The organism is Alteromonas sp. 4NH20-0104, from assembly GCF_057547795.1.
Genome location: NZ_BAAJLP010000017.1, coordinates 57,672 through 115,342 on the forward strand (window position 1 = coordinate 57,672; position 57,671 = coordinate 115,342).

Here is a 57,671-nt window from a genome sequence, read left to right on the forward strand (position 1 = left end):
CTTTGGTATCTGGCAGGAGTTTTTGAACAACTTCATGCGAAGTGTTACTGCGAAAGCGCAGACGTTTACCACCCAGCTCTGCTTTGATCTGTTCGGGTACGCCCTGAGCGACTATTCGCCCTTTGGATAACACGATAATTCTGTCGGAGAGCGCATCAGCTTCTTCCAGATAATGGGTCGTTAGTAATACCGACGCGCCTCGCGCTGCTAATGCCCGGATGCAGCGCCAGAATTCGCGCCGGGCTGTGGCATCCAGGCCGACAGTCGGTTCATCCAATATCACCAGGCGTGGATTACCTATAATAGCCATAGCGAATAGCAGCCGTTGCTTCTGACCACCAGATAAGGTTTGCACTTTTCGCTGTTGCAGATCTGTCAGTAAGGCTTTTTCAAGAGCGTCCTCTAGCGACAGACTGTTTGGATAATAGCTGGCAAACAACCGCAACTGCTCTATAACCTTTACGTTATCGGGTAACGCAGCCGACTGCAGCATGACGCCCATTTGTTGTTTGGCAGCCCAATGCCCGGCGGGATGGCCGAAGACAATAACCTCCCCGGAATCAGCTTTCAGCTGACCCAGCAGCGAACCGATAGTGGTGGTTTTTCCCGCGCCATTTTCACCGAGCAATGCCACCACTTCATTAGGTTGAATAGTCAGCGAGACATCGTCGACGGCGCACACTTTACCAAAGCGTTTTGACAGATGATTAATGCTGACGAGCGGTTTATGATCTGCTTGCATACTGTTTCTCCGTGATTATGGATTCAGTATGCCCGGTGCTGGTGTGAGAGATAATTAGCAAGTGTCATCAATATAATGTGACATTTGTCATATTGTCTTTTGGTAGCTGTAGTATAGAAATTGTCTATGCCAACTGAATTGGCGGCGATTGGCTCCTCAACGACTCGCAAAATACAAACAAATATCCTCTGCGGATTCTTCCTCGCCGGCTACACAAAGTTGGTTGTCGGCAATAAATGCAGGTTCGCGGTGTAAAGACTCTTTATTACTTCGAAAACCGGTGTGTTAGGTGTGGAGTCAAAAATCTCGATTTATGAGTCTTAATCGCTCACCTTGTCTGCGGCCAGGCTTTATTGGGATTTGGTGGGAATAGAAACCTCAACCGTCTGATTATTAAATGTATTTATCTTTCCTGTTTAAAATGAAGGTGGTATAAATGCAGTACTGAGATTTAGTGCTGTATACAGGGATTGTTGTGAAAATTAGTCTTATAACCATTACTTTGCTGGCCATCTGAGCCTATTTTCTTTTAAGTCAGTCTGAGTCACCTGACCTGGCGTCAACTAAAAATACACCAATCGAAACAGTGCAAACTTCAACCGTCGTTGAGCCGGGATCAGCTACGCCACGCGCAGAAGGTGATTCCGCTCCTCAGCCTGCTGCTGAATCCCAGCCAGACGTTAAATTAGATACGTTATCCGACCTTGAGTTGTTCCTTGGCGGTGAATATGCAGGGGGCATCTTATATGAAGGTGAGCTTTATGACTATCTGATGGGGTTGTGGGATCAGACATCGCTGGAAATCACCGAGAATAACTACCAGGTGGTTTTTACCGCAGTGGAAAGTAGCGGGAATACTGGCTACTTGATTCATGTTAGTCCCGAGTACACCGAAGCGGACCAGCAAAATTTTGAATACTATGCGAAGCATACAGAGGTTGAGAGTTTAGTATCCTCAACAGAATTTGGCCTGCGCTCAGTGGATAAAGAGAAGGTATTAAGCCGCCTCGCGAGTGAATACGAGCCTGGCGATATTAGCATTGTAAACATGGGGTGCATGGAGAAAAGGTGTTCGGTTTATATAGATGCTAAATCAGACAAAGCATTTAGTGATTTTGCTGACTACGCAAGTGAACACATGGATGCAGCTATCACAAGTATGCAGGGTAAAAAGCTAGATGAAGGCTTACTCTGGCTAATATTTTAGCGCTGGCTAAAATTGCCAGTATCCCAGGCGTTTGCGCATTTTAAACTGGCGGATAAGATTGCGCGGCTTGGGTTTGAGCGCTGGTGGGTGATTAATTTGCTCTGCTACTGCATCGAGAATACGTTGAGAGGCTCTGCCGTCCCGTGAGGGATGCACCTTCTGCATATACTGCTCTATTTCCTGTTGCAGGGAGTTATTCTCAGATAACGCGGATTGCAGAGCACTTTCCAGCTGCTCCGGCGCGGTAACGTCCATCAGCGGTGACTCGGGTTGTGAATTCCTGAACGTCACTACCGGCTTGTTTAACAATAAAAACTCAGTGATCACCGACGAGGTATCAGAAAGCATGACATCCGCTTGTAACAGCAAAGGAATCACACTCTGTTCTTCTGTAACCGTGAGCTTATCGTGCTGGCGTTCCGGTATCGAGCCTGAACATCCGGGTCCATCTTAGGGTGGAATTTGATGATCCACTGCCAGTCGTGCTTTCGACTTAACTCATCAATGGTATCGATTAACGCTTCTGTGCTGGTAAAACTGGGTGAGAACGTTGGTGCATAAAGGATCATGGGTTTAGCGTTTGGTTCTGCCGGTGGAGCAGAGAAAAGTGGGTCCAGTTTTGGCCAGCCGGTTTCTTTTACCTTAAAGTGCTGATGTTGTTGTTGCAGCTCATAGAAGCGTTCGGTGAAAAACGGCCCCTGTGTGCAGTACAGATCAAAACAGTCCCGGATCCGAAAGTGGCCTTTCTTCTTCCACTCAAAACCATGGAATACCGCAACCTTTAAACCGGGTACAAACGCCGGTACGATATTGCCGGGCACAAACACCGCATCAGGCTTATAGTCAACCACCTCAGCAATGCTCTTAAGGCGGTTTTCGCCTTTTTTGAACAAGCTGATATTCACTTCGCTACCTTCAATAAACCAGGCACACTGGTCACCACGATGATGCGCTTCCTGTTGTAACGGGCGAAGGATTTCGAACGAGTAATTCTGCGAAATATAAAAGAAGTAGCGCACGGATAACGATCTTTTTAGGTTAGCTAACTGTTAGCCAGAATGTAGTCTTTTATGCGTTCGCTACACTGTCCGTCGGTGGCGCCCACCATATCCTGGGTGATTTGCAAACGCTGAGGTTCCAGCTTTTCCGGGTTATTTAACGCGCTTTCAATGGCTGCAGGTACCTGCTTAGGCAAAGTGGCGCGCGTGCAAAGATCGTGGAACATCTGCAGGTCGGGGTCAAGGCGTTTCTCTAAGCGAAACTTCAAAATGCCCCGATAGCTCCAGCGGGTCTGGTAGAAGTCACACCAGACTACCGGCTTATTCAGCGCAGCATATTCAAAAATGGCTGAGGAGGCATCTGATAACATTACGTCGGATATTTGCATAAACGGCAGCAGATTGTAGTCCTCCACACCGGCAATATGCACATTTTCATGGGTAGCCCATTCTTTAAACAGCGCACGTTGCCCTTCATAGCGCTCTTTGGTCAGGCTAAAATAATGCGGTTTGATAAGCACATTGTAATCGGCCAGCAGTTGCGGCAACGATTCATCGAATTTTTCGATACTCGATGGATAGAAAGTGGGAGCGTAAAGCACTGTGGGTTTATCTGGCGACAGGCCTAATTCACGTAAGCAAATAGAAGCTGGGGTGCCATCGAATAAAGGATCGAGTTTAGCGTAGCCGGTGTCTACAAAACCGGATTCCGGAAACTTTTCCTGCAAACGCTGCAGCCGTTGCTGACCTTCCACAAAGCGCACATCAAACGGGAACTCGGACGCAGTATAGTAAATAGCTTTGGGGCCAATACCGTGTAGAACCAACGCCAGGCGTGCCTGAATTTTAGCTTTCTCACTTTTACAGAACTGGGGGGGATTACCAAAGAAGATCCAGTCGGCTTTATTTTGCTGATAAAAAAGATGAGCGTTTTTCGGTGAGTCTATAAAGTGATAGGCGATGCCCGCTTTGTCGAGTTCGCTTTTCTTGAGATCGTCAAAACCTGCTTCGGGATACAGTACAAAGATACATTCGACCCCAGCGTCGCTTAATTTTTTAGCAACCGGCAGGTATTGAGGCAAGTAGTACAGATGTTGTGTATCGAAATAGACGCGAATCACGAATGACTCCCCGAAGCATGATTTATTTATAATTATTGCGACAAATGCCTGAAAATTTGAGCTGTTTGTCATTATTCTTTCATCATAACGACAATTCGTTGTAATGGCTACTTTGGTTATAAATCGCTGCTTTTAACCTGTTTTGGGACAGTAGATGATGAGTCAGACTGTTAAGGCGATCCCGGATAAGCCCTTCGGGCTTTCCGGGAAGACAGAAAGTAAAAATCCGTCATCCCGGAAGTTTCGCAGAAACTATCCGGGATCTCTCTGATGTTCCTCTGTGCCGGGAAAGTAGAAGATGAGACAGACTGTTATGGAGGTCCCGGATACGCCCTTTGGGCTTTCCGGGAAGATAGAAAAAAATACGTCTTCCCGGAAGTTTCGTAGAAACTATCCGGGATCTCCGAGGTATTCCTCTGTGCTGGGAAAGTAGATGATGAGTCAGACTGTTATGGAGGTCCCGGATAAGCCCTTCGGGCTTTCCGGGAAGACAGAAAGTAAAAATACGTCATCCCGGAAGTTTCGTAGAAACTATCCGGGATCTCCGAGGTATTCCTCTGTGCCGGGAAAGTAGAAGATGAGTCAGACTGTTATGGAGGTCCCGGATAAGCCCTTCGGGCTTTCCGGTGGTGACGGTAGAAGAGTCGGCAGACTGTTATGGAGGTCCCGGATAAGTCCTTTGGACTTTCCGGTGGTAACGGTAGAAGAGTAGTCAGACTGTTATGGAGGTCCCGGATAAGTCCTTTGGACTTTCCGGGACAATTAAACAGGCTCAGGCCTGTTTAATTGCATAACACTGATATTTCATTTCCAGGTATTCTTCGATGCCGGCGTGGGCGCCTTCTCGGCCGATACCACTGGCTTTAACACCACCAAACGGTGCGTTAGCCGCTGAGATGGCGCCGGTATTTATGCCAACCATGCCCGACTCAATCGCATCCACTACACGCTGAGCCCGGTGCAAATCGTCACTAAAGAAATAGGCGGCCAAACCAAACGGGGTGTTGTTGGCGTATTCGATAACCTCTTCTTCGGTGTCGAACGGGATAATGGGTACCAGTGGGCCGAAGGTTTCTTCAGTTGTACACTGCGCCGAGGCCGGCACATTAGTCAGTACGGTGGGTGCATACCAATTGTCACCGTAGGGTAACCGCTTGCCACCGGTTAGCAGCGTCGCTCCCTCACTCAGGGCATTCTCCACATGTTCAGTGACCTTATCGGCCCCCGGGGCGTCTATAAGAGGGCCAATTTCAACGCCATCGTCGAGGCCGTTACCCACTTTGAGTGCTTCTACTTTTTTGACCAGTTTGGTCTGAAACTCTTCCAGCACGCTGCGCTGTACATAAACCCGGTTGGGTGAGATACAGGTTTGGCCGGCGTTGCGGAATTTACCTTTCATCAGACCCTCTACAGCAAGGTCAATGTCGGCATCGTCAAATACAATGAACGGTGCATTGCCGCCCAGCTCCAGTGACAGTTTTTTCACGTCAGGTGCGCACTTGCTCATAAGCTGCGAACCAATCTCGGTAGAACCGGTAAACGTTAACTTACGAACCGTACTGTTTTCGCAAAGTGCGTCACCAATGATACTGGCTTTACCGGTTATCACCTGAATTACCCCTTTGGGAATACCAGCCTGAATAGCCAGTTCACCCAATGCCAATGCGGTTAATGGTGTTTGACTGGCCGGTTTGACAATAATCGTACAGCCGGCCGCTAAAGCTGGCGCAACTTTACGGGTAATCATGGCAGCGGGAAAATTCCAGGGAGTAATGGCTGCACACACGCCCACCGGATCGCGGGAAACCCGGATTTGCGTATCCGGCGTTGCGGCTGGCAGGATTTCGCCATTAATGCGCATGGCTTCTTCGGCAAACCATTTCACATAACTTGCGGCATAGGCTATCTCGCCTTTTGCTTCGGCTAAAGGCTTGCCTTGTTCAGTAGTCATAATAGTGGCCAGGGCATCGGTATTTTCTACCATTAGGTCATACCATTTGCGTACCAGTTCGCCCCGTTCGGTAGGCGTTTTCTTGCGCCACAATTTATAGGCTTCGTTTGCCGCTTCGACAGCCTGGTTAACTGCATCGGCGTCCAGCTGTGGAATGGTTGCTATCACTTCTCCCGTCGCCGGGTTGTCCACTTCCAGACTGTCTGATGTCGTCACCCACTCTCCATTGATTAGGCAGGCTTGTTTAAAGATGTCGATATCATTCAGTGTCATAAACGGTGTCCATTAGGGTTAAAAATAAGTGATTTCCAGTACTTTGTACTGCTATAAGGGGGCTGTCAGATCAACTATGGCTGTTCACCGGGGAACTGTTCAAAGGCGGTGATACTGTCCAGCGACTGCTCCCAGAGGCAGGCACTGGATGTGAAAATATGCGCATCGGGCTGCCTCGTCGGGGCAGAGTTAAGGCTACCAGCCGGTATCAGTGCCATGTTGTCGTCGGATTGGGTATTCGGAACCGCTGAGCCGCAGGTCGCGCAGAAACTTCGGACGTGTCGTGTTGTTGGGAGCTGATAATGGCAAACCTTATCCTCACCGCTTAGCCAGGTCACGGCGTCTTTGTGGATAAACAAGTTAGCGGCAAAGGCTGAGCCGGTATTTTTTTGGCAATGGGTGCAGTGACAAATAAAAAAGTGAGTAAAATTATCGGTAACAGAAAAGGTCACTGCTGTGCATAAACAACTGCCTTGTATCGCCATGTGTTTAGCCTGAGAAAGATAATAAAGTTTATTAAAGCATAATTTTAAGAAAGCGGGGAACTACAGCGATGGGTAGGGGAGGCCGACTCTGACCTGGAGAGCAGAGTCGGCGTAGCCTAAAGATTTAAGCTAAAACGGTTTTAAGCGCACTGACGCAGGCATCGGTTTCTTCAGGGGTGCCCACGCTGATGCGTGACCATGAATCATAACCAGGCCAGGTTCTGCCCACGACTTTTACACCCTGCTCGCGCATTTTGGCAGCAAACTGATCGTGCGGCATGCCAGTATCTACGTAGATAAAGTTGCCCTGTGGATTTTTGGCATACGGGCGACCTAACGCTTCTGCTGTTGAAGTCAGTTTGGCGCGTTCGGTAGCGACGCGCTTACGCATGGTGTTAAGGTTTTCGTGGTCGTCCATACTTGCCATACCGGCAACCAGACCAAGGTAGTTAACCCCACCCATACGCAGTTTACGGCCAATAAGCTGAGCTTGCTCGGCAGGCATAATAGCATAGCCAAGACGCTGACCAGCCATGGCATGAATTTTAGAGAAGGTGCGGCAAATTACCACGTTGTAGCCTTCTGCAGCCAGGCTCGACTGAACATTCCCCGGATAACCCGCTGACATTTCGATATAGGCTTCATCGATAAAGACCTGAGTTTTTTGCGAAACGCGTTTGGCAAAAGCGGTTAGTTTAGCCGGGTCCAGCTCGCGACCGGTTGGGTTATTCGGGTTACAGATATAAACCGCAGTGGTATCTTCTGTTACGGCGGCTTCGATGGCATCCAGATCGAAGTCCATGTTGGCATCCAGGGGAACGTAAGTCACGTCAGCACCCATAAACTCTGCACCGCGCGGTACGCCTTCATATGTGGCCATAGAGGTAACCAGCTTGCCACCATTTTGAGTGATCCAGTCGGCATAGCCAAACAGAATAGGTGAAGAGCCGTTGGTTACCACAATTTGATCCACCGACACGCCTTCTTGTTTGGCAATTTTTTCTTTTAGGACTGAGGTCGTGGGATCGGCATAGCGGCACAGGTTGTATAATTCGCCTTGCATGGCTTCTACTGCCTTGGCGGACGGGCCAAAGGCATTTTCATTCGACGATAATCTGATTAATCCATCATTCAGATTGGGCGTGGCAGACGGAAAATGTTCGGTTTTCATGCCCGCTGCGTTGAGTTCTTTAACCCCGGAATCTACGCAGGCGGCCAGGGCTGTCGCACCGGCTCCAAGTCCAACTGCTTTCAACCATTTACGGCGTGAGGAATCCACTGGTGGCATGTTTTGGATATCAGATTTCATAGGTCAGGTCACTCTGTCTTCAATATATAAAGTATACGGAGTATCCACATTAAAGGGTATTGGGGGTTGATGCAATAGGGTAATTTCGACGAGTAAATCAGGGGGTTGAGCGATCTGAATGGTTTAAGTAACAAACCTGTTGTGAACAAAAAACAAAAAAAATGCAGTAGGCGCACCGGTTTTCAGGCTTTTGCGCGTGGAGAATCAGGCAAGTGACTGGAAGTGAAAAACCGTGCAGAAAGCGTTCAGTTGCCGAAAATCAGGGATAAAATTCATGCTGGCCCAGAGGTAATTTACCAGGGTTGATGAGAATTGGCGGCGCGGGTGTGCCTTAACCAGCCGCGAGGCTTCATGGGCGTGCTCAACAGCCAGCCTGGTGCCTGTCCAGGTGCGAAAATCCTTAGCCGATACCTCAAGATCAGTCAGTGAGTGCAGATACTCATTCACATCGTCACTGAGTAAATCCCGCCATTGGCCAGCTTGTTTGTAACGCAAAACGGGGTAACCCGGCCTGGCGGCACTGTCACAAATAAGCTGGCAGGCGGCCGGGTCGGTGATATCGATATGACGCGCTTTGCCATGCTTACCGGTAAAGTGAAAGGCGAGTTCTTCACCTGCTCGCTCCATATGTTTACGGCGCAATGTCGTCAGGCCAACGGTGCCATTCTCCTGTTGATAGGAGCGATTGCCAATGCGGATCCCGGTGCGGTCGAGAAGCATAGTGGCCAGGGCACATGAGCGCTGTAAATCCCATTTTTCATGGTCTAAGTGCTGGGTGTAAGTGCGTCGAATAGCCGGCAGTTGTTGCGCAAACTCAGCCAACCGGGCGAATTTCTCTGCCTGCTGCCGGACTTCCCATTGCTGGTGATAAATATACTGTTTACGCTGGCGCTGGTCGTAACCATACGCCTGCACCTTAGACAGCTCGCATAAGCTAATGCGAACGTCCTGCCACATAGGAGGAATAACCATAGCCTTGAAGCGTTTGAGCAACGCTTGTTCGGTGACCTTTTCGTTATCTGTTTGCAGGTACTGGAAACCACGCCCGCGTTTGCGCCGGGTAATATGAAAACTGTCACACTCGTGAATTTCTTCGCTAACGTTGCTGGTCACAGCGCAACAGTATTGCTTAACGTTGACTGGCGTTGCTCGATTATGCATTCGTCCTTTGGTTCCGTCTGAGTATCCTCAGGTTTGTACGGGTAAGGTGGAAAGTGGTTCAGAATGATCGCTGACGTTAGTGCAGGCAGGACAATAAAAGGTTGGGTCGCAGCCATACTGCTGTGACCCGCTAAGCATAATTACAGTGAGGCGAAATACGCCGCCAGGTTGGCGATATCCTCGTCGGAGAGAGGTTTTGCCATCATGCCCATCATTGGGTCTTTGCGTACATCAGCGCGAAAATCCTTAAGCTGTTTTTCCAGATACGCGGCTTTCTGGCCAGCCAGATTCGGCCACATCGGGCTGGGACTTATTCCCGCCGGACCATGACAGGCGGCACATTGTCCTGACAGTGCTTTACCTTTTTCAATATCGGCTGCCGCAACAGAAAAGTTGGCTAGCGTCAGAGTAAAGGCTAAAGCGCCAAGTGATACTGTTTTTTTCATTTTTCTAACTCCAAAAAAAGCACAATGCTTAAGATTAAGTATCGTACATTTATTGTAAAAAAAAAGTAAAATAACGAATGGCGATGGCGGTTATTCGCGAAATGAGATGACGGCTGTGAGAGCCAGTAGTAAGCCACCAAAAAAAAACGGCGCCCAAAGGGCGCCGAACATGAAAACACAAGGTGAGGGAGGTGCTATTCGCTATCGAATAAGCGCCCGCCTATTTCTATCTTACGTGGCTTCTTAGCTTCTGGGATCACTCTTTCCAGATCAACATGCAGTAAGCCGTTTTCCAGGTCGGCTGCCAGAACCTTTACGTGGTCGCCGAGCTGGAATTTGCGCTCGAAATTGCGCTCGGAAATGCCTTTATGCAGGAACTTCCGTTCTTGTTTATCGGCTTCGCTGTTTTTAGTGCCAGTGATCGCCAAAGTGTTGTCTTCTACAACAATATTGATGTCGTCTTTGCTAAACCCAGCAATCGCCATGGTAATTCGGTATTTATCTTCCGCCAGTAATTCAATGTTGTAAGGCGGGTAAGTGCTTTGCTTCTCAGCACGGCTGGCAGCATCCACTAATGAGGCAAGGTGGTCTGAACCAATGAATGAACGGTAAAGTGGAGATAGATCGATAGAACGCATAGTCATATCCTTTATTAAGCAATATGTTTAAAAATTAATTGCCCCGATAGTCGGCGGCGGTTATGTCGGCCTTACTGTTAAGCACCGACAATGTAAAAGTAGGGACGGCCTGAGTTTATTCAAGGCAAAAATTTATTTTTTTTCGACCAGATTGCCAAACCCCACGAGCAAGAGGCTCACCGCTTTGGGTCAAAGCCTGATAGCATGGTAATAATTAACTTATCGTCGTCGTTTTGTTTAAGGGATATTGAATGTCTTACCGACCTTTTACGCGCCAGGCCCCATCGATGCGCCTGATTATTGTTGCGGTACTGCTGGTTTTTACTACGGCCTGCCAGACTACCTCTTCTACCGGTACTGAAAATTACGGTCCCAAATACGCTGAACACAATCAGGGCTTCACCGCTGTAGTGGTTGCTTATGCCCCGGAGATGGAAGGTATTTTAGGTCGGATTGAGGCAGACCCTGACGCCAGTATTACCAAAATGGTGAACTACAAAGGCATTAAATACCGCATTGGGAAATACCATGATGAGCCGATTTTGGTCTTTGCTACCGGCATGAGCATTGCCAATGCGGCCATGAGTATGCAAATGGCGTTTGACTACTTTCCGGTAAAACAGGTGGTGTATATGGGCATTGCCGGCGCAGTTAACCCGCAGTGGCAGCCGGGCGACGTAATTGTTCCGGAGCGTTGGTATTATCATGATGAAAGCGTGTATGCGAACCCTGATCCAAACCAGCCAGGCCAGTCTGTATTACCTGCCTATTATGCGCGGTTTATGGCAGAGCAACCGGCTCGCAAAGCGGCTGATCCTCATTATCCGAACTATAAGCCCTTTCACTTTGTGCATCCGGATGAAGTGTTAATTATTAAGGATGGCATGGATAAGCCACAGGATACGGCGTACTTTTCGGCATCGCCGCGACTGTTAGCCGCCGCAGAAAATGCCATGGCCAATATGCCCGCCCAGATGATTTTAGGTGAACGCAAGGCCAAATTAAGTGTGGGTGGCAACGGTGTTACCGGCTCGGTTTTCCTGGATAACCGCGAATACCGCAAATGGACTCGCGAGGTATTTAACGCTGAAGTCACTGAAATGGAATCAACCGCAGTTGGCCAGGTGTGCACAGTGAATGACGTTGACTGGGTGATTATTCGTGCTATCAGCGATCTGGCCGGTGGCCAGGAAGGTGTTAACGTGGAACACATTTACGACAAAGAAGTGTCACGTGTGGGCGCCAATGTGTTGTTTGCCGTAATGGATGAGTTGGCGACCCGATAATGCTGCGTAATATATGCCTGTTGCTGGTATGGATTGGTTTGATTGTGCCGCTGACACTAAATGCACAAACCAGCGATCCGGTCGGCAAGCCAGTCGGCGATCCGATTGGTGAACCGATTGGTGAGCCGGTTGGTGAACCGGTTGGCGAACCATCACAAAGACAGGTGTTGGCCCGCAGTTACGCCGAAATTGTCGGTCGGCTGGCATTAACCGATAAGTTATTCGCGGCGATGACAGAGCAGTGTGATACCAAAGTGGCCATGCCCAGCCAGTCTTATTCGGCTATCGATTACGCCTTGCGGATGCAAACCAACATGAGCTTTTTCCAATGGCGCAAACAGTTCAGCAACCCTGCTAAGGAAGCGAAGCTGGTGGAGCAACTGATAACCAGTACGCTTACCGATATTGGCGGCTGTGAAGAGAGTGCGGTTCAGCGGTGGTTTGCCGGGATGCGGCAAAATATGTTGCAGCCCTCCATTGAGCAATTAACCGAATTGCCCGATTTGTTGGGCATATCCCGGGATAAACCGGACGATGAGCAACTTGCCAGAGTGTTTATTCATCAGTTAGCCCGCTACCAGGAGTTGTCGGTGGCTGAAGTAAGGGGGTTAGCCATGGCGCTGGAAGGCGGTATGTACCGCTACAGTATGGTTGCCTTTACCAATCAGATTCGCAAGGACTACCCTCAATCCGCAGTGCTGCGGGAGTATGTCTATAACCAGACGAACAGCGCCAGCGATCTTTATGAACTGGCCGACAGTCTGCGCTTTACCGATCGCGAACGCGCAGTCGCCTTATTTGGCAAAGCGGCCGAGCAGGGCAGTTTTTTTGCACAGCGGTGGTATGGCAATTACCAGGCGTGTGTGGGTAATCACGATAAAGCGCTGCACTGGCTCAACAAGGCCAAGCTCACTGAGCCTGATGAAGCGCCGTATATCGACGATATCATAAGCGAGATAAAGGAACTGGGCGAACCGACAAATTGTCTGGACGGCTGGGTTTATTAAAGGAGCCATAAACATGTCAGAAACCTTTTATTCCTATCAGTTAAGTCAGGGGCATGGGCTGCCTCACGACCCGTTTAAAGCCATTATTGCGCCGCGTCCGATTGGCTGGATTGCCTCTGAGAATGACAGCGGTATTGCTAATCTGGCACCTTACAGCTTCTTTAATGCCTTCAATGGTGCGCCACCGATCATTGGTTTTGCCAGCGTTGGCTTTAAAGACAGCGTGCGTAATATTCAGGCGAATGGCGAGTTTTGCTGGAGTCTGGCAACCCGGGAGCTGGCAGATGCCATGAATGCCTCCAGTGCTGGCGTGGATCCTGAGGTAGATGAATTTGAGCTGACTGGCTTGCAAAAGCGTTCATCCACATTGGTAAAGGTGCCCCATGTTGCCGCCAGCCCGGCTTCAATGGAGTGTAAGGTGACCCAAATCATTCAACTCAATGACATGCACGGTGAGCCTTGCGATACCTGGCTGGTACTTGGTCAGGTGGTGGCGGTGCATCTGCAGAAGGCGTACCTCAACAACGGTGTATTTGATACGGCGGCCGCCAATTCGATTATGCGGGCCGGCGGACCGGGCGACTACTTTGGGGTGTCAGCCGAGTCAAAGTTTTTTATGGGGCGGCCTTAATCGTTAGCTTTGCATAAGCGGTTACGGCCGCTGTGTTTAGCCTGGTAAAGCAAGTCATCGGCGGCCTGAACCAGCGCCTCAATGGATTGTCCGCCGTCACCGGCCACAGCGCCCATACTAAAGGTCACGGTGAGATGATGCTCACCAGCATCAATTGAACGAATTTCTTCCTGCATGCGCTTAAACAAGCCGCTAATAGCATCCAGACCAGTGTCGGTCATAACGATTAGCCATTCTTCGCCGCCCCAGCGCCCCAGCCGATCCTGTTGGCGGATCTGCGCATTGGTCCGCCGGGCAAATTCGGTTAATACGCTATCGCCGGCATCATGGCCGTAGGTATCGTTGATTGACTTAAAATGGTCGATATCGGCCAGCGCGACCACAAATGGCTGATTAAGTTGTTTACTGCGCGTGGCAACCTGTTCGGCAAATTGTTGTATCGCCCGCCGGTTGAGTACCTGGGTAAGTCCGTCGGTATTCGCCAGTTTTTCGAAATGCACCGCAGCCTTGCGCTTCTTCATAAATAACAAGGTTAATACCAGCAATGCCAGAATGGCCGATATCAGTGCCAGAAGGTAAATGACCCGTTGCTGATTTTGCTGCGCTGCAGCCAGAGCCTGTAAACGTGATTGCTGGCGAGCCTGTTCCAGTTCACGTGCCTGGCTAACCAACTGAAAACTGGCATATTCTCTGGCCAGTGCATTATTGCGGGCGATTTCGGTGTTTACGTTAACCGCCTGCTGTAATTTAACCGCCGCCTGTTGCCAGTTCTGCTCGGCAGTAGCCTGCTCTATGTCCAGCTCCAGCACGGGCAATTGCTCTTTAATACTGAGTTGTTGTGACGAAAAGGCCAGTAACTGCCCGACGATCGGGGTTGATGAACGGGTTTTGGTTTCCAGCAGATATAATCGTATTAACACTGCCCTGGCATTCAATGTGTCGGCAAGTTGGTAGGCGTCCTCAAACAAAGCCTGTGCCTTGGCCTGCTCGTTCTCTTCTATTGCCTGGCGAATTACCGCTTCCATGGCATGCAGCCTTACGAGTGTGTCCGGCAGGGTGCGGTAGTCGTTGAGCACGGCAAGTACGTCGTCGAGCTGGCGCTGGGTTTGCGGAACATGCCATAACAGCGAGGCTGCGCGCACACGAATGTGTGGGGCAGAATGCCCGAGCAAAGGGAGCAGTAATTCCCTTACCGACTGATAAAACTCTATCTCATAATGACTGTCAGCAATGGCCAGGCTGATAGCCGCGATATCCTCATTGGCATCAAGGGCCCCGGGCAAGAGTTCTGAGGTGAGTATATGGCTAATCGACAGCGCTTGTTTATATTCGCCGGTGTGGAGTGAATAAAGCGCCATCAGGTGGTAGCAGGCAACCTGTTGAGGCCATGAAAGCTGGCTGAAATCCTGCTGGAGTAACCGGTTAAACGCCTGGTGGGCGGCTTCAACACCGGAACGGCGATGAATAAACTCAAACAGGGTGGCGGCATCAAGAAGAACCAACATCCCCTGCGTTCGGGCGGCGACGCAGCGCTGGTTGATTTCATCGCTGACGGCCTGTACCTGGGTGATGTGCAAACTTTCTAACGCAGCCGTTAAGCGAGCTGCGTAGTCTGATTCGGGCAAACAGCGGGGAGAAGCTGACTGGGCTGCAGCCTGATTGCTAAGCAGCAGTGCCAGTGCAGCAAAAACAAAACCACCAAATCGCAACAAAGCTTTCTCCGTTGGGTACTGTTTACTTAATAGTCCTAATCACTCTTATGGTTGCAGTAGCCAGTTTTACTTCTGCAAGAAACAACGTCAGTGCTGAAATTAACAATAGCATTGTCAGAATAAAAAGGGTGACTACCAGCACATTAAGTTTAACCTGCCATAACTCACCGGCAAATAAACTCATTATTACGCCACACACCATTACCGCCGACGCGGTACAAAAACCGATCGACCAGTTGATTAGCTTAACCCGACGCCACAATAAAATGATTTCACGGCGTAACCGGGCACTTTGTTCTGACTCTGTCTGACTGTGCATTTCTTTTTCGGCAGAACGGACCCTATCGGTAATACGCCCGAGTCGCCCGGACATGACGTTGAGAAAGCCAGCAATACCGGCCAGTAAGAATACCGGGGCAACGGCAATTTCAATAAGGGTCGACAGGGAGGGGATCAGAGCTTCCATCTTTTTCTTGTTGTTAAGCGCACACTTTTGCTTTTATACCACAGTTAACCAGGCCGGGGCAGTTTAGATAACCATCTGCTGCGATGATCAGGAATGTTGTTAATTGGCCGGGCCGTTAACCCAGCCTTAACCCTGTGGTTTTTTACACTGGATGCATGAAAGAAATTAAGGTGTTCTCATGCGTCATTCCATTTTGTTTATAACCCTGTTGCTGAGTCTCGGCGGCTGTGCCACTCAGTACACTGCGGACTACAGCGAAAAAGCTGCACAGCAAACCAGTAAAATTGAGGCCTGGCAGGGGCCGGTGGCCGGGGCTGAAGCCGTATCATTAATAACGGATCTGGTCAGCTCGGCCGACATCAAAGTGCTAATTAATGAAGCATTACAAAACAATCCGGGAATACAGCAGCAATATGTGGCGCTTAAAACAGCCCAGGTAGCCCGCAGCAGTGCCAATGCTGACCGGTTGCCCAGTGTGTCTGCAGGGTTAAGTGGCAATCGCCAGGAAAGCAGCGATGCGCAGTATACCGGCAGTCTGGATATTAGTTGGGAGCTGGATCTGTGGCAAAAACTGGGGGACAACGTCGCGGCGGCCGACTGGGCTGTTGCGGCCAGTGAAGCCGACGTTAAGGCCGTACAAAATGAACTGGCCGCCCAGGTGATTAGAGCCTATGTCCAGGTGAGTTACTACCAACAATTAATTGCTATTGAACAAAGTCGTCTGAGCCTGTTGAACAATAACGAAGATTTGATTAAACAGCGTTATCGCGCAGGGTTGGGGGAATTAGAAGATCTGGATACCGCCCGGACTTCTTCAGCATCGAGCCGGGCTGACATTGCCGCCTACCGGCAATCTCTGGGTGAATCTGTACGTGCACTGGGGGTATTACTGGGACGCTCGCAGCTCACTATAAACGACATTCGCCTGCCGGATACGCTACCCGATGTCATGCTGCCTTTACCGGGATTGCCAGAGCAAAACCTGTCGCAGCGCCCGGATTTAATGGCGGCTTATGCAAACATTAAAACCCGGGAGTATGAAACAAAAGCGGCTTATAAAGCGCTGTTGCCTTCTGTTAGCCTGTCGGCAGCGTTAAGTGATACCGCAACCACACCTGCACAGGCATTACTCACCAATCCGGTCTGGAGTTTACTCGGACAAATTACGGCCCCCCTGTTTCAGGGCGGGGCATTACGCGCCAGCATCGATACCAGTGAATTAGCCGTGTTGAATAGCTGGTGGGCCTATCAAGGCACATTGCTTACAGCCGTGCAGGAAGTCGAGGATGCGCTCAGCCAGGAGCAAAGCCTTACCCTGCAGAGCGTCGCAATCGATGAAGCGCTGGCGAATGCTGAGCGTAGTTCTGAAAATTACACTGGCAAATACCGTCAGGGGCTGGCCGACGTTCTCGACCTGCTGACGGTGTATCAGCAAACCTACAACCTCAAAGCTCAGCTGTTACAGCTGCACTTTAACCAATTGAATAACCGCATTGATTTAGGCCTGGCACTGGGCCTGGGAGTTTCCGCATGAATACCACAGTAAAACGAATTTCAGGAACCGCTGTTGCGCTGCTGTTGCTGGCGCTGGCAGTAGGCAGTGTGTTTGGTCAATCGGGTGACGAAACTCGTGGCCCGCAGGCGCCCAGCCCTGGTGAAACCAAGTCTGCTGAGGTACTGAAAACGCCGCCTAAGCAAGAGGCCAGTCTGCCAATGGTCGGTGTGGTAGAGGTAATTGCCGGTAGTCATCAGGCGACAGTGGGCGGTTATGGCGAGGTTACAGCACGCTATGTGCTATCACTGACCACTCAGGTGAGCGGTGAAATTTCGCGCCTGGCCCCACATTTTGAAACCGGCGCCATATTTAAAAAAGGTGAAGTGATGGCATACCTTGACGATACCACTTATCAGCAAGCAGTCGCCTCTGCGAAGGCGGCCGTAGAAAATGCCAGGGTTGCGTTGGAAGAGGAGCGCTTACAAGGGATCCGGGCTCGGCAGGAATGGCAGCGCTCAGGACTTGAAGGAGAACCCTCTTCTGAGCTGGTGCTTAGAACCCCTTATCTTGAAGCCGCCCAGGCGGCCCTGGACGAAGCTCAGGCGCAGTTAAAAAGTGCCCAGCGGGATTTAACTTTAACGCAAATCGTGGCGCCCTTCGACGCAATAGTGGTGAGTCGTGATATTCAGCCGGGAAGTTACATTCAGTCGGGCAGCACCATTGCTTCGCTTTATTCGGTAAGCGAAGCGGAAATCGCTATTCCCTTGTCTGCCAGTCAGTGGCGCAATCTGCCAGATAATAATACGCTGACAACCGCGCCCTGGCCGGTTGAAATTGAAGATATGGATGGTCTTCACCATTGGTATGGTGAAGTTGTTCGTATCGAACAACATCTGGATACCGCGTCGCGACAACGCGCAGCCATTGTGCAGGTCAATCAGCCCCTGGAGCAGGGTTCCCCCCTGTACTTTGGTACCTATGTGACGGCTAAAATTGCCGGGAAAACCTGGTCAGAAGTATGGCAAATTCCGGTCAGTGCGATTTCGCAAAAGCAAGAAGTCTGGTTTGTCACTGCTCATCAAACGCTGGATAAAATATCCCCTGACATTCTGTTTCAGGATCAGGACTATGCCTATATCAGTCCGGTTAATCACATGGCACAAGCGTCTATAGTCGCCCGTCCGTTAAACAGTTATCTGGTGGGTACAAAAGTCAGCGCAGCACCACAGGAGGCTCAGTAATGAAAACTCAACAACAGGGCGTTATTGGCTGGTTTGCCCGCAACCCGGTTGCGGCCAACCTGTTTATGATTGGCATGATTGTGGTAGGCATTTTATCGGTGAGCGATCTTCGCAAAGAGGCTTTCCCAAGCATGGAGCCGCGCTTTGTCACCGTGACTATGACTTACGATAGTGGTGATGCCAAACAAGCCGAGGAAGGTATTGCGATTAAAATCGAGAACGCCCTTGAGGCGGTACCCGGGATTAAACGTATCACATCTACTTCTACTGCCAGCGGCAGTACCGTGCAAATTGAGAAAGAAACGGATTATGACCTTGATACATTGATGACCGATGTAAAAAACAAGGTTGATGCAATTTACAATTTTCCGTCTGATGCTGAAAAAGCCGTTATCGCCAAGGGACGTCGCCAGGATCATGTTATCTGGGTGCAATTGTATGGCGACACCGATAAAGTCACGCTGCAACAACTCGGTGAACAACTGGAAAGAGAATTACTGGCGCGAGAAGGGATCAGTCAGGTTAGCCCGAGTTCTTATGTCGACCATATGATGTCGGTGGAGATAGATGAGGCAAAACTACAAGCCTATGGATTAACCATTGATGACGTCTCTGATGCCATTAATGCTGAATCTTCTACGGCACTGACTACCAGCTTGCGTAACAAGGAAAAAGTCATTCGTTTGAAAGCGTCTGAACAGGCTTACTATTCGGCTGATTTTGCCGCAATTCCTTTACTAGCTAATGCCAACGGCACCTATCTGACCGTGGGAGATGTGACCAACATCACCGATATGTTTGCCGATGACGCCTATTCCTTATCGCGCTATAACGGCGTGAATGGCTATGGCATTCAAGTCATTATGGACGAATATGGTGATGTGCAAAACATTGTTGAGCAGGCCAATGCGCTGGTGGCAGACTGGCATGACCGGGGCCTGTTGCCAGAAGGGGTAGAACTGGAAACCTGGTACGATCGCAGCACCATGATCACAGAGCGGTTAGATTTATTAACCAGTAATGCGATAACCGGGATTGCCCTGGTATTTGTGGTACTGGCGTTGTTTCTTAACCTGCGGGTCGCCTTCTGGGTTGCGGCAGGGTTACCCTTTATCTTGTTCGGCACCCTGTTTTTCATGACGGGTAATTTTACCAATCTCACCATCAACGAAATGACAACCTTTGGCTTTATCATGGCACTGGGGATAGTAGTTGATGATGCCGTGGTGGTGGGTGAGAGTGTTTACGCGACCCGGCAACGCGACGGCGACACGATAGAAAATACCATCAGAGGCACACTGAAAGTCGCTATCCCTACCCTTTTTGGCGTGTTTACCACGGTAGCCGCTTTTGCGGCGTTGTCGAATATCTCAGGTGGACTGGGTAATCTGTATGCGCAATTTGGTACGGTAGTCACAATTTGTTTGTTGCTCTCAGTGGTAGAGTCCAAACTCATTTTACCTTCTCACCTGGCCCATCTGCCTACCCATCGGCAAGCAACAGGGCGCGTAGCTAAAGCCTGGGCATCTGTTCAGCGTGGTGCAGACAATGGCCTTAAATGGTTTACCCATAAGCTGTATTTGCCCTTTCTTGAGCGAGCGCTTAATTATCGCTACGCCATGATCCTGTTATTTGTGGCAATGTTTGTGCTTGTGATTGGTATGCCAATGAAAGGGACAGTGCGGGTTGGCTTTTTCCCGAGTATGCCCGGCGATACCGTAAGTGCCAGTATGACCTTACAAAGCGACGCAAGTTATGGCCAGACCGAGCGCAATATGCAGTGGCTGGAAGCTACCCTGAATCAGGCCGATCAGCAATTGGCCGCAGAAAAGCAGTTCGATGGCAGTGCGATTAAGAGTTTACATGTACTGGCAGCGTCAGACCAAAGCGGCACCATTACGGTGGAGTTAATTAAGGACAAACCTTATTCCCTCGACGAGCTGGCCCACACCTGGCGCGAGCTAGCGGGTACCCCTGAAGGCGTTAAGCAACTTAAAATTCAATCGCGGCGTGAAATGGTTGATGCGTTTAAGGTAGAGCTAAAAAGTGTCAGTGATGAAACCTTATTGCTGGCCGAAGAAGCCTTTAGACAAGCACTGGAAAATACCAGCGGCGTGACCAGTGTGGAGTCGTCACTCACTCCGGGTGAAGCTATGATGCGCTTTGAATTAACCCCGCAGGGCCGGGCGTTGGGGATGGACACCGCCAGTTTATCCCGTCAGCTGTTACAAGCCTTTGGTGGCGATATTGTGCAACGTTATCTGCGCAATAAAAACGAAGTAAAAGTGCGGGTGCGTTATCCAGAAGAGAGTCGCAGTAACCCGGCTGATATCCTCAATGCCCGGGTACGTGTTAGCGATGGTACGGTAGTGCCGCTGAGTGTGGTTGCGAGCATCATTCAGGACAGTCAACAGCAGCAGATTACCCGTATTGACGGCTTGCGGGCCTTAACCGTGAGCGCCTCGGTGGATGCGGATATGATCAGCGCCACAGAGCTGGTGAATGTGATGAACGAAACCTTAGTGCCACAGTTAACCCGTCAGCATTCAGACTTAACCATTCACTTTGCTGGCGAAGCGGAACAGCAGGAAGAAACGTCATCTTCGATGAAAACACTCACGGTCATTGCGTTAATTGCCATTTATGCCCTGTTGGCTATTCCGCTTAAATCCTACATTCAACCACTTATTATTATGTCGGCTATTCCATTTGGTATTGTTGGCGCTATTTTGGGTCATTGGAGTAATGGCCTGATGATGAGTATTTTATCGATGCATGGGATCCTGGCTCTTAGTGGCGTGGTTGTGAATGATTCACTGTTGCTGGTGTCGAGATTTAACGAGCTTGTCCGCATGGGAGAAAATGCTCATGATGCCATTATGGATGCCTGTAGTGGTCGTTTGCGGGCAATCCTGTTAACGTCATTTACGACTTTTGCTGGCTTATATCCCATTTTAGGTGAGACGTCCAAGCAAGCACAGTTTTTGATCCCGGCTGCAGTTTCGCTTGGCTATGGTATTCTGTTTGCCACCCTGATTACGCTGGTGCTGATACCGGCACTGGTAATGATCAATGAAGACGCAAAAAATGTGATGACACGCGTATTAGCCCGATTAAGCGGAAAGGTAGAAGTGAAAAACCATGATCAAACTGCTGTTAGTTGAAGACGATCTGGATTTAGCCGGTAATATCATCGATTACCTGGAGCTTGAAGACATGCTGTGTGATCACGCCAGCAATGGTGTCGCGGCTCTGACACTGATGGCGCAGGAGACCTATCAGGCCATTGTACTGGATATAAATTTACCGAAGCTGGACGGATTACAGGTGTGCGCGCGGGCCCGCGAACAAGGTAATGATACGCCTATCATCATGCTGACCGCACGTGATCAGTTAAGTGACAAGGTTATTGGGTTTGATCATGGCGCTGATGATTATCTGGTTAAACCCTTCGCAATGGAAGAACTGGTGGTCAGGCTTAAGGCGTTAGCAAAGCGTCGTAGCGGCCAGCATACGCAGTTAACAGTTGGCCTGTTGCAACTGGATGTGAGTCATAAAACCGCTAAATTCGGCGCAGCAAGCCTGAAATGTTCACCAACCGCGCTGGCTATTTTAGAGCAACTCATGCGGGCTTACCCCAACCCGGTAAACCGCCAGACTTTGATTGCCAGTGTATGGGGAGAGGAGAGTCCGGACAGTAACAGTTTAAAAGTGCATATGCATAATCTGCGCAAGTCTTTGTCGGTATGTAATGAGCAAGTGAGTATTAACTTTATGGCCAACAGTGGTTTTCAGTTAGATGTCAGGAAGGAGAGCTGATTTGGCTGCCATGGAACTTAGCTTACGCCGTTATGTGTTGTTATCACTATTGGCAGTGGTTGGCATCATGATTGTGGTGTTTACGGTGATGTCGGCTAAACAGTTTCTCGATGGCATGGACGGCATGCTGCGCGGCACTATGATTAGTATCGCCCGCGACAGCAGTGTTAACGCCGGCCATCCAGTTAAGGCATTAAACTTCACTATTGCTGCCGATTGGCAGGACCTCCCGGAGCAAACCCGTCAGCGTTTCAATCCCAACCAGTTGGTCCCGTTTCGGTTGTACAAAGACATCAAACGTCATTCCATTTTTCATCGTCCGGACGAAGCTCACTTTGTAATGCTGGTGGATTTTGAGGAACAACAGCCTGTTTATGTCAGCCAGTCTTTTTCACCCAGAGAACCCGGCGATGAACCCCCATTCAGAATGACCAGAGAAGCCTGGCTGTTGATTATAGGTTTAATGGTATTGCTCGCTTTTACCGCGTTGGTTTTATTTATGATAAGAACTATCGCCAGTCCGGTGGAGAGATTGCAACAGTGGGCCGATGGAGTAGGAAAGGGCGGCGAATTAACGCCTCCGCCGGGCTTTCGGTATACCGAGCTCAATACGCTGGCCAGTTTGTTTTATCAGGGCATGTTATCTGTAAAGCAAAGTGTAAAACGCGAACAGGAATTTGTGCGCCATGCCAGTCATGAATTACGCACCCCGATTGCAGTTATCCGCAGTAGCATCGAACTTATTGCCCGAGTCAGAAGCGAAGCGCCAGCAGATAAATTAAGTAAACCTCTTAAGCGTATCGACAATGCCTCGCACACCATGGTGGATTTAACCGAAACGCTGCTGTGGTTAACTAAGGCCGATAAAGGCGCTTTGACAACCTCTGTTATTCAGCTTGATGAACAAATTGGTAAAGTCACAGAAGAACTGACTTATTTACTCGAGGGTAAAGAGATTACCCTGACGCTTGAAACTCAGCCTTACGAAATTACCCAAAACGCCACCGCGCTGCGCATTGTGCTGGGCAATTTGATACGTAATGCCTTTCAGCATACCCAGCTTGGCAAGGTTACCATTGTGCAAGAGGCGGATGTGGTAACCATTACCAACGTTGAGCACCGTCACGATGACTTTGTCAGTGATAAAGAAGAACTGGGTTTTGGTCTTGGATTAAAGATGGTGAAAGACCTGAGCGCGTTTTTGGGGTGGTCATATGAATACGGTAAAGGCGACGACGGCAAATACACCGTTGTGATTAAAGTCTCATAATGACCATAATACCGGCCAAACTTACGTTAAGGTGATTAGATTACGATGAATGATGTGGTGGATGCCGGGGACTATTACGAAGAAACCTTTAAAGGGCTGGACAGCGCAGACCGTCGGTTTTCCGCAATAACCTTTGAAGAATGTGAATTTATCGACTGCGATTTCTCCGCTAGTCAGTTTCAGGGTTGCAAGTTCACTAACTGCGATTTTAAGCGCTGTAATTTAAGTTTAGCGGATTTTTCTAACAGCCCGCTTTTTGCAATATCCTTCAGTGATTGCAAACTGGTAGGCGTCGACTGGACCAAAGCAGACTGGCCGCAATATTATCGGGATTTTGAACTTAAATTTGTGCGCTGTTTGCTTAATGATGCGTCCTTTTATGGCCTCACCCTCAATGAACTCATACTGGATGAGTGTAAGCTACACGACGCCGATTTCCGGGAAGGCAATTTTATCGACAGCAAGATGACCCACTGCACTTTTGATCGCAGTTTATTTATGCACACTAACCTTGAGCGCGTCGATTTTACCGATTCCACCGGGTGCTCAATCGATGTGCTGGCTAACGAACTTAAAGGCGCCCGGTTTTCCCGTTATGAAGCTATCCACTTACTGGAGTCCCTGGGAATAGAGCTGGTGGACTAAACGAGTTAGCAGTTTGTAAGGTGTTTAACACACTGCATATCCAATTTGTTGTTGCTAACAGGTATAATCAGACAAACACGTTTCAAAGGACATCCTATGGCCACCGCAGCCGCATTACATATTCTGGTAAGAACTGAAAAAGAAGCGTTGCTATTGTTAGCACAATTGAAAAAAGCCAATGGTAAAAATTTTGCTGCCCTGGCAAAAAAGTTTTCTATTTGCCCATCCGCACGGCGCGGCGGTGATTTAGGAGAATTTCGTCGCGGTCAGATGGTGAAACAGTTTGATGACGTGGTATTTAAAAAAGACCTGCTTACCATTCATGGCCCGGTCAAAACCAAGTTTGGTTATCACCTGATTAAAACACTTTATCGTAATGGCTAATGGTGCCTGAAAGCAGCAAGGCCGGCGCTATTTAGCAACCTGTTGGGATAGCTTTGCAAAAGACTCCGGTCGACCAAACAGCCATCCTTGCCCAGACTGGATGCCAAACTTTAACAGTTCTTTGGCCTGATGGGTCTCTTCAATGCCTTCGGCGATGACTTTCATATGGTGTTTAGCTGCAATTTCAGCAATCAGTGGCACGATAGACAGTTTGACGCCGTCACTTTCAATATCCTTTACAAAGGCGCGGTCAATCTTCAGGAAGTCAAAAGTGTTATTACTCAGTTCCTTGAGGTTTGAGTAACCCGTACCAAAATCATCAATGGCGAGGTCGAATCCGGCCTCTCTTAACTCGCGTAGCGCTTCCTGGACCTTGGTATGTTCAAGATACTCGTCTTCAATGATCTCCAGCGTAAATTTAAAGCGACTGTTTACCAGTTGGTTGTTGTTAATCAGCTTCTGAATGTTGGCATTTTCAATGTCACGGGGAAAGATATTACAGCTGATTTTGAAATCGTCCGGAAATTGCGATGAGTTATTGAATTCGTTGAGAATGTGTTTAAACATCATCTCGGTAAAAGGCCAGGTGAGATTGGTGGCCTTTAGCGTTGGCAAAAACTCATCAGGGTATAATGTGCCCGATCCATCTTTGAATCTGACCAGTGCTTCACAACCGATAACCGCGCCGGTATCCAGTTCGACTATTGGCTGATACAGCCAGTAAAAGTGTCCGTGATGGATACCCCGCTGCAAACGTCTTTCTATAGAAAAGTAGCGCTCCCACATCTGATTAGTGAAAAAATACACTAATACACTAATACACTAATACACTAATACACTAATGCACCCAGTAAGGGGCTCAGGATAAAACCGAATAGCCAGAGTTCACGGTATTGCTTGAAAAACTTAGTGGCAGACAGCGAAAAGAAAATACACAGATCGGGGGTGTCTTTTGAACAAGCTTGAGTGGAGGGGGAAAAGGCCTGTAATACTGGGGTCAGGTTATGATGCTTTTGCCACAAGCCTTTTTCACCACGCAGATGCCGGGCATCGGCACTGGAAGGGAGTCCCCAGGTGATCGCTAAACTGTAGCCGGGTTTAAGGTACTCGGTAAAATCTGCGGCAATAGAATAAATACTGTAATGGTACTTACGGTATACCGTGATATGAGAAATTCTGCCTGGCCAGATAGACAATTCAATGGGGTAATTCACCCAGATGGAGACGCCATCACGGGTTGTTATTGTGTGCTCGGTTAACGTTGAGGGAATGGCTCTGTCATCATAGCTCGTGGTGCAGGTAAGGGTTTTGCCATTAACAATCGAAATATGCTTAATGTAGCGGGAGCGCAACAACCATTGTCGCATGATAAACAACGCTTCTTTATTGCACTCACTTAGCTGTTCATTATGCAGTGCATCCAATACGGTCTTTGCGTCATCCACCGCGCCTTCAAGACGGGTTATCATTTTCTGAGCAATATCCTGCTGTTGCATTTCAACATTCGACACAATCATGGAGATGAAAGCGAAAAGAATTAAAACAAAACTTATCCCACCCAGAAAGGAGGCTAATAGTCTTTTTTGAAGTCTTCTCGTCACGAAACTGCCCTGAATCATTCATGCCTGATGCTCATTACAGTATAGAGCGTAATACAAAAGATGTGCTGACTGAGAATTAAAATGAAGCCGTACCAAAGCATAGGCCAATGTAAGCTGACAAAATTGTCACCTTAGTTGCCAGAGTTGACAGGCTACCTTCCGCTGCAATGTAAATAAAATGTTGATATGTCAGCAACTTTTGCTAACCAGGCAGGGAAAATAAGGGCTTTGTACCAAAAGTGGAAGCTGAGTTAAGTTTTTCTTGAACAGGCATAAAGGTTGCTTTGTAGTAGAGGCTTTTCTTCTTCTTACTTTTCGGATACTCATACTATGGATATTAAAAAACTCGTCCTGGCCGTCATCATTGGCGGCGTGACCACCACAGCAATGGCGGTGGATAAAAATGCCCTGCGCACGCAGGCTAAAATGATGCACGGGCCTATTCCTGAGATTATGCCGGGTGCAGAAAGCGATACGCCGGCATTGATCGACCTTGGTGAGCGTTTGTACTTTGAAACGGCTTTATCGGCCGACGGCAGCCAGTCGTGTAACACCTGTCACCGTATTGATGGTGGCCTTGGCGGTGTCGATAACGAGTCAACGTCGCTTGGAGTGAAAGGATCCCGTGGCGACCGGAATTCACCATCTGTGTGGAATGCCGGTTTCCATGTCGCTCAGTTTTGGGATGGCCGTGCTGAGGACCTGGCGGCACAAGCCAAAGGCCCTATCCTGAATCCGGTAGAAATGGCGGTGCCAGACGAGCAAACAGCGATTAATAACCTTAAGGCAGCAGGCTATGAAACCCTCTTTGCCGACGTCTTTAAAGGCCAGGCTGAGCCGCTCAATTACGACAATCTGGCGAAAGCGATTGGTGCCTTTGAACGTACGCTGATCACCGTAGACCGCTTTGATGAGTTTCTCGCTGGTGACGACAGTGCCATGACCGAAACGGAACTCAAAGGCTACCAGACCTTCGTTCAGTCGGGCTGTGCATCCTGTCACAATGGCGCGTTGTTTGGCGGTGCCATGTACATGAAAATAGGTCTGATCAACGCTTATGAAAACAGCCACGATCTGGGGCGATTTGCCGTAACCAATAATCCGGCCGACAAATATGTATTCAAGGTGCCAAGCCTGCGTAATATTACTAAAACCGCGCCTTATTTTCATGATGGTGCGGTAGCCGAACTGGATGAGGCGGTTGCACAAATGGCATGGATGCAGCTGGGCCGTAAGCTGAGTGATCAGGAAGTCTCTGAAATTGTGGCTTTCCTGAGCGCGCTGGAAGATACCCATACCATCACGGTTAAGTACTTAAACAGCGGAGCTGAGGTTGGTCAGTAATGCTTTGAGGTAGCTCCTTTCAGGGAGCTACTTTACCTCTGTAGCCAGCGAGTCGGCGATATCAGGTTTGGCTCGTTTGGTCTTCTTGGCTTTTTTCAATGGCGGGCACAAGTCGTCATTATTGTAATAAACAATACACTCAAGACACTGCACACACTCGTTATAGTCTACCTTTCCTGCCGGTGTAATCGCCTTAATATCGCACTTGTGATAGCACATGGTACAGGGTTTTCCGCACTCCTTGCGACGGGTTAACCATTCAAATTTGTGGAAGTAGCCAAGTACTGCCAGTCCGGCACCTAACGGACACACATAACGGCAATAGAATTTATTGATAAACAGGCCGAGCCCCAGCAGCGCCAGGGTGTAGAGTACAAACGGCCAGTAGCGCACAAAATGTAAGGTAATGGCAGTTTTAAACGGTTCTACCTCGGAGAGTACCTCGGCCGCCGACAGCGAATAATAAGAGGTGCCGGCCAACCCAATTAAAATAGCGTACTTAATCCACCATAAGCGCCGGTGGAGGGAGAAACTAATCTTGTACTGGCGAATACGGAAGCGCTTTGCCACCCAGCCGACCATTTCCTGGAGTGCGCCGAAGGGGCACAGCCAGCCGCAAAAAATACCGCGACCAACAATAAACAGGCTGATAAAAACGTATAACCAGAGAATAAATAACACCGGATCCATCAGGTATACCTGTAAATCAAACCCTTGATAGACCGTTTGTAAAATGGGGAAGATGTTCACAATGGAGAGCTGTCCCTGGGCGTACCAGCCAATAAAGAACAGCGTGAAGAACATAAAACCCCAACGAATCTTACGAAATAAAGGCTCGTTGGCGGAAAGCTTATGCTGCCACACAAAAATGGCGGTCACTGCGATTAAGCTCAGTACCAGAATGGTGATGGAGAGCCAGCGCATTTTCCATACTCTTACCCAGGCTGGCAGCGGTTTTTCCATCACTTCCACTTCGGCGATATCAAACAGCCCCTCTGGCAGCGCGTACTCATTGGCAAACTGGGCCTGTTGCTTGATGAGATGATTTTTAGCCACTTCGATATTCAGGTTTAACTGCATGGGCACACTGGGGTTAAACCCCGACTGTGTATTGACCGCAAACAGCTGTAAATCTTCAGTGGCGGCAATATCGCCCTGTAGCGCCTGGGGCTCAAAACTAAAAAAGTTAAGGTCGCGCATAGCGAAGGGCAGTTCATTTTGCGTCAGGCTTACCTGGCTGGGCACGGTGCCGGGCTTAAAGTCGTCGTCGAGATAGCTGAAATAGCCCTCCGACATCACCATAAAGGCCTGTTCATTGGGCTTAAGCATCGCCTGAAGACGATTAAAGGCTGCTTCTCCTAACAGGTTACGACCGATTAGGGGAGAATTCAGATAGGCGTAATAAACGGTGAAGTTATCATTAAAATCGGTATCGAAGGTGTCCGACGGATAATCGTCCAGGTCGCTGCCCAACGCTTTCTCGAAGTTTTCGCGGCTGATTTGCCACTGTTTCAGGTAACCTTTCTCAAGCAGTTCAGAGGTTGAAAGCGGTTGGTAGTTATCCTGTTTCGCCGTGGCCGCCGGCGCACTGGCAAAACCGGTGAGTTTGTTTCTGGCAACTTGCAGAGCCGAGAGTAACACCGTATCGCTCATTACAATTACCGATACGGTCGCTTTGGTAACACCGTCTACATGGACGGTATTGTCGTTGGGATTGGTGTCGTTGCTCGCGCTGTCGACGATAACGCGGTTAGACACGTTCTGACCAATGTACTGGTCGAGAAACTGCCGCATGGGCTCAGGACCCAGACCGTGTAAGAAAATGGGTTCGTGATGATGAAGAATATCGATGCCGACAATATTGCCTTCCACATCGATGCCAATAAGCAGGTTAATTCGGTCACCGGAGAATCCGGGGAGCTCTACTAAATCGTTGCTTTGAAACGCGTAACCAAGCAATTCTTGTAACTGATATACGGGATAGACGGGGTAGTCAGCTTGCTTGTCGCCAATCACGGTGGCTTTGGGGAACAGTTGTTGAATTCGCTCGGGAGTAATATTTTCATCAGCCCGGCTTTCAACAGTAATGCCTAAGCAAGTAAGTAACCAGATACCGAGAACAAATGCGAAACGTTTCATTGGGCTCCCTGCAGTGGGTGGGGCAAGTAGCGATGACTAAACTACCTGCCCCGAGGAGAAAAAACGCGACAAACCCGGTGGGACTATAACGGTTTGTCGCGGTGCCTCTTAACTACGAGGCAATTTGAACGTCCAGACAGTACCACCCTGGTTAATGTCTTTAACTTTCTTGGCAACTTCACCACCCCACAGAGGAACGGCGCCACCCCATCCAGATACGATGCTCAGGTATTGTTCACCATCCTGTTCCCAGGTAATAGGTGAGCCAACGATGCCTGAACCCGTATTGAACTTGTAAACAATTTCACCGGTTTTAGCGTTAAAGCCGTACAGGTAACCTTCTGGCGTACCAGTAAATACCAGGTTGCCGGCTGTTGCTAAGACACCACCCCACAGAGGCGCGTTGTTTTTGTATTCCCAAACAACTTCACCGGTTTTAGGGTCAACCGCTTTAAGAGAGCCGATGTGATCGAAGATCGGTTTGATAGTGAAACCAGAACCTAAGTACGCAGCGCCTTTTTTGTAGTTAACCGGCTCATTCCAAATGTCCATGCCCCATTCGTTTGAAGGTACATAGAACAGACCAGTGTCCTGACTAAACGCCATAGGCATCCAGTTTTTACCACCTAAGAATGACGGTACAGCCCAAACGGTCTTACCTTTTTTGCCATCTTCGGCGTCGGCTGGGTTACCCGGACGCATATCGTCGTCGTAAATTGGGCGGCCATTTTTATCCAGACCTTTGGCCCAGGTAATACCGCTGACAAATGGGAAGCCACGAATGAAGTCACCATTTTCACGGTTAAGGACATAGAAGAAACCGTTACGGTCAGCCGTTGCAGCCGCTTTTACGGTTTTGCCTTTATCTTTGTAATCAAACGCGATTAACTCGTTAACACCGTCGAAATCCCAACCATCGTGTGGTGTGGTTTGGAAGTGCCAAACAATTTTGCCGGTATCCGGGTCGATTGCCAGACGAGAAGAGCTGTACAGGTTGTCGCCAGGACGTAAGTGTGAGTTCCATGGCGCAGGGTTACCAGTACCCATAAAGATCAGGTCCTGATCCGGGTCGTAAGTACCGCCTAACCAGGTCGCTGCACCACCAGTTTTCCACAGGTCGCCGGTCCAGGTTTTATTGGCTTCGCCACCGGTAATGCCGTTGTCTTTGCCATTTAAGGTGCCCATGTGGCCCTCAACGGTAGGACGAGACCAAACCAGTTCACCAGTTACTGCATCACGGGCTTCAACTTTACCCACGATACCGAATTCACCACCGGAAATACCGGTCACTACCATGCCTTTAACAATCATCGGCGCCGCAGTAAATGAATAACCGGCTTTATAATCGCCCAGGGTTTTACGCCATCTTGGCTTACCGGTTTTCTGGTCCAGTGCAACCAGTTTGGCATCCAGGGTACCGAAGATAACTACGTCGTCATACAACGCCGCACCACGGTTGATTACGTCACAACAAGGCATAATACCGTCGGGTAAACGGGCTTCCCATTGCCATAACTCATCACCCGTTTCTACGTCGATGGCATAGATACGAGAGTAAGAAGCGGTAACGAACATAATGCCGTCTTTAACCAGCGGCTGTGATTCCTGACCACGTTGTTTCTCACCACCGAAAGAAAAAGCCCAAACCGGACTCAGCTTCTTAACGTTGCTAGTGTTCATTGTGTCAATTGGACTAAAGCGCTGTCCACGTGGACCAAGGCCATAGCTGACCACGTCACCTGGGGTTGCCTGGTCATTGACGATATCTTTGTCTGTCACTTTCGCCTGGGCTACGCCGGTCATGGCGCCAAGGGACAGGGTTAAACAGAACGCAGAGCTGAGTAAGCGGCCTGAAACTCTTTTACTTTTCATCAGATTTCTCCAGTGTTTCAACGGGGTTTGGTACCCTTTGTTACAACGTCCGCGGCTTGTTCATCAAAAAGCATGCGACGGTTGAGTGTTGTGTTCGTCCACTAGGCGAGTATAGAACAACATACCTACCTAAGAGTCCTCAGAATCAGTATCAGTCATCATTTTGTTAACAACCATTAAACCTTGGGTTATCATTTTTAGTTCGTTGGTAGTAATACTTCGCTGAAGGGCCTAACTGGTGCGGCTTTGACGGTTTAAAACTTGGCGTAAAAATAGCTAAAAAGGCCGCGTTTTAATGAGAGAAACAGCGGCCTTTGCGTGTCTTGTAAAAAAAATGTAATGCTTATTCGGTGCGGTGGTAATCGGGGATTTCGTAGCTCAGGCCGTATTGTAAAAACAGCGCTTCCATTTCCCCGTTTTTAATCATCGGTTCAGTGATAGCCTGTATCGCATAAACCAATTCCCGGTAATCCTGTTTCACCGCCATACCAATGTCCCAGGACTTAATGCTCATGGCGGCCAGGCCGTCTGCACTGATATCGTATTGTGCCGGAAGGGGCGCAAAGTCTGATTTATTCATATCCCCTGAGGTACTCATACCCCATTGCAACTGGCCTTTCATACCGGCTACCGCCGCAACTTTGCCTTCTTGTAACTGCCTGATGCCGTCGAATACCGACTCCACATGAACCAGTTTGTCCCTTAACCGGCCACCAATGGTCGCGCCGAGGAAGAAACTTGGCAGTGAATCCAGTTCAACTGCAACGGGTTCGTACTGAAAGATAGCCAGGGTGCGAATATCGTTAGTTTTCTCGTGATCGCGTAACAGTGCCCAGCTTTCCTGCTGGTACGGGCCAAACATCACTACTAAGTCATTTTTCGGCAGGCCGTATCCATCGATAGCATAAGCAAATTTGCGATCGTAGGGGACACGTAACATTAAGTCGGCTTTCTGGCGGGTAATGATATGGCCTTTCCAGATGGCGTTGCGCAAATCATCTTCAAGGTTTTCGTCGGCGTTGATCCACATCCACTCCAGATCAACACCCAATCCCGCCGCTATGCGTTTACCTACCTCAATATCGACACCTGCAGGTTCGCCATCCCTGAGGTAGGAATAGGGGGGGAAGTCGTTGTAGACAGCAATGGTTATCTGGCCTTGCTCAAGAATATCCTCATAACTCTTAGCCATCACTGAGGTGGCTACTACACTGCAAATTAGAAGAACGATTCTTAAAACCATTACTGCCCCTTAACTTTCTGATTGTTGTGTAATGCTTACTCTGGCACGCCTCGGGTTTCGATGTATGCTTTGATGGCCCACATCGCTTCCTGAGAAAGAATACCTTCAAACGGAGGCATGTAAACACGACCGTCCACTACGGCACCATTACGGATACGTGTCATAAACCAACCGTCGGCTTCTTCGGTACTGAAGAATTCAAATTCGTCATTCAGTTTACGCAGATCAGGCGTGATTCCGCCAGAAATAACTTCCAGTCCGTGACAACGGGCACAGTTCTGGTTGTAGGCTGAATCGCCAATCTTAATTGCCAGTTCATTGCCGGTGTACGGGTTAGTTTTCAGCCACTCATCGCCTAGCTGGGGTAATTCACTGGTGTCTACTGCTTGCGGCGTTACATCACCGTGAGCCATTGCATTAGCGGTTACCAGGGTAAGTACCGCCAGCATCGCGCTGCGCAAAATAGTTAAATACATCTTCATCTCGGTTTCTCCAAAAGCTGCCACATTGAGTTGTCATGCCTGTTAAATGTTGCAGTGAAGTAAAAATAGTCATCAATAGGTTTTCATGTCTACAACAAAGCACAGGGTGAAAGTTAGGAGATCTGGGGTTTCCTTCCAATTGTACTTAGGTAGTAAACCTTTCATCCTTTTTGCTCATTTCAACTGTGTACAATCATGCTCTACTATTGCACCATAAGGTTAAAAAAGGGTTTTGTTTTTGAACATAAAAAAACGCGCAGATTACAAATTTTACACCTGTTTAACGTGCTTTTCGCGACACGTTCGCGTCCTGTTTGCGTTAGTTGTCGGTGTTGTTTTGGCGCCTGGAATGGCTCATTCCAAGGCACTAAATATAGATGTGATTTATGTTCGGCAATCAGCAAACGAAGCTGCGCAGCCTTTATTACTTAAGAAAACCCCGCTGAATGTTACTCTTGCCGGTGCAGAACTGGCCATTATCGACAGCAATACGACGGGCCGGTTTTTGCAGCATCATTATTCGCTTTCCCGCGTAACCGGCGCGAATAGCCAGGAGATTATGGCGGCACTTAAGCCGCGTCTTAATGGTCAGCCTGCCATCCTCCTAACAGACCTGCCAACGACTACGCTGAAAGTAGTAGCTGATTTGGCACTCGCCAATGCCAGTGTGATCATCAATGCCGGTGAAGCCGACAATAATTTACGTGTATCTCAGTGTCGTGGTGGCTTGTTGCACACCGTGGCGAGCCGGGCGATGTTAACCGATGCCATGGCGCAGTTTTTTATGTCCAGACGATGGCGTGAGTGGTTTGTTATTAGCGGTGAATCGGCCGCAGATGAAGCGTACAGCGCCTCTATATTACGCTCTGCGAAACGTTTCGGGGCAAAAGTGGTAGAACAAAAAAACTGGAGCTTCGATACCGACCTGCGCCGCAGTGCACAGCGGGAAGTGCCCCTGTTTACTCAGGGTGACGATTATGATGTTGTGCTGGTCGCCGACGAATCGGACCTGTTTGGCAACTATATTCCTAATAATACCTGGTTACCCCGACCGGTAGCCGGCACCCATGGGTTAACACCAAAAACCTGGCATTGGGCGCTTGAGCAGTGGGGGGCCACCCAGTTACAAAACCGTTTTTACGAGCAGTTCGGGCGTGAAATGCTCGATACAGACTATGCGGCCTGGCTGGCCGTTCGCAGTATCAGCGAAGCCGTTACCCGAACTCAAACCGATAGCCCGAAAGCGTTGTATGAGTATTTGGTCAGCAGCGAGTTTGAACTGGCGGCATTTAAAGGCAGAAAGCTGAGTTTTCGGCCCTGGAACGGGCAATTGCGTCAACCCATCCCATTGGTGCACCCAAAAGGTTTGACCTCTCTTTCGCCACAGGAAGGGTATCTTCACCCCAGCACGGATTTAGATACGCTGGGATTCGACAAGCCCGAGTCACGTTGTGACATGGCTTATTAAAAGGTGGTATAGAAGTATGCGTTTATTGGTTTTACTGGCAGGTTTGTGTACTGCATGGCTAAGTCAGGCGGAAGTGGCGTACGTATCGAATGAAAAAAGCGATACCCTGACACTGATTGACCTGGATACACTGGAAGTCATTGACACTCTGGATGTCGGAATGCGCCCGCGCGGCATTATTTTTAGTCACGACTATAAGTACCTGTATATTTGCGCCAGTGAATCTGACGCCGTGCAGGTGATGGACCTGGCAACTCATAAAGTTATTCACAACCTGCCCTCGGGGGAAGATCCGGAGCAGTTTGCTCTGCATCCTAATAACCGACATTTGTACATTGCTAATGAAGACAGTGCGGTAGTGACGGTTGTTGATACCGTAGAACGCACCGTAATTGCCCAGATTGACGTGGGTATTGAGCCTGAGGGAATGGCAGTCAGCCCGGATGGCAAATGGGTGATCAATACCTCTGAAACCACCAACATGTTGCACTGGATTGATGCCAGTACCCACGAGTTGGTGGATAACACCCTGGTCGATCAACGTCCCCGTCATGTGGAGTTTAGTAAGTCCGGCGATAAAGTCTGGGCATCAGCTGAAATTGGCGGCACCGTTGATGTGATTGATACCGATTCGCGTAAGCTGATCACCAAAATTGGTTTTAAAATTCCCGGTGTGCACCGCGACAAAATCCAGCCTGTGGGGATCAAGCTGACCGACGATGGCCAGTATGCCTTTGTGGCACTCGGCCCGGCCAATCACGTGGCCGTTATCGATGCCAACACCTATGAGGTGCTTGATTACCTGTTGGTAGGGCGCCGTGTATGGCAATTAGCCTTTGCCAAAGAACAGTCATTATTACTCACCACTAATGGCGTGAGCGGTGATGTGTCGGTGATTGATGTAGATGATTTAAAAGTCATCAAAACCATTAAAGCGGGCCGTTACCCCTGGGGCGTAGTGGTTAAACCATGAGTAATCCGGTGTTAGCGGTAGAACAATTAGGGTTTAATTACGGCACCAAAAAGGCGCTTTCTGAGGTGTCGTTTTCGTTAGCAAGCGGCCAGTACTATGCGTTACTGGGGCCTAACGGAGCAGGAAAGAGTACTATGTTTTCAATCCTCTGCCAGCTCTTGCAACCCAATACCGGAAGCGTAACGGTGAACGGCATCAGCGCCCAAAAAAAGCCGCGTCAGGTGCTAAAGCAAATAGGCATGGTGTTTCAGCAACCCACGCTGGATCTGGATTTAAGCGTTGAACAAAACCTGGCTTACCACGCCAGCTTGCATGGACTACCGGGCGCATTTACCCGCCAGCGTATCAGCGAAGAACTGGCCCGTTTTGCCATGAGCGATCGGCGTAAAGATAAGGTTCGTTCATTAAATGGGGGCCATCGCCGGCGCGTGGAAATTGCCCGGGCGCTGCTCCATCAGCCAGCCATTTTACTGCTGGATGAGGCAACGGTAGGCCTTGACCAGTCTACCCGCGATACCATTAACGATCACCTGCGTCAGTTATGCAGTGACTCCGGGATCACCATTTTATCGTCTACCCATCTGATTGATGAAGTGCGCCCTGACGATGAACTGATTGTGCTTATCCAGGGCCAAATCAAGCTGCAACAGCGATGTCAGGAAGCCATGCAAACCCTGCAGCTCGATTCTGTGCAGGCACTTTATCGCCATTTTCATCAGCAGGGGGCACAATAAATGTACTGGACCTGCTTTGTTGGGGTATTAAAAAGAGAGCTACTGCGGTTCTGGCAACAGCGCTCCCGGCTGATCAGTGCACTGGTGCGGCCGTTACTGTGGCTGGTAGTTTTTGCTGCTGGTTTTCGTGCGGCACTGGGGGTTGCGATTATTCCGCCCTATGAAACTTACATTACCTATGAGGTGTATATCATTCCGGGACTGGCCGGCGTGATCATGCTGTTTAACGGTATGCAAAGTTCCCTTTCTATGGTCTACGACCGGGAAATGGGCAGTATGAAAGTGCTGCTAACCAGCCCTATGCCCAGACCGTTTTTGCTGGTCAGCAAACTGCTGGCGGGCGCCTTTATTTCTATGCTGCAGGTATATGCCTTTTTTGCAATTGCCTGGCTGCTGGACGTGGAAGCTGAACCAATAGGTTATCTGCTGGTTATTCCGGCTTTACTCCTCACCGCCTTGTTACTGGGGGCATTGGGACTATTGTTGTCGTCTTTCATTAAGCAATTGGAAAACTTCGCGGGGGTGATGAACTTTGTGGTGTTCCCCATGTTTTTCCTGTCATCGGCGTTATATCCGCTGTGGAAAATGCGCGAGTCGAGTGAATGGTTGTACTGGATATGCCAGTTTAATCCGTTCACTCATGCGGTTGAGCTAATCCGCTTTGCCCTCTATGGGCAGTTTAACGGGCAGGCGGCACTCATTACTGGTGTTTGTACGCTGATTTTTACCAGCCTGGCGATTTGGGGCTACGACCCTAAACGCGGCATGGTGAAACGCAAGGTAGGCGGTTAGACACGCTGACTAAACATACGGATGGATTATCCCGGTAGCCATTGTAATAAAGGCTAGCTGAATGACAGTACATCCACTAATATAACTTACAGAGCATTAACAGGGTGATAAAAATGGTAGAAATTCTCGTCGCTGATGACCATCCCTTATTTCAGTATGCAATCACCGATTTCGTTGAGCGTAATATTCCCGACACCAAAACGATCAGTTGTATCGACCTTGAAGAAGCGCTAAACACCGCTGAAGAAAACCCTGATATCGACCTGGTTTTGCTGGATCTTAATATGCCTGGCATGGATGGCCTGAATGGTATTGTGCGCTTTCGAAATCAGTACCCGGAAATTCCGATCGTTATTGTGTCAGCTGAAGAAGACAAAAACGTCGTGCTGCAGGCTTTCACGTATGGCGCTGTGGGCTTTATAACCAAGTCATCCAGCTGTGAGCAGATTGTTGGGGCGCTTCAGCAAGTGCTCTCCGGTCAGGTTTATCTGCCGCCGGATATCATTCGCAACGGCGGTAGCAGCAAACCTAAAGATGATTCTGCGCAGCAGCAGATTGATCCCAAACTAATTGGCGCCTTAACCCGCCGCCAGTTATTGGTATTTGAGTGTATTGCCAAAGGTAAATCCAACAAGCAGATTGCTTATGAGCTGAATATCGCCGAAACCACGGTAAAAGCTCACGTGTCGGCTATTCTGACCAAGCTGAATGTTCATAACCGCATTCAGGCGGCACTGTGCGCCGCCAGTATCGACTTTAACCAGTATTTAATGCGTAACTAATTTGCAGCCACTGTGGTGGCTTTGTAAGCCATGGGTAAGTGGTTACCCATGGTATAAGTTGTTACTTTCCCTCTGGATTATCGTATTTGTCAGGTTGTATTCCTGGCCCTTTCAATACCCGTGAAAATTGAGTATTGTCTTTGCTTTACTCTTACAGAGTGTGCAAAGGTTGATATGGAAATCGAAGTAACCCGACCAAAACAATTCGCCGATCTGACCCGCAATTACCGACTACTTGCCGATGGTAAGGAAGTGGCCGTTATCGAACGCGGTACCTCTCAAAACATTACTCTGCCGCCTGACAGTAAAACACTCACGGCTTACATAGATTGGTGTTATAGCCCGGAATTTGCCGTTAGTGATATTCACGATGGCCGCATCGTAGTAAAAAACGCCTTTGCTTCTAACCCGCTTAAAGCGCTATTGCTGTCTCTTTATTACGTGTCGTTGGGTAAACACAAATATCTGAAAATACAGAGCGGAAACTAGTATTTGAAAGAATGCTTTTATCTATCAGGCCTGAGAGTGGAGAGGCAATTTTACCGTTTAACACTCTTCACACATAGGAAAAATAATGACTGAAGCTGAATCTGGTTCATGGATCTGCGCGTTTTGGCGCAGAATTGGTGCATACGTTCTCGATTCTTTGTTGCTTATAGCTGTAGGCCTGTTGCTGGGAGTATTTCTGGAAAGCGTCTTCGTAGCAATGGAGGCATGGGCCGTGCTAGTGGGCTATAGCATTGCTCTGGCCTATTTCGGTATCATGAACAGTGCCGTTGCGGGCGGCCAGACACTAGCCAAAAAACTTTTAAAGATCAGGGTCGTAAACGCTGATAATGGGTCAATAAGTGTTGCCAGATCGCTGCTTCGTTCTGCCGTGCTTCAGGTACCGTTTTATTTAAATGGTGCGGTTTTTTCCGCTGAAAGCTTCCCATCTTGGCTTATTTATCCCCTCAGTATGATTGTTTTTGGCGGCTTGTTTGCCATCCCCTATCTGTATATCTTTAACCGTATTACGCGTCAGTCGTTACATGATTTAGTGGCAGGCACCTATGTGGTGAATGCGGATGCAGAGCGTCAGGCGCCAGAACCAGTGTGGCGAGGACATCTGCTGGTTGTGGCTGTGTTTTTTACGGCGGCTCTTACTGTACCTGCATGGATGTTTCCGCAGGTGGAGAGTGCTACGGTTGAGAATTTACTTGCCGTGCAGTCTGCATTGTCTGACTATCCGGATGTTGCAACTGCTGCGGTGACCGAGGGATATACTACAGTTACTTCCTCTACCGAGGGTAGTAGAACAACCACTTATGTGAGCAGCCGGGTCAGACTTACCATTGATAACGTAGAGAATGAGGCGCTGGCTCGTCAGATGGCGACGACAGTTGCTGCCATTTATCCCGGTGCGCTTGAAACCGATATGATTCAGATAACTTTGGTTTACGGTTATGACATCGGCATAGCGTCTAAATGGACTACCTACAACCACAATTTTAGTACTAATGTGGTGGAGTCCGCCCAATAGCTGCAAATTCATCACAATACAGCGAATAAACTCGCGCTGGTTGTCATCACTGAGTATGCTGGCAACTCATGCTTATTAAACCCGGAGTTAGGAACAGTTAATGGCCACGGATTATTTATCACTGGAATGGCAGACGCTGCAGAATCAGTTCGATAGCTATGAGAAATACAGTTTAATCATTAAGCTGGTCGCCATTTTTACAACGGCTTTAGCATTAGGGTTCGAATTTAACCTGCTGGTAACGGTGTTGATAGTCGGGGTGTTCTGGCTACAGGATGGAATTTGGAAAACGTTTCAGGGGCGTTTTGAAACCCGGTTGCTGGCCATTGAAGCGGCGTTGGCCGCTAATCACAATGAAACCGGCTGTCAGTTCAATCAGCAGTACCAGCAATCGGCGAACAGCGGCCTGGGGTTAATAACAGAATATCTGAAACAAAGCCTCAGACCTACCGTAATGTACCCCTATGTGGTATTGCTTGGCCTGACTTTATCAAGTCTGTGGTGGTAGCCAGCCCCTGCTATTATGCGTTGGCCTTCGACAGCAGATTCGATAACGCCAGCTTCATTTTATGGGGCTTCACGGGTTTATTTAGCAGCGAGTAGCCTTTTTCCCGGACCTTCTGGCGAAGCTCATTGGTGTAGTTGGCAGTGATCATAATAACCGGAGGATGAGGCGCTAAATGCTGGTGAGTAATTTCCAGCGCATCAAAACCCGTATCGCCATCGTCAAGATGATAATCAGCGATGATCAGTTGTGGGTCCAGCTCGGTTAAAAATTCCGGCTCCTGCAGTTCTTCCAGAGTTTGTACCGAGGTTATGTTGCAATTCCAGCTGCCTAGTACGGTTTCCATGCCTTTACAAATTTCATCGTCATTATCGATAAGTAAGATCCGCGCGCCTTCAAGCTGGTCGTTAAAGCGGTCGATTAACGGCGCTGGTGCGGGCTTAACCCGTTCAGAGGAAACATCGGCATAGGGGAGGGTAATGCTAAAACACGATCCCTTGCCTTCTACAGAGCGCACGCTGATCGTGTGATTCATCACACTGGCCAGCCGTTCTACAATGGCCAGACCCAAGCCCAGACCTTTATCATGCCTGCGCTTTTTAGCATCAAGGCGATTAAATTCGCGGAATATCTCGCTCAGTTTATCCTGGGGAATACCAATGCCGGTATCAAATATCTGAATTTGCAGGCCCGCTTTACGCCGTCTTACACCCACTAAAATACTGCCTTCATTGGTATAACGAATAGCATTACTGAGCAGGTTACGCAGTATTCTGGCTAACAGGTAGGTATCGGAATGGACCAGCGTTTGGGCCGATTTCACCCTTAGTCTGAGGCCTTTTCTTTCGGCCTGAGGGGTAAACTCATTCACCATATTGGTAATGAGCTCGTTGATTTCAAACTCATCCAGCACCGGCTCAATTAAGCCCGCTTCAAGCTTAGAAATATCCACCAGCGCACTGATCAGCGATTCGAGGTTTTCCAGTGAGTAACTCAAGGAACGGATGAGCCTTTGCGCTTCATCGCCCAGCGTCAGATCGTTTAAGGCATCGGCAAACAAACGAGCGGAATTCATCGGCTGCAGTAAATCGTGACTGGTGGCCGCGAGGAACTTCGACTTTGACTCGTTAGCCCGGTCTGCTTCACGCTTGGCTTCAAGGAGCTTAATTTCGGCTAACTGGCGTTCTTCAATTTCGTTGCGCAGTTGCAGGTTAATTTCTGAGATTTTCTTGGTGCGCTGGTTAACCCGTTGCTCCATATAGTCGTAAGCATGTTTAAGCGCACGGGCCGTGCGCCGTTGTTCGGTAACGTCCTGTTCGAGCGCAAAGAAACCAATAACGTTGCGGTGCTCATCGAAATGGGGAATGTAGGTTTTATTTGAAATCCTTACGTTATCCGGGTCGCGGCTGTGTTCCAGTTCAAAATTCACTGCCTGGCCGAGCATAGCCCGGGCGATATGGATGGTCAGGGTCTGATACTCTTTTTGCCCCAATACGTCGCTAAGATGATGATTAATAATTTCATCGCGCGAGCGGTTAAACCATTTTTCAAACTCGCGGTTCACGAACTCGTAACAGAGATCTTTATTAACATAGGAAATCAGCGCCGGCATGGCATCGGTAATCAAACGAATACGCTGTTCACTTTCGCGCAGGGCAATCTGGTTACGGCTACGCTCGGTAATGTCGGCAAAGGTGATCAGAATGCCGCCACCGGGGATCAGGTTACGCCTGACCAGTAATACCAGATTGTCATCCAGCATCATCTCAACTTCCAGGAAGTCCTTGTCTGGTGCAACATCAAAGGAAATCGCATCTAACAGGGCCCTGGCAAAGTCGTTTTGCTGCATGAGCTCAGCAAACACATCACCCCGGTGCACACCGCTATCTGAAAGCTTTAGCAGCTCGAAAAAGCGCTGGTTCCAGGTTTCAATTTGGCGGTCGGCGTTTATCAGTACCACCCCCTGAGACATGTTTTCCAGGGTGGCCTTGAGCAGCTCAGCCTGCTCTGTCATCGCGGTTTCGTAGCGTACTTCTTCAGCCAGTTTAATGTTGGTGATATCGGTATACACCACTACCAGGCAGTTATCGTTGGTTTTACGTTCCTGCATCTGGATCCAGGTGCCATCCCGGAGTTTGAAAATGGTTTGTGCTATGGGGTCAGGATACACGCCCACTTTCTTCTGGGCTTTCGCCTTGTGATCAACCAATACCAGCGAGGCGGCGGTAATTTCCTGAAAGGAGGTTGTGCCTAACTCATACCTAATATTGTGCTGTTGCCAGAACTCGGCGCAGCGACTGTTAACCATCACCATCTTGCGGTCTGCGTCGAACAGTGCAAAGGCATCGGAAATACTCTCTATTGCGTCACGCAGGCGCTGGCGGTCCTGCTCTGCCTGGATTTGGCTTTTCTCGGTTTCCCGGCGAGCCAGCTCAAGCTGTTGGTTGGATTCTTCCAGGCGGTGCAGGGTTTGCTGCAGGCGGTAGGTACGTTCTTTTACCTTATCCGCCAGCATGGCGGCGTCTTCAAAAGACTGGTAAGCGTCACTGTGATTTCCCCAGCCCATTTCCACCCGACGCATGAGCACCCGGTTAATTTTCTGCAGCTTTTCGTTTTCGTAGCGCAGCCGTTCGAGTTCATCATCGCCGGCCATTTCCGGCGGCTCGACGGCGACTTCAGGCGTCAGTGGACTTGAGGTTGGTTTCAATGGGCGCTCCAATCGCTACGCCGGTAAAAGTATGGTTCAAGTGTAACCCATTTATCTGCTCACCGTAGGTATTAAATCCAATCACATGATTAGCTCGGTATAGCTCAGACATGGAGTCTTCCAACTGGTATTTATCGATTTCAGCACGGCGGTGAATACAGTCAAAACCAATGAGTAATTCAATGTCGCCAACATTACTGCGAATATCATTGAGGATCATGGTGGAGTGCGCATGCAGACCACTGGATTTCATTTTAGTTAGCACAATACCGGCATCGATAGCACAGAAAAATGTCAGGCTTAAATCATCGTTGACCTGCTGAATACTGCGGATGTATAGGTGATCGCCAATTTGTACGGCCAGCGGGTGCATCGCAAAAACTTCGGAAGTTAGCTCTTCAAGTTTTAAGCCGTTTATCCGGCAATACTCCAGTGCTGCAGGTTCGGCGTTAAATTCTTCCACCACACGTTGTCCCGGTGCGGTTTGGGTAACCACCAGTTTATCGTTGTCGGGCGCTAAATGATGATGGCTGAAGACATCAAAATAACAGTTACTGTTAATCAGCATAAATACCGCGGCACTGCTGTAAAAGCGGCCATTGCAGTACACCTGGGTATCGACAAAGTGCTGGTCGTCGCCGGCAGAGCCGCCTACCAGCGGAATGTCCTGCATGCTCATATTGAGTGCATCGATAACCAGTTCTTCACGAATGGATAAACCATCCAGTAAGGTCATGCCGAAGGAGTGTTGTTCTAACGGGCCCGGCGATACCGCTTTGCGGCGAAGTTTGTCGAGCATGGAGTTAACCAGTACGTCGGCATCGCGTTCAGAAAAAGCGGCCAGATTTTCGATAAGCACGGTTTCCACAGCAAAGTGATGCTTACTCAGGGCGAAGGCGCTGATGGAATGCTTACGGCAACCGTCAGGGGTGATTTCACCGGCCGACGTACAGCCAATCACGGGGATATCACCAAAATAGCGGTTTAGTTCTTTTGATAGCTGTTCCAGTGGATAACGGGTACAACAGTAAAATACTACGCAGGCTGCTTCGCAGGGGGCCAATGCATGGTAAATGTCCCTTGCTGCAATAACAGGATCGAGACTTTCAGAGCCGGCTCTGGCCACAGAGGGTGAGTCGAAGACTTCAACGGCTTGACTAATTGGTTGCGACAGCATGGATACTCCCTAAACTAGGGTGATTGGATGCATTACGCTGTGCCAAAGGGCCGAGATACCAATTCACCGCTGTCGATTTTATATAATTCACAATTGTTTAACAAGATTAGTAAGAGCGTTTTACGAATAAAACTCCGCCATCAGTAGCATAAATTAGGCCGTTGGTCATACAACTAACGATCAGGCCGGATCAGCTAACGACTGTTTAAAACGTTCGGCGAGGGCTAAAAGTTCATTTTCGAGAGGGTTACGGGGGCGTTGTGAGGTTAAGCGGACATCTTCCAGCATCTGCATAGGGTGACTACTGAGTAGCAGGATACGGTCAGATAAGGTGAGTGCTTCAGTTATATCATGAGTCACATAAACTACGGTAGTCCGGCGTTTTTGCCACAGTTCACTGAGCAGTTGTCTGAGCGAGTCGGCGGCGGGAATGTCCAGCGACGAAAAAGGTTCATCCATTAGCAGGATATCCGGCTCACAGGCAAACGCCCGGGCCAGCGCTGCCCGTTTCAGCATACCGCCTGAAAGTTGGGCCGGATACTGATATTCGGCGCCGCTTAAACCCACCAGACTGAGCCAGTGTAAAGCGCTGGAGCGACGCTGTGATGTGCTGCCGTCACATACCAACATCACGTTTTCGCAAATGCTCAGCCAGGGCATCAACCTGGGTTCCTGGAACATCAGCGACACTCTGGCCGTTTTGCCGTCTGGTTTGCTGAGGCGAATCTCACCCTCAAAGTCGTTGTCGAGGCCGGCAATCAGGTTGAGCAGTGTGCTTTTACCCGCCCCTGATGGACCCAGCAGGGTAACAAACTCCCCGTTGCTAAGAGTCAGGCCGAGGTTGCGAATAACGGCGGTGGCAATCCCTGCGTCGTTTACAAATGCCTTGTTGATAATATCTACCGTGTAAGTCATCGCCACTTCAGTACCCGCCGTTCCCAGGGGCGTAAAACGCCGGCTTCCAGGGCAAAAATAATACAGGCAAAGGCCAGTGTGTAAGCCAGTACACTGGTAATATCAAAATACTGAAAGAATAACGAAAGCTGAAAACCCACGCCATCACTACAGCCGAGAAGTTCTACCACCAGGACAATCTTCCAGACCAGTGCCAGGCCCCCGCGAGCGGCGGCCAGGAAATAAGGATAAAGCTGGGGCAAGTACACTTTTACCATCGTTCTGGCTGCGGGAACCTGGTAGGCCCTGGCCACATCCAGCAAACGTTTATCAATGGCTCTGGCACCTTCGCGCATAGTGACGGCGATATTGGGGGTTTTATTCACTATTACGGCTATCAGTGCGGCCGTTTCATTTAAGCCAAACCAGATAAAACATAAAATGATGGTAACCAGTGCCGGTACATTCAGCGCCAGGGTGACCAGGCTGTCGAGCCATAAATCCAGACGTTTAAAGTGCCCCATCAATAACCCCAGCAAACTGCCAAGCAGCATAGCGAATAAATAGCTGATAGCTATACGCCGCAATGTAATGGCCAGGTGATGGGGTAACTCGCCACTGTTAATATGTTCAAGCAGGTTAGTGAGCACTGCCAATGGGGCTGGCAGCAGATCAGGCTTCAGAAGCATCACGGCGGCTTGCCAAAGCAGCATAAACACCACCATCGACAGCACACGAGTCAGGGCCGGATGATTATGCATTGCTGTCTAATGCTCGCCTAAAGCCGGACTTTGCCAGAACAGACTCTGTGGCAGACTTTCCAGTGAACCGGTTACGCGTGTGGTTCCTTCGTTTTGCTTAAGCACCCTGAATAACTTTTGCAAATCGGTAGTGATATTTTCATCGAAGCCGGTTGGGATGCCTCTCCGGTAGTGTTCAATGAGTACAGGGCGGGCACCCTCTGAATACTTGTTGGTAAACGACGGAATTAGTTGCCACACGTTATCGTCGGTATTCATTAGCGCGCGGGTGTCGAAAGACATCGCAAAGAACTGATCGATCAGTGCTTTGTTGCGGCTTGCCCAGTCTTGCTTAAAGAGCCAGCCGATAACTGGTACCTCGGCACCAATTTGCCAGCTGGCGAGTACTTCGTCCATGGTCAGTAGTGAGCGCTTGTTGTGAGTTTTCAGTTCTGCGGCGTAATGCCAGAAGTTAACTACAGCGTCGAGCTGGTCGCGCAGCATTAGCTGATTAAGCATAGGCGGAGCGGCAAATTTGATAGTCGCCTGTTGGTCAAGGTCGAAGTTAAAATGTTGCTTCGCATAGGCACTGTACAACAGCCAGTTTTTGTTGCCTTTACCGCCCGCAAAGCCGATGGTTTTACCTTGTAGATCACCCATGTCTGAAGCATTGGCTTTGGCATCAACAACCAGTTCGCCGGCAGCCGTGGAATAGGGATAAAAATGATACAGTCGCCCTTCATCGAACTGCCGTGCTGCCCATAACCAGTCGCCCACAATCATGTCTACGGCGCCGCCTTGCAAAGCAACCGAAAGGGCCTGGGGCGAGCCTAATGCCACCCGGGTTAATTTAAAACCGTATTGTTCAGGAAGTTGTTTGGCTTCTGCCAGGTCCAGCTCCCAGTTGAGGGTGCCATACTTCAGTACACCAACCCGGATTTCCGGAAGATCAGCAGCTCTTGCGCCCGACGTCACCGCGCTGCACCACAGGATGACACTACACAGTACAACTCTAATCATCATGTCTTTTTGGGAGCTATTCAGCGGTTGTTGGGTCGATCATCGTTTTGACCTGATTAATTTGGTTGGCCGGAATACCCATTTGTTCAGCATGGTCGAGGATGGCCTGTTTATCAGGTGAAATGTAAACACAGTAAATTTTGTTGTCGGTGACGTAGCTTTCCACCCATTGAATATGCGGGCCGGCATCACGTAACACACAGCAGGATTGCTGTGACGTATTTTGCAGTTGTTCAGCGCTAAGTTCACCAGCACCGGGGATTTCGCGTTCGATAATAAATTTTGGCATGGCAGACAAATCCTTCTTTTTATTGACTATAGGGTACAGAAAGGAAAAAGGTCCCCGCAGATGCGGGAACCTCGCTTACGCCAGTTATGGCAACGCTTTTAGAAAAAGCCCAGTGGGTTGATGTCGTAGCTGGTCAGCAGGTTTTTGGTTTGCTGATAGTGGTCGAGCATCATTTTGTGGTTTTCACGGCCCACACCTGATTTCTTATAACCACCAAACGCTGCGTGAGCAGGGTACGCATGGTAGCAGTTCATCCATACACGACCAGCTTCGATGCCACGGCCCATACGGTATGCAAGGTTAGTATCACGAGTCCATACACCGGCACCCAGACCGAATTCAGTATTGTTGGCAATTGCCAGCGCTTCTGCTTCGTCTTTAAAGGTGGTCACACCGACTACCGGTCCAAAAATTTCTTCCTGGAATACGCGCATGTCGTTGTTACCTTTCAGCAGTGTTGGCTGCACATAGAAACCATTGCTGAAGCCTTCTACATTGGCAGGACCGCCACCGATAAGTACTTCGGCGCCTTCTTTCTTACCAAGCTCAAGGTAGCTAAGAATTTTTTCGTACTGTTGAGCAGACGCTTGTGCACCTACCTGAGTATCGGTATCCAGTGGGTTACCACGTTTGATTTGTTGCGTACGAGCGATAACCAGAGAAATAAAGTCATCGTACATATCTTCCTGAATCAGCGCGCGTGAAGGACAAGTACATACTTCACCCTGGTTAAAGAAAGCTAATACAGTCCCTTCAACACACTTGCTCAGGAACTCATCTTCGTGCTTCATCACATCGCTGAAGTAGATGTTGGGTGATTTACCACCCAGTTCCACGGTAGAAGGAATGATATTGTCAGCAGCACATTTTAAGATGTGTGCTCCAACCGGCGTAGAACCTGTGAAGGCAATCTTAGCAATACGCTTGCTGGTAGCCAGTGCTTCACCGGCTTCTCTGCCTAAACCGTTTACCACGTTCAGTACGCCCGGCGGTAACAGGTCACCGATGATTTCCATCAGTACCAGAATAGACGCAGGTGTCTGCTCAGCTGGCTTCAGAACAATACAGTTACCGGCAGCTAAAGCCGGTGCCAGTTTCCAGGCGGCCATTAACAGCGGGAAGTTCCATGGGATGATTTGACCCACTACACCCAGCGGCTCATGGAAGTGATAGGCAATGGTGTTTTGGTCGATTTCACTGATGCCACCTTCCTGTGCACGGATACAGCCGGCAAAGTAACGGAAGTGGTCAGCGGCCAGTGGAATATCGGCATTCAGCGTTTCGCGCACGGCTTTACCGTTATCCCAGGTTTCGGCAACAGCCAAAGCTTCCAGGTTGGCTTCAATGCGGTCTGCGATTTTTAAAATCAGATTAGAACGCTGGGTTACTGATGTTTTGCCCCAAGCCGCTTTTGCTTTGTGGGCGGCATCTAATGCTAACTCAATGTCTTCTGCGGTCGAGCGAGGAATTTCGCAGAATACTTCGTTGTTAACAGGTGAAATGTTTTCGAAATACTGACCTTTAACGGGAGCAACCCACTCGCCGCCAATATAGTTGCCGTATTTTGATTTAAATGAGACGACAGAATTTTCTGTTCCAGGTGCTGCATAGATCATGTTGCTTACTCCGGTAATCAATTATAAAAGCGTTGCCAGATTGTCGGTTTTTAGGGAGATAACCTGTATCTCCCTGACCGGCACCGACTGCCGTAAGACAAGACTGTTTTCTGGCAAGGAAACAGTCAGTTACTAAAAGTTTACGATGGCACCGACAGCAACGGTTTGGGCTTCTTCCTGACCCAAAATGCCTGAGAACTCACTGGTAGAATATTCCACTGCAAAGGTCACGTTGCTGTTGTAGCCGTAGAACCAGGCAGCCTGCATACCTTCATGACCGATGTAGTCACTGTCTTCAATTTCGTTTTCGCCGTAAGACAGAACAAAACGGTTAGCATCCAGCTTGTAAGATGCCTGCAGGATATAGCCCTCGCTGTCCAGTTCGTTATAAGTGGTTGGGTCATACATGGTGACCGGTGCTAAACCCAGAGCGGCTTCTGTGGGCCCTAACAAGATGCCAATCCCTTCGCCTGTGTAGCCGGAAGCATGCAGAGACAAACCGCCAAAGCCTACTTTCAGGCCATAAGAGGTACCTGTTGAATCTACGTCACCCATCTCTGCTTCAGAGCTTTGCGACAGGAAGCCCACCCAGGCAGTCACCGATGCGTTGTCGAAAGTGCCGCTGTAAGTGACTTCACCTTCAAAACGAGGTGCGGATTCTTCGCGGTCCGCAGCACCGTTCACTGGTGATGGGTCAACGGCGGCAACCGCCACTTTAAAACCGCCACCAAAAGTCGGTGAGGTATAGCGAATTTGCGACGCCGGGGACGGATAAGTATAGCCGCTGCCGATGTTACCGAATGATACGCCCTGGCCATCAACCAGACCCAGCGTGTCATTCACGTTGCCGTAACCAAGCAGTACTTCATCTAAGAAGATGTTGTTACGGTTAAACAGAGTAAAATCTTTACCAATTAAGACCTGACCCCAGTCGGCATCAAGCGTGGCGTAAAACTGACGAACATCGATACCGGTTGAGGTAACGCCACTGTTCGAGTCGTTGATGGATACCCAGAAAGATGAGCGACCGCCCACTTTCATGTCGCCAACCTGTTTGCTGAAGTTCATACCCAGCCAGTTCGGCAGGAAACCCATTTTAACGCGAGACTGGTCTCGGTCACCGTTTGGACCGTTATCAACCGAGGTTGTGGTGTAGAATGTGTTAAATGATGCATCAACAGAAACGGTAGCCACTTCGGCATCGTCATAAATAGTGATTGCAGCATTCGCTGACGCTGAAGAGAGTGCAAGTAAGGCAACGGCTAGCGGTTTGCACGCAAATTTATTATTTTTCATGTGTAACCCTCATATATGTGTTTATTGCGTGGAGTAACACTTATCTTGCGTCCCACTGTCACTCACGATAATTGGCAACGATTCTTTGCCGTTGCTCTTTTGCATTGAGTATTGTTGAGCAGCCGGATTTTGAGTACTCCTCAATGGAGCCTTTTGAATTCAACTTTAGTCCTCTGCGGAAACTCTCCGAAAGATCTACTACCAAAGTGCTGGTGGGGAAGGGTGGTTTTGGCACTGCAATGATGTGCTACTAAAAGCCAGCGCAAAGTGTCAGTTTAGAGAGTGTTTTTTAGTGTTTTTGTTAACATAAAATGGCATCACGCTGGCATAGCCTGACTTTACCTCAACGATAAAAAGCGTAAGCTGCTAGTGTTTCGACCCGGAGTGTCGATTGATCTGTGCACATCAGCGGCATTGTGCAGACCAATTCACATTTAATAAGTAGGTCTGTTATGAAAAGAATCGTAGTCGTAGGCGGTGGCGCCGGTGGGCTTGAGTTGGTCACCCGGTTAAGTAAAACACTCGGTAAGCGCAAGCTGGCCGAAGTTATACTGGTTGACCGCAGTCGCACCCATATCTGGAAACCCCTTCTTCATGAGGTGGCTGCCGGCGTTATCAATAAAGCCTCAGACGGCGTCGACTATCGCATGCACGCCGCCCAGCATCACTACCAGTTTCAACTGGGTAACATGAGTTTTATCGACCGTGATAATAAGAGTATTTACCTGGATCCGTTATACGACGAGGATGGCCTGGAGATACTGCCGGAACGCACGGTTGAATATGATTATCTGGTTATGGCTATCGGTAGTGTAACCAATGATTTTGGCACCCTTGGGGTTAGCGAGCACTGCTATTGTCTGGATTCGTTAATTCAAGCCGAACGCTTTCACAGAGCGCTTTTAAATCAATTACTTAAAATTAATCAGGATGGCGTGACCAAGCAGAAAATTCACGTTGCTATTGTCGGGGCCGGGGCAACGGGTACCGAGTTGGCAGCGCAGTTACACCATGTGAGCAATCTGGCCAGAGCCTATGGTATGCCTGAAATGTCAGCGGATAAGCTGCAGGTCTCTATACTTGAAGCCGGTCCGCGGATCCTGCCCGCACTACCAGAACGGATTGCTGGTTCTGCGCGTCGCGCTCTTACCAAACTGGGCATTGAAGTGCGTGAGAATACTCGCGTGCAACGGGTTGATAAAGAAGGCTTTGTTACTGCTGAAGACGTGTTAATTGAAGCCGATTTAATGGTCTGGTCGGCGGGGGTTAAAGCGCCGGATTTTCTCACCGATTTAAACCTGTTTGAGTTGAATAAGGCCAACCAGATCCTGGTAACGTCGGCTCTGCAAAGTACGGTTGATACCAGCATATTTGCCATCGGCGACTGTTGTGGCGTATTGCAAAAGGATGGTAGCTGGGTACCACCGCGGGCACAGTCGGCACATCAAATGGCCAGTTTACTGGCTAAAAACCTGCAAAACCTGTTTATGCACAAGCCTATGCAGGCGTATTCGTATACCGATTACGGCTCGTTGGTGCACCTGAGTAAATACTCAACGGTGGGCAGTCTGATGGGGAAACTCAGCAACAGCACCATGTTTATCGAAGGGCGTTTAGCAAAGATGGTGTACGTGTCGCTGTATAATATGCACTTGTTCGCCGTGCATGGCTGGTTTAAGGGCTTTTTAATGCTGCTCATGCGCAAGGTAAGCAACCTGGTGACCCCAAAACTGAAACTCCACTAAGTTTAAATGCCCGGTAACGCCATTCAGTTACCGGGTAAAACCTGCCAATGGTCGTTCTGACCACCGTTAAAAAAATGTGATTTTTGTAACAAACAGCCGGACTCCAAAATGGTTTTCAAAGGCAACGATGATACGTTTTGTTGCGCAAATAATGACCTTTAATTGCCAATTCAGTAAAGAGTGTTTAACAAACGATTTTCACTCGTTTAAAGGCTTTTGAGGCTATATCACGGGCATGTTTGCTACCAAAGTACTGCCTGTTTAGTGCCTGAGTAGTAGGTGGCGGTGTGGCCACCACCTTGTTTGGAGGAAGGGGATTTATCCTGCAATAAGTTTGCTGGCAGCCGCACGATGTTGGGCCAGCAGTGCCGGCAGGTCGAGGCCGTTGATCTGACCATGGCTTACTCGCCACTGACCACCCACCATGACATGCTCGGCTCTTTCTGCGCCACACAGGATCAATGCAGCGAGCGGATCGTGTGAGCCACTGAAGCGAATATCATCAAGACTGAACAAAGCCAGGTCAGCCTGCATACCTTCAGCAATGGCACCAATGTCGGTGCGGCCAAGGACTTTGGCAGAGCCTTCGGTTGCCCAGCGTAATACCACCTCCGGGGTGATTTTTTCCGCGCCGTATTTTAAACGCTGCAGATACAGTGCCTGACGGGCTTCATACATCATGTTGGATGCGTCATTAGAGGCTGAGCCATCCACACCTAAGCCAATCGGTGCACCTGCTTCAATCAGGTCCAGCGTGGGGCAGATACCCGAAGCCAGGCGCATATTTGACACCGGACAATGACAAATACCGGTGCCAGCTGCGCCCAATCGGGCAATTTCTTCTGCATTAAAGTGAATGCCGTGGGCCAGCCAGGTGCGGTCATTGAGCCAGCCAACACTCTCAAGGTAGTCAACGGTGCGCATTCCAAATGTTTGTAAGCAGAAGTCTTCTTCATCCAGGGTTTCCGCCAGGTGCGTATGCAGGCGCACATTTTCGCGTTTAGCAAGCTGTGCGCTTTCCTGCATGATTTCCCGGGTAACCGAAAAGGGCGAGCAGGGGGCCAGGGCAATTTGAATTTGCGCCCCGGCTTCTTGTTCGTGGTACTGGCTAATTAGGCGTTCGCTATCACGAATAATGGCTTCACCGGTTTGTACGGTGTGCTGTGGTGGTAAGCCGCCGTCTTTCTCACCAAGACTCATAGAGCCACGGGTTAACATGGCGCGCATCCCTAATTGCCTGACCACGTCAACCTGAACGTCGATAGCGTTATCGAGGCCCTGGGGGAACAGATAATGATGATCGGCGGCAGTGGTACAGCCGGATAATAACAATTCTGCCATGGCCACCCGAGTGGCCAGATGCAAGGCGTCCGGTGTTAGCCGTGCCCATACCGGATACAATGTTTTAAGCCACGGGAACAAAGGCTCGTTAACCACTGGCGCCCAGGCCCGGGTCAGCGTTTGATAAAAGTGGTGATGGGTATTGATAAGACCAGGTAAAATCACCAGACCAGAGGCATCAAAAACCTCATCGCAGGGACTGTCCGGGGCGTCATGGTTAAACAGTAATGCGTCGATTTTACCGTTGTTAATTACCAGGCCGGTAACCGGTTGAGACTGGTCCGGGGCAAAGACAAATAGCGGGGATTTTATCCAGATGCGCTGTGCTGCAGACATAGCTTTGGCTCCAAAAAATTAAGTTAATGGTAATGCCAGCTCAGTTATGCCCTGTCTGCTGATCCAGGAGAATTCGATTCGGCAGGTATTTTACCGAATCAGTTGCAAATGAAAACCCCGTTAACGGTGCATGGGGTCAGATTTCTAATTGTGACATTAACTCAACCAGCTGTTTGACGCCGTTGCTGATGTTTTCGAGGCCTTCGACAGTGAGTGTGAATTTGTCGGTTCCGGCCAATGCCTGGTCTGACCGAACCCCCAGTTTGCTGTCCATGGCGTCGGTGAGTTCACTATTCCTGTTGACGATTTCGGTAATCGACTTGGTGACCGTCGCCGTACTTTCGGCAAGGTTGCGTACTTCGTCTGCGACCACAGAAAATCCTCGCCCGTGCTCGCCGGCCCGGGCTGCTTCGATGGCCGCATTGAGGGCCAACAGGTTGGTTTGTTCCGCTATACCCTGAATAGTGACTACCATGTCGGTGACTTTTGTGGATTGCTCAGATAGCAAGCGGCCGTCCTTGGCAATTTGTTTCAGGTTATCGGCAATTTTCACCGCCGAGGTAATTGCTTCGCTAAGTACTTCCACCGCGTTACGGGTGATGGTGGAGGTTTGTTCTGAGGTCGCCGCCGCCATATTAATGGCTTGTTGGGTTTTGTTGATGCGGTCGGTGATGTCGGTGGCAAACTTGATGACCTTTACAACCTTGCCGTTGCTATCTTTCACCGGATTATAAGTGGCTTCCAATGATTAAATTTGTATATTTCACTGTCATGGGTATTAAAAAATAGACTCAGGTATGTATTTTGATATCCATATTTCCCCCGGGTGTCATTCAGGTATTTTTAACTCTCTGAATTGCCTTTATGTTTTGGCAGTGGGCAGATGCCTTCATTGGCGCGGGATTTTTTACTGGCTTATTCTATAAAACAGAATGAATCGTTTAATTAATAGATAAAGCTAAATTTCCTTATTCGCGTAAGAATAGGTCAAGCACATCTACTCCTTCAGACAACAAAAGGAATCTGTTATGAATAAACGACTCTCCGCTATGCTTGTAAGTGCACTGTTTAGTGTTTCGGCATTTGCTGCGCCAACCAGCTATTCAGTAGACCCGACCCATACCTTTGCTGTGGCTTCCTGGAGTCATTTCGGTTTCTCTACGCCTACCGCAGTGTTTGCTGGCGCTGAGGGAACGGTAAATTATGATCCGGAGAAGCCAGCCCAAAGCTCAATCGCTATTTCAGTGAGTATCGAAACCGTTGATACCTTTGTTGAAAAGTTAACCGAAGAGTTTCTCGGTGAAGAATGGTTTGATGCAGCTAATTACCCGAAGGCCACTTTTGTGAGCACCAAAGTTGTGCCAAAAGGCGATAATAAATTTGCTGTTACCGGCGATCTGACTATCAAAGGCACGACCAAAACTGTCACTATGGACGCGACTCTGAATGGCATGGGCGAACACCCTATGTCGAAAAAGCAGGCTATCGGTTTTGATGCAGAAACAGTTATTAAACGTTCAGATTTTGGTATCGACCAGTATGTACCTTACGTAGGTGATGAAATTACACTGCGTCTGACCACCGAAGCGCAGGCTAAATAGTTTTTTCGCAGAGTGTTTATTCTTCACATCCTCAACACTCTGGGCGGTAGCAAGGGTTTCGACCGGCGCTACCGCATTTTACGATGGATTGGGTAATTCGGCGCAAATACTATTCCGTTGGTCGGTAAAAAGCTTTCCTACGGAACTAATGCGATCCATGCTGTCTCTAATCCTCTGTGATTATCAACAGGTAATATGGCAATGAACTGGTTAAGATTATTAGTAGTGATGGTGGCAATGGTGGGGTGCCCCGCTGTTAGTACCGTGCTGCACAATGATCAGGCCGCCAGCGTTAAAGCGGTCGACGTTCAGGACCTAATTGTTGATGTCAGTACAGCAGAAAACGCTGTATTTACTGACGAAAATGATACTGACTTTGATGGTTACCTTCCTCCAGTTGCATCAACGGTAACGACCCCAGTTGTTCGGGATGCCTTCTTTTATCAAAGTCACAATCACCCAACCTACCCGACTTCTCACGGTATCAGAGCCCCGCCTTTTTTAAGTTAATTTTCGCTTTTCTGCGTCGTGCAATGGTGCACATCAGACGCTTACAAATTAACTTATTGAGGATAATGCTATGCATAATTTAACCCTTTGCAAAACCGAAGCTATTGATACCCTTGCTCACCCTGAAGTGTTTGAACATATTGAACTGCAATCGTCAGCATTAAGTATTTTTACTGACTTTCATGAACATCAGCCATTGGTAATTGACGGTAATGTGAAAGCCGTTGAGCTCGAAAAACTCATGCGCCAGTCTCACGTTAAAATGAAACTGGTACTGGACCAACGGGAACAATTTGTTGGTATTGTGACCCTGGCTGATATCACGGAACAGAAAATACTACAGCGAGTGGCTCAGTTAGGTATTCCCCGCACCGAGTTGCTGGTGGTCGATATGATGCAACCTAAGTCTATGTTGCAGGCCTTTGATTATAACGAGCTCAAAATGTCCAGTGTGTCCGATGTGGTTAATGCGCTGTGTGAGAATGGCGCTATGCACTGTCTGGTGATTGATAAGGTAGGGCATGAAATCCGCGGGGTGATCAGCGTTAGTGATATTGCCCGTATCCTGCGTGTGCCGCTGGATATTCAAACTCAGCCTTCTTTTGCTGCACTCTCGCATATTATTGCCGCCTAATCACTTCTTGCCTGTTCGCGACAACCCTGTGTCGCGGCAGGCCCGCTTTTGCTACACTGAAATCCGGTTCGCTTACGGAGTGACAATATGGATATCAGGTACATTAAACAGCACGGTGATTTTGTCTTAACCATGGTAAATGACATTGTGTTGGTGAATGCCAAAGGTCCATGGAACACAGAATGTGTGGAAAACTTCGGGCTGACCTACGCCGGAACGGTATATAAAAGTGGTCAGCTACGCTGGGCCGATATTGTCATGCTCTCTGGTGAAAGCCTGTTAGTGCCAGAGGCTGAGCGGGCACTAACAGAACGCATTGGCAGAGCTGTCGCGGCCGGACTGGGGCAGGTGTACATAGTAACTGAAAAGTCGCGAACCGCGGCCACTTCGGTCAGGCAAATCAAAAAAATCTATGCGCCTCATAGCCTCAGCATGGAATTTGTCTCGGATCTGGACATGGCAATTACCCTCGCTCGCACCGCAGGTTTTGCCGTGGATGCTGAGCAGATTCGGGCGTTCTTCGCCTGAATCGCAATGTATCCCCTGCGTCACTCTGCGTCAGTGAGGCGAGTCATCCTCGCGTTACCTCATGATTACTGCTGCTTAATTCCACTTTCTGAAAAAAACATTGAACAGTTTTGGGGCTTCCTCACGTATAGAAAAACTGTCGGGGTTTTCCAGATATTCCATGGCAATACCGCGTATAAAACAACTGAGTGCCAGAGTCATGGTTTCTGGATCCAGATCAGCCGATAAGGTGCCTTTGGACTGGGCTTTTTCGAAGAACTTAGACAGGGCTTCACTCTTTTCCTGGCGGGCATCAAAGGTTCGCTCCTGGCATACCTGCAGATTTCCGGTGTAGTCACATTTTAGTAAAAAAAGTGAAAGAACACGGCGCAGGTAAAGGTCATCTTCTAAACGGGTGACCAGTTCAATACAGAAGCTTTTCAGGCTTTGTAGCGGATCGTCGTCGGTATTCTCCAGCCCGTCTACTAAGTCTTGTATAAAAGGGCGATGAAGCTCATCGTGAAGAGCCATAAAGATGTCAGTTTTGTTTTTGAAATGCCAGTAAACGGCACCCCGTGTAACATTTGCAGCTTTAGCAATTTGTTCCAGAGTAGCCCGGGCTACGCCTTTTTCGGTAAAGACGTCTACTGCAGCTTCCAGAATGGCATTTCTGGTTTGTTCGGCTTCTTCTTTCGTTCGTCGCATATTCTGACTTTTTGGGCTGATTGACAACATACATACATGAATGTATTTTAAACTATAACTTACAGAGCCTTTTGTCCAGCTTTCCTGTCAAGTAGTCCTCAGGAACCATTAAAGTAAAGTAAAAGTATTTATGATCAAAAAATTGGTAATAGCAGCAATATCGATTATTGCAATATCAGGTTGTTCACAGGAGCCTGCTCCTCAAGCCGCCGGTGGTGGCCAACAGCCGCCTCCTACTGTTTCTGTTCTCGAGGTTGTTCTTCAACCGGTTGAGAATACCGTTACTTTGCCTGGCCGTGTGAGTCCTTTAAGGCAGTCACAGGTGCGTCCTCAGGTAGAAGGAGTGATTACCGAGCGCTTGTTTGAAGAAGGGGCATTTGTTGAGCAAGGTCAGCAACTGTATCAAATTGATGATTCCCGTTACGCTGCCCAGTTAGCCAGCGCCAAGGCTGATGTTAAAAGCGCCGAAGCGAATCGTAAAACACTGGAAGCGCGCTCAGAACGTTATAAGGGACTGCTGGATAAAAACGCGGTCAGCCAACAGGAATACGATGATGCAGTGGCCCAGGCAGCACAGGCCGATGCACAGATTTCTGTTGCTCAGGCGGCTGTGGCACTGGCACAGGTAGATTTGGAGTTCACTAAAGTTTACGCGCCCATCAGCGGTCAAATCAGCCGTTCCTATGTAACCGTAGGGGCACTGGTCACCTCTAACCAAACCCAACAGCTAGCCACCATCACCCAGTTAGACCCCATCTACGTTGACATGCAACAATCGGGTAAAGGGGTGCTCAAACTGCGTCGCGCGA

General features: G+C 49.0%; 55 protein-coding genes (2 of these 55 cut by a window edge). 26 read left to right on the forward strand and 29 right to left on the reverse strand.

Going from position 1 to position 57,671, the window contains the following annotated elements; translation table 11 throughout:
* A protein-coding gene (locus AC27IB_RS13275) for an ABC transporter ATP-binding protein (protein WP_487121451.1) crosses the window boundary here: on the reverse strand, window positions 1-742 show its 5' portion. Its footprint begins 194 nt before the window's first position; 742 of the gene's 936 nt are visible here — the first part of the coding sequence; it begins with the start codon at window positions 740-742; its stop codon lies beyond the left edge, outside the window.
* Between the two features lie 586 nt (window positions 743-1,328).
* On the opposite strand from AC27IB_RS13275, the gene AC27IB_RS13280 reads away from it, so the two are divergent.
* Window positions 1,329-1,949 carry a hypothetical protein gene (locus AC27IB_RS13280; RefSeq protein ID WP_487121453.1) on the forward strand — a complete coding sequence of 207 codons (621 nt, stop codon included), beginning with the start codon at window positions 1,329-1,331 and terminating at the stop codon, window positions 1,947-1,949.
* 6 nt (window positions 1,950-1,955) lie between these two features.
* On the opposite strand, the gene AC27IB_RS13285 is transcribed toward AC27IB_RS13280, so the two are convergent.
* From AC27IB_RS13285 to AC27IB_RS13325, 9 genes are all read right to left on the reverse strand, one after another.
* A complete protein-coding gene (locus AC27IB_RS13285; RefSeq protein ID WP_487121455.1) occupies window positions 1,956-2,318 on the reverse strand; it encodes a CDP-glycerol glycerophosphotransferase family protein in 363 nt (120 codons plus the stop codon).
* A 5-nt stretch (window positions 2,319-2,323) separates the two neighbouring features.
* On the reverse strand, window positions 2,324-2,968 hold the full coding sequence (locus AC27IB_RS13290) for a hypothetical protein (RefSeq protein ID WP_487121457.1): 645 nt from the start codon (window positions 2,966-2,968) through the stop codon (window positions 2,324-2,326).
* A 23-nt stretch (window positions 2,969-2,991) separates the two neighbouring features.
* The gene (locus AC27IB_RS13295) at window positions 2,992-4,068 is read right to left on the reverse strand and encodes a CDP-glycerol glycerophosphotransferase family protein (RefSeq protein WP_487121459.1); all 1,077 of its coding nucleotides are present in this window, start codon (window positions 4,066-4,068) and stop codon (window positions 2,992-2,994) included.
* Between the two features lie 772 nt (window positions 4,069-4,840).
* Window positions 4,841-6,292, reverse strand: a complete 1,452-nt coding sequence (locus AC27IB_RS13300) for an NAD-dependent succinate-semialdehyde dehydrogenase (protein ID WP_487121461.1) — start codon at window positions 6,290-6,292, stop codon at window positions 4,841-4,843.
* Between the two features lie 74 nt (window positions 6,293-6,366).
* Window positions 6,367-6,777, reverse strand: a complete 411-nt coding sequence (locus tag AC27IB_RS13305) for a GFA family protein (protein WP_487121463.1) — start codon at window positions 6,775-6,777, stop codon at window positions 6,367-6,369.
* 124 nt (window positions 6,778-6,901) lie between these two features.
* The gene (locus AC27IB_RS13310; protein WP_296047506.1) at window positions 6,902-8,086 is read right to left on the reverse strand and encodes a pyridoxal phosphate-dependent aminotransferase; all 1,185 of its coding nucleotides are present in this window, start codon (window positions 8,084-8,086) and stop codon (window positions 6,902-6,904) included.
* 204 nt (window positions 8,087-8,290) lie between these two features.
* Window positions 8,291-9,247, reverse strand: coding sequence for a DNA topoisomerase IB (locus tag AC27IB_RS13315; protein ID WP_487121465.1), 957 nt, complete (start codon window positions 9,245-9,247; stop codon window positions 8,291-8,293).
* A 140-nt stretch (window positions 9,248-9,387) separates the two neighbouring features.
* Window positions 9,388-9,693, reverse strand: coding sequence for a c-type cytochrome (locus AC27IB_RS13320; RefSeq protein ID WP_487121467.1), 306 nt, complete (start codon window positions 9,691-9,693; stop codon window positions 9,388-9,390).
* A gap of 194 nt (window positions 9,694-9,887) precedes the next feature.
* Window positions 9,888-10,331, reverse strand: coding sequence for an Hsp20 family protein (locus AC27IB_RS13325; RefSeq protein WP_296047514.1), 444 nt, complete (start codon window positions 10,329-10,331; stop codon window positions 9,888-9,890).
* 251 nt (window positions 10,332-10,582) lie between these two features.
* Here AC27IB_RS13325 and AC27IB_RS13330 point away from each other — a divergent pair, with 251 nt between their 5' ends.
* The 3 genes from AC27IB_RS13330 to AC27IB_RS13340 are packed head-to-tail and all read left to right on the forward strand — an operon-like array spanning window position 10,583 to window position 13,255.
* The gene (locus AC27IB_RS13330) at window positions 10,583-11,617 is read left to right on the forward strand and encodes a 5'-methylthioadenosine/S-adenosylhomocysteine nucleosidase family protein (RefSeq protein WP_487121469.1); all 1,035 of its coding nucleotides are present in this window, start codon (window positions 10,583-10,585) and stop codon (window positions 11,615-11,617) included.
* Window positions 11,617-12,624 (forward strand): SEL1-like repeat protein, encoded by a 1,008-nt coding sequence (locus AC27IB_RS13335; protein WP_487121471.1) that lies wholly within the window; start codon window positions 11,617-11,619, stop codon window positions 12,622-12,624. The genes AC27IB_RS13330 and AC27IB_RS13335 overlap by 1 nt, the downstream gene beginning before the upstream one ends.
* Window positions 12,625-12,637: 13 nt before the next feature.
* Entirely contained in the window at window positions 12,638-13,255 is a 618-nt protein-coding gene (locus AC27IB_RS13340) for a flavin reductase family protein (protein ID WP_487121473.1), read from the forward strand.
* Here the strand turns inward: AC27IB_RS13340 and AC27IB_RS13345 are convergent.
* Together AC27IB_RS13345 and AC27IB_RS13350 are read right to left on the reverse strand one after the other, a co-directional pair.
* A complete protein-coding gene (locus tag AC27IB_RS13345; protein ID WP_487121475.1) occupies window positions 13,252-14,967 on the reverse strand; it encodes a GGDEF domain-containing protein in 1,716 nt (571 codons plus the stop codon). The genes AC27IB_RS13340 and AC27IB_RS13345 overlap by 4 nt on opposite strands.
* 22 nt (window positions 14,968-14,989) lie before the next feature.
* Window positions 14,990-15,433 (reverse strand): DUF2721 domain-containing protein, encoded by a 444-nt coding sequence (locus tag AC27IB_RS13350; protein ID WP_296047527.1) that lies wholly within the window; start codon window positions 15,431-15,433, stop codon window positions 14,990-14,992.
* A 178-nt stretch (window positions 15,434-15,611) separates the two neighbouring features.
* On the opposite strand from AC27IB_RS13350, the gene AC27IB_RS13355 reads away from it, so the two are divergent.
* The 7 genes from AC27IB_RS13355 (at window position 15,612) to AC27IB_RS13385 (ending at window position 24,287) form a co-directional block, all read left to right on the forward strand.
* A complete protein-coding gene (locus tag AC27IB_RS13355; protein WP_487121477.1) occupies window positions 15,612-16,967 on the forward strand; it encodes a TolC family protein in 1,356 nt (451 codons plus the stop codon).
* On the forward strand, window positions 16,964-18,169 hold the full coding sequence (locus AC27IB_RS13360; protein ID WP_487121479.1) for an efflux RND transporter periplasmic adaptor subunit: 1,206 nt from the start codon (window positions 16,964-16,966) through the stop codon (window positions 18,167-18,169). Before AC27IB_RS13355 ends, AC27IB_RS13360 begins: the two co-directional genes overlap by 4 nt.
* The gene (locus AC27IB_RS13365; protein WP_487121481.1) at window positions 18,169-21,333 is read left to right on the forward strand and encodes an efflux RND transporter permease subunit; all 3,165 of its coding nucleotides are present in this window, start codon (window positions 18,169-18,171) and stop codon (window positions 21,331-21,333) included. Before AC27IB_RS13360 ends, AC27IB_RS13365 begins: the two co-directional genes overlap by 1 nt.
* On the forward strand, window positions 21,311-21,988 hold the full coding sequence (locus tag AC27IB_RS13370; protein WP_487121483.1) for a response regulator transcription factor: 678 nt from the start codon (window positions 21,311-21,313) through the stop codon (window positions 21,986-21,988). The genes AC27IB_RS13365 and AC27IB_RS13370 overlap by 23 nt, the downstream gene beginning before the upstream one ends.
* A gap of 10 nt (window positions 21,989-21,998) precedes the next feature.
* Window positions 21,999-23,258 (forward strand): sensor histidine kinase, encoded by a 1,260-nt coding sequence (locus tag AC27IB_RS13375; RefSeq protein WP_487121538.1) that lies wholly within the window; start codon window positions 21,999-22,001, stop codon window positions 23,256-23,258.
* 45 nt (window positions 23,259-23,303) lie between these two features.
* Window positions 23,304-23,903 (forward strand): pentapeptide repeat-containing protein, encoded by a 600-nt coding sequence (locus AC27IB_RS13380; RefSeq protein ID WP_487121485.1) that lies wholly within the window; start codon window positions 23,304-23,306, stop codon window positions 23,901-23,903.
* Between the two features lie 96 nt (window positions 23,904-23,999).
* Window positions 24,000-24,287 (forward strand): peptidylprolyl isomerase, encoded by a 288-nt coding sequence (locus tag AC27IB_RS13385; protein WP_296047531.1) that lies wholly within the window; start codon window positions 24,000-24,002, stop codon window positions 24,285-24,287.
* A 27-nt stretch (window positions 24,288-24,314) separates the two neighbouring features.
* Here the strand turns inward: AC27IB_RS13385 and AC27IB_RS13390 are convergent, their stop codons facing one another.
* A complete protein-coding gene (locus tag AC27IB_RS13390) occupies window positions 24,315-25,094 on the reverse strand; it encodes an EAL domain-containing protein (RefSeq protein ID WP_296047533.1) in 780 nt (259 codons plus the stop codon).
* Between the two features lie 23 nt (window positions 25,095-25,117).
* Window positions 25,118-25,888, reverse strand: coding sequence for a CSS-motif domain-containing protein (locus AC27IB_RS13395; protein ID WP_487121488.1), 771 nt, complete (start codon window positions 25,886-25,888; stop codon window positions 25,118-25,120).
* A gap of 330 nt (window positions 25,889-26,218) precedes the next feature.
* Between AC27IB_RS13395 and AC27IB_RS13400 the strand changes: the two genes are divergently transcribed.
* Window positions 26,219-27,232, forward strand: coding sequence for a cytochrome-c peroxidase (locus AC27IB_RS13400; protein ID WP_487121490.1), 1,014 nt, complete (start codon window positions 26,219-26,221; stop codon window positions 27,230-27,232).
* A 27-nt stretch (window positions 27,233-27,259) separates the two neighbouring features.
* On the opposite strand, the gene AC27IB_RS13405 is transcribed toward AC27IB_RS13400, so the two are convergent.
* The 4 genes from AC27IB_RS13405 to pedF all read right to left on the reverse strand — a co-directional run bounded on the left by AC27IB_RS13405 (window position 27,260) and on the right by pedF (window position 32,968).
* Window positions 27,260-29,371, reverse strand: coding sequence for a 4Fe-4S binding protein (locus tag AC27IB_RS13405; RefSeq protein ID WP_487121492.1), 2,112 nt, complete (start codon window positions 29,369-29,371; stop codon window positions 27,260-27,262).
* Between the two features lie 108 nt (window positions 29,372-29,479).
* Window positions 29,480-31,174: a PQQ-dependent methanol/ethanol family dehydrogenase gene (locus AC27IB_RS13410; protein WP_487121540.1), complete on the reverse strand. Its 1,695-nt coding sequence runs from the start codon at window positions 31,172-31,174 to the stop codon at window positions 29,480-29,482.
* 412 nt (window positions 31,175-31,586) lie between these two features.
* On the reverse strand, window positions 31,587-32,486 hold the full coding sequence (locus AC27IB_RS13415; RefSeq protein WP_487121494.1) for a substrate-binding periplasmic protein: 900 nt from the start codon (window positions 32,484-32,486) through the stop codon (window positions 31,587-31,589).
* A gap of 35 nt (window positions 32,487-32,521) precedes the next feature.
* A complete protein-coding gene (gene pedF / locus AC27IB_RS13420) occupies window positions 32,522-32,968 on the reverse strand; it encodes a cytochrome c-550 PedF (RefSeq protein ID WP_487121496.1) in 447 nt (148 codons plus the stop codon).
* 349 nt (window positions 32,969-33,317) lie between these two features.
* Here pedF and AC27IB_RS13425 point away from each other — a divergent pair, with 349 nt between their 5' ends.
* The 8 genes from AC27IB_RS13425 to AC27IB_RS13460 all read left to right on the forward strand — a co-directional run bounded on the left by AC27IB_RS13425 (window position 33,318) and on the right by AC27IB_RS13460 (window position 39,747).
* The gene (locus tag AC27IB_RS13425) at window positions 33,318-34,436 is read left to right on the forward strand and encodes an ABC transporter substrate-binding protein (RefSeq protein ID WP_487121498.1); all 1,119 of its coding nucleotides are present in this window, start codon (window positions 33,318-33,320) and stop codon (window positions 34,434-34,436) included.
* Window positions 34,437-34,452: 16 nt separating this feature from the next.
* Window positions 34,453-35,409, forward strand: a complete 957-nt coding sequence (locus tag AC27IB_RS13430) for a YVTN family beta-propeller repeat protein (RefSeq protein WP_487121500.1) — start codon at window positions 34,453-34,455, stop codon at window positions 35,407-35,409.
* The gene (locus AC27IB_RS13435; protein WP_487121502.1) at window positions 35,406-36,143 is read left to right on the forward strand and encodes an ABC transporter ATP-binding protein; all 738 of its coding nucleotides are present in this window, start codon (window positions 35,406-35,408) and stop codon (window positions 36,141-36,143) included. Before AC27IB_RS13430 ends, AC27IB_RS13435 begins: the two co-directional genes overlap by 4 nt.
* On the forward strand, window positions 36,144-36,935 hold the full coding sequence (locus tag AC27IB_RS13440) for an ABC transporter permease (protein WP_487121504.1): 792 nt from the start codon (window positions 36,144-36,146) through the stop codon (window positions 36,933-36,935). It abuts the gene before it with no gap.
* A 113-nt stretch (window positions 36,936-37,048) separates the two neighbouring features.
* The gene (locus AC27IB_RS13445; protein WP_487121506.1) at window positions 37,049-37,717 is read left to right on the forward strand and encodes a response regulator; all 669 of its coding nucleotides are present in this window, start codon (window positions 37,049-37,051) and stop codon (window positions 37,715-37,717) included.
* Window positions 37,718-37,891: 174 nt separating this feature from the next.
* Entirely contained in the window at window positions 37,892-38,206 is a 315-nt protein-coding gene (locus AC27IB_RS13450; protein ID WP_487121508.1) for a hypothetical protein, read from the forward strand.
* 85 nt (window positions 38,207-38,291) lie between these two features.
* Window positions 38,292-39,239 (forward strand): RDD family protein, encoded by a 948-nt coding sequence (locus tag AC27IB_RS13455; RefSeq protein ID WP_487121510.1) that lies wholly within the window; start codon window positions 38,292-38,294, stop codon window positions 39,237-39,239.
* Between the two features lie 100 nt (window positions 39,240-39,339).
* Entirely contained in the window at window positions 39,340-39,747 is a 408-nt protein-coding gene (locus tag AC27IB_RS13460) for a hypothetical protein (RefSeq protein WP_487121512.1), read from the forward strand.
* A 13-nt stretch (window positions 39,748-39,760) separates the two neighbouring features.
* On the opposite strand, the gene AC27IB_RS13465 is transcribed toward AC27IB_RS13460, so the two are convergent.
* The 8 genes from AC27IB_RS13465 to AC27IB_RS13500 form a co-directional block, all read right to left on the reverse strand.
* On the reverse strand, window positions 39,761-42,451 hold the full coding sequence (locus AC27IB_RS13465) for a NahK/ErcS family hybrid sensor histidine kinase/response regulator (RefSeq protein WP_487121514.1): 2,691 nt from the start codon (window positions 42,449-42,451) through the stop codon (window positions 39,761-39,763).
* Window positions 42,420-43,628 (reverse strand): nitric oxide-sensing protein NosP, encoded by a 1,209-nt coding sequence (nosP, locus tag AC27IB_RS13470; protein ID WP_487121516.1) that lies wholly within the window; start codon window positions 43,626-43,628, stop codon window positions 42,420-42,422. The genes AC27IB_RS13465 and nosP overlap by 32 nt, the downstream gene beginning before the upstream one ends.
* A 180-nt stretch (window positions 43,629-43,808) precedes the next feature.
* Window positions 43,809-44,543, reverse strand: a complete 735-nt coding sequence (locus AC27IB_RS13475) for an ABC transporter ATP-binding protein (protein WP_487121542.1) — start codon at window positions 44,541-44,543, stop codon at window positions 43,809-43,811.
* Window positions 44,540-45,283: an ABC transporter permease gene (locus AC27IB_RS13480; RefSeq protein ID WP_487121518.1), complete on the reverse strand. Its 744-nt coding sequence runs from the start codon at window positions 45,281-45,283 to the stop codon at window positions 44,540-44,542. Before AC27IB_RS13480 ends, AC27IB_RS13475 begins: the two co-directional genes overlap by 4 nt.
* A 6-nt stretch (window positions 45,284-45,289) precedes the next feature.
* Entirely contained in the window at window positions 45,290-46,285 is a 996-nt protein-coding gene (locus tag AC27IB_RS13485) for an ABC transporter substrate-binding protein (RefSeq protein ID WP_487121520.1), read from the reverse strand.
* 13 nt (window positions 46,286-46,298) lie between these two features.
* Complete coding sequence (locus AC27IB_RS13490; protein ID WP_105936961.1) at window positions 46,299-46,571, reverse strand: DUF4242 domain-containing protein; 273 nt, start codon at window positions 46,569-46,571, stop codon at window positions 46,299-46,301.
* A gap of 98 nt (window positions 46,572-46,669) precedes the next feature.
* Entirely contained in the window at window positions 46,670-48,187 is a 1,518-nt protein-coding gene (gene exaC, locus AC27IB_RS13495; RefSeq protein ID WP_105936962.1) for an acetaldehyde dehydrogenase ExaC, read from the reverse strand.
* A gap of 132 nt (window positions 48,188-48,319) precedes the next feature.
* A complete protein-coding gene (locus AC27IB_RS13500) occupies window positions 48,320-49,483 on the reverse strand; it encodes a porin (RefSeq protein ID WP_487121523.1) in 1,164 nt (387 codons plus the stop codon).
* Between the two features lie 452 nt (window positions 49,484-49,935).
* Here AC27IB_RS13500 and AC27IB_RS13505 point away from each other — a divergent pair, with 452 nt between their 5' ends.
* Window positions 49,936-51,228, forward strand: a complete 1,293-nt coding sequence (locus AC27IB_RS13505; protein ID WP_487121525.1) for an NAD(P)/FAD-dependent oxidoreductase — start codon at window positions 49,936-49,938, stop codon at window positions 51,226-51,228.
* Window positions 51,229-51,546: 318 nt separating this feature from the next.
* On the opposite strand, the gene AC27IB_RS13510 is transcribed toward AC27IB_RS13505, so the two are convergent.
* The gene (locus AC27IB_RS13510) at window positions 51,547-52,905 is read right to left on the reverse strand and encodes an 8-oxoguanine deaminase (protein WP_487121527.1); all 1,359 of its coding nucleotides are present in this window, start codon (window positions 52,903-52,905) and stop codon (window positions 51,547-51,549) included.
* A gap of 136 nt (window positions 52,906-53,041) precedes the next feature.
* On the reverse strand, window positions 53,042-53,539 hold the full coding sequence (locus AC27IB_RS13515) for a methyl-accepting chemotaxis protein (protein ID WP_487121544.1): 498 nt from the start codon (window positions 53,537-53,539) through the stop codon (window positions 53,042-53,044).
* A 394-nt stretch (window positions 53,540-53,933) separates the two neighbouring features.
* On the opposite strand from AC27IB_RS13515, the gene AC27IB_RS13520 reads away from it, so the two are divergent.
* The 4 genes from AC27IB_RS13520 to AC27IB_RS13535 all read left to right on the forward strand — a co-directional run bounded on the left by AC27IB_RS13520 (window position 53,934) and on the right by AC27IB_RS13535 (window position 56,178).
* Window positions 53,934-54,506 carry a YceI family protein gene (locus tag AC27IB_RS13520; protein ID WP_296051362.1) on the forward strand — a complete coding sequence of 191 codons (573 nt, stop codon included), beginning with the start codon at window positions 53,934-53,936 and terminating at the stop codon, window positions 54,504-54,506.
* A 201-nt stretch (window positions 54,507-54,707) separates the two neighbouring features.
* A complete protein-coding gene (locus AC27IB_RS13525; protein ID WP_296051360.1) occupies window positions 54,708-55,016 on the forward strand; it encodes a hypothetical protein in 309 nt (102 codons plus the stop codon).
* Between the two features lie 70 nt (window positions 55,017-55,086).
* On the forward strand, window positions 55,087-55,650 hold the full coding sequence (locus tag AC27IB_RS13530; RefSeq protein ID WP_487121530.1) for a CBS domain-containing protein: 564 nt from the start codon (window positions 55,087-55,089) through the stop codon (window positions 55,648-55,650).
* 87 nt (window positions 55,651-55,737) lie between these two features.
* On the forward strand, window positions 55,738-56,178 hold the full coding sequence (locus AC27IB_RS13535; RefSeq protein WP_487121532.1) for a hypothetical protein: 441 nt from the start codon (window positions 55,738-55,740) through the stop codon (window positions 56,176-56,178).
* A 75-nt stretch (window positions 56,179-56,253) separates the two neighbouring features.
* Here the strand turns inward: AC27IB_RS13535 and AC27IB_RS13540 are convergent, their stop codons facing one another.
* Window positions 56,254-56,862, reverse strand: coding sequence for a TetR family transcriptional regulator (locus AC27IB_RS13540; protein ID WP_487121534.1), 609 nt, complete (start codon window positions 56,860-56,862; stop codon window positions 56,254-56,256).
* Between the two features lie 130 nt (window positions 56,863-56,992).
* Between AC27IB_RS13540 and AC27IB_RS13545 the strand changes: the two genes are divergently transcribed.
* Window positions 56,993-57,671 carry the 5' portion of an efflux RND transporter periplasmic adaptor subunit gene (locus AC27IB_RS13545; RefSeq protein ID WP_296051351.1) on the forward strand. Its footprint extends 446 nt past the window's final position, so 679 of the gene's 1,125 nt are visible here — the first part of the coding sequence; it begins with the start codon at window positions 56,993-56,995; its stop codon lies off the right edge, out of view.

Bases quoted from the DNA above. Each gene is read 5' to 3' on its own strand.
- AC27IB_RS13410 (WP_487121540.1), bottom strand. From the start codon at position 31,174: ATGACCGGCGTAGCCCAGGCGAAAGTGACAGACAAAGATATCGTCAAT.
- AC27IB_RS13450 (WP_487121508.1), top strand. From the start codon at position 37,892: ATGGAAATCGAAGTAACCCGACCAAAACAATTCGCCGATCTGACCCGC.
- AC27IB_RS13370 (WP_487121483.1), top strand. From the start codon at position 21,311: ATGATCAAACTGCTGTTAGTTGAAGACGATCTGGATTTAGCCGGTAAT.
- AC27IB_RS13310 (WP_296047506.1), bottom strand. From the start codon at position 8,086: ATGAAATCTGATATCCAAAACATGCCACCAGTGGATTCCTCACGCCGT.
- AC27IB_RS13325 (WP_296047514.1), bottom strand. From the start codon at position 10,331: ATGCGTTCTATCGATCTATCTCCACTTTACCGTTCATTCATTGGTTCA.
- AC27IB_RS13520 (WP_296051362.1), top strand. From the start codon at position 53,934: ATGAATAAACGACTCTCCGCTATGCTTGTAAGTGCACTGTTTAGTGTT.
- AC27IB_RS13480 (WP_487121518.1), bottom strand. From the start codon at position 45,283: ATGCATAATCATCCGGCCCTGACTCGTGTGCTGTCGATGGTGGTGTTT.
- AC27IB_RS13315 (WP_487121465.1), bottom strand. From the start codon at position 9,247: ATGCATAATCGAGCAACGCCAGTCAACGTTAAGCAATACTGTTGCGCT.
- AC27IB_RS13525 (WP_296051360.1), top strand. From the start codon at position 54,708: ATGAACTGGTTAAGATTATTAGTAGTGATGGTGGCAATGGTGGGGTGC.
- AC27IB_RS13320 (WP_487121467.1), bottom strand. From the start codon at position 9,693: ATGAAAAAAACAGTATCACTTGGCGCTTTAGCCTTTACTCTGACGCTA.
- AC27IB_RS13475 (WP_487121542.1), bottom strand. From the start codon at position 44,543: ATGACTTACACGGTAGATATTATCAACAAGGCATTTGTAAACGACGCA.
- AC27IB_RS13535 (WP_487121532.1), top strand. From the start codon at position 55,738: ATGGATATCAGGTACATTAAACAGCACGGTGATTTTGTCTTAACCATG.
- AC27IB_RS13530 (WP_487121530.1), top strand. From the start codon at position 55,087: ATGCATAATTTAACCCTTTGCAAAACCGAAGCTATTGATACCCTTGCT.
- AC27IB_RS13350 (WP_296047527.1), bottom strand. From the start codon at position 15,433: ATGGAAGCTCTGATCCCCTCCCTGTCGACCCTTATTGAAATTGCCGTT.
- AC27IB_RS13385 (WP_296047531.1), top strand. From the start codon at position 24,000: ATGGCCACCGCAGCCGCATTACATATTCTGGTAAGAACTGAAAAAGAA.
- AC27IB_RS13405 (WP_487121492.1), bottom strand. From the start codon at position 29,371: ATGAAACGTTTCGCATTTGTTCTCGGTATCTGGTTACTTACTTGCTTA.
- AC27IB_RS13435 (WP_487121502.1), top strand. From the start codon at position 35,406: ATGAGTAATCCGGTGTTAGCGGTAGAACAATTAGGGTTTAATTACGGC.
- pedF (WP_487121496.1), bottom strand. From the start codon at position 32,968: ATGAAGATGTATTTAACTATTTTGCGCAGCGCGATGCTGGCGGTACTT.
- AC27IB_RS13440 (WP_487121504.1), top strand. From the start codon at position 36,144: ATGTACTGGACCTGCTTTGTTGGGGTATTAAAAAGAGAGCTACTGCGG.
- AC27IB_RS13300 (WP_487121461.1), bottom strand. From the start codon at position 6,292: ATGACACTGAATGATATCGACATCTTTAAACAAGCCTGCCTAATCAAT.
- AC27IB_RS13415 (WP_487121494.1), bottom strand. From the start codon at position 32,486: ATGGTTTTAAGAATCGTTCTTCTAATTTGCAGTGTAGTAGCCACCTCA.
- AC27IB_RS13455 (WP_487121510.1), top strand. From the start codon at position 38,292: ATGACTGAAGCTGAATCTGGTTCATGGATCTGCGCGTTTTGGCGCAGA.
- AC27IB_RS13335 (WP_487121471.1), top strand. From the start codon at position 11,617: ATGCTGCGTAATATATGCCTGTTGCTGGTATGGATTGGTTTGATTGTG.
- AC27IB_RS13540 (WP_487121534.1), bottom strand. From the start codon at position 56,862: ATGCGACGAACGAAAGAAGAAGCCGAACAAACCAGAAATGCCATTCTG.
- AC27IB_RS13445 (WP_487121506.1), top strand. From the start codon at position 37,049: ATGGTAGAAATTCTCGTCGCTGATGACCATCCCTTATTTCAGTATGCA.
- AC27IB_RS13340 (WP_487121473.1), top strand. From the start codon at position 12,638: ATGTCAGAAACCTTTTATTCCTATCAGTTAAGTCAGGGGCATGGGCTG.
- AC27IB_RS13515 (WP_487121544.1), bottom strand. From the start codon at position 53,539: ATGGCGGCGGCGACCTCAGAACAAACCTCCACCATCACCCGTAACGCG.
- AC27IB_RS13330 (WP_487121469.1), top strand. From the start codon at position 10,583: ATGTCTTACCGACCTTTTACGCGCCAGGCCCCATCGATGCGCCTGATT.
- AC27IB_RS13375 (WP_487121538.1), top strand. From the start codon at position 21,999: ATGGAACTTAGCTTACGCCGTTATGTGTTGTTATCACTATTGGCAGTG.
- AC27IB_RS13365 (WP_487121481.1), top strand. From the start codon at position 18,169: ATGAAAACTCAACAACAGGGCGTTATTGGCTGGTTTGCCCGCAACCCG.
- AC27IB_RS13490 (WP_105936961.1), bottom strand. From the start codon at position 46,571: ATGCCAAAATTTATTATCGAACGCGAAATCCCCGGTGCTGGTGAACTT.
- exaC (WP_105936962.1), bottom strand. From the start codon at position 48,187: ATGATCTATGCAGCACCTGGAACAGAAAATTCTGTCGTCTCATTTAAA.
- AC27IB_RS13510 (WP_487121527.1), bottom strand. From the start codon at position 52,905: ATGTCTGCAGCACAGCGCATCTGGATAAAATCCCCGCTATTTGTCTTT.
- AC27IB_RS13505 (WP_487121525.1), top strand. From the start codon at position 49,936: ATGAAAAGAATCGTAGTCGTAGGCGGTGGCGCCGGTGGGCTTGAGTTG.
- AC27IB_RS13500 (WP_487121523.1), bottom strand. From the start codon at position 49,483: ATGAAAAATAATAAATTTGCGTGCAAACCGCTAGCCGTTGCCTTACTT.
- AC27IB_RS13360 (WP_487121479.1), top strand. From the start codon at position 16,964: ATGAATACCACAGTAAAACGAATTTCAGGAACCGCTGTTGCGCTGCTG.
- AC27IB_RS13460 (WP_487121512.1), top strand. From the start codon at position 39,340: ATGGCCACGGATTATTTATCACTGGAATGGCAGACGCTGCAGAATCAG.
- AC27IB_RS13355 (WP_487121477.1), top strand. From the start codon at position 15,612: ATGCGTCATTCCATTTTGTTTATAACCCTGTTGCTGAGTCTCGGCGGC.
- AC27IB_RS13400 (WP_487121490.1), top strand. From the start codon at position 26,219: ATGGATATTAAAAAACTCGTCCTGGCCGTCATCATTGGCGGCGTGACC.
- AC27IB_RS13430 (WP_487121500.1), top strand. From the start codon at position 34,453: ATGCGTTTATTGGTTTTACTGGCAGGTTTGTGTACTGCATGGCTAAGT.
- AC27IB_RS13305 (WP_487121463.1), bottom strand. From the start codon at position 6,777: ATGGCGATACAAGGCAGTTGTTTATGCACAGCAGTGACCTTTTCTGTT.
- AC27IB_RS13380 (WP_487121485.1), top strand. From the start codon at position 23,304: ATGAATGATGTGGTGGATGCCGGGGACTATTACGAAGAAACCTTTAAA.
- AC27IB_RS13485 (WP_487121520.1), bottom strand. From the start codon at position 46,285: ATGATGATTAGAGTTGTACTGTGTAGTGTCATCCTGTGGTGCAGCGCG.
- nosP (WP_487121516.1), bottom strand. From the start codon at position 43,628: ATGCTGTCGCAACCAATTAGTCAAGCCGTTGAAGTCTTCGACTCACCC.
- AC27IB_RS13425 (WP_487121498.1), top strand. From the start codon at position 33,318: ATGGCTCATTCCAAGGCACTAAATATAGATGTGATTTATGTTCGGCAA.